At 72.8% G+C, this 45,866-nt stretch carries 48 protein-coding genes; 21 read left to right on the top strand and 27 right to left on the bottom strand.

Features of this window, described 5'->3' with window-relative positions:
• The 3 genes from C1I93_RS04795 to thrS all read right to left on the bottom strand — a co-directional run.
• Positions 1–1,039, bottom strand: a 1,039-nt coding sequence (locus C1I93_RS04795; protein WP_111241995.1) for an aldo/keto reductase, incomplete at its 3' end; no start/stop codon positions are given.
• 447 nt (positions 1,040–1,486) lie between these two features.
• Positions 1,487–2,005 (bottom strand): HIT family protein, encoded by a 519-nt coding sequence (locus C1I93_RS04790; RefSeq protein ID WP_111241984.1) that lies wholly within the window; start codon positions 2,003–2,005, stop codon positions 1,487–1,489.
• Between the two features lie 144 nt (positions 2,006–2,149).
• On the bottom strand, positions 2,150–4,153 hold the full coding sequence (thrS, locus tag C1I93_RS04785; protein WP_111241983.1) for a threonine--tRNA ligase: 2,004 nt from the start codon (positions 4,151–4,153) through the stop codon (positions 2,150–2,152).
• 208 nt (positions 4,154–4,361) lie between these two features.
• On the opposite strand from thrS, the gene C1I93_RS04780 reads away from it, so the two are divergent.
• Genes C1I93_RS04780 through C1I93_RS04770 form a run of 3 tightly spaced genes read left to right on the top strand, consistent with a single transcriptional unit; the run spans position 4,362 to position 7,392 of the window.
• Positions 4,362–5,225 (top strand): DUF1775 domain-containing protein, encoded by an 864-nt coding sequence (locus tag C1I93_RS04780; protein WP_181445009.1) that lies wholly within the window; start codon positions 4,362–4,364, stop codon positions 5,223–5,225.
• Between the two features lie 41 nt (positions 5,226–5,266).
• Positions 5,267–5,956, top strand: a complete 690-nt coding sequence (locus C1I93_RS04775; protein ID WP_111241994.1) for a response regulator transcription factor — start codon at positions 5,267–5,269, stop codon at positions 5,954–5,956.
• Positions 5,957–5,973: 17 nt separating this feature from the next.
• The gene (locus C1I93_RS04770; protein ID WP_223256362.1) at positions 5,974–7,392 is read left to right on the top strand and encodes a HAMP domain-containing sensor histidine kinase; all 1,419 of its coding nucleotides are present in this window, start codon (positions 5,974–5,976) and stop codon (positions 7,390–7,392) included.
• Positions 7,393–7,715: 323 nt separating this feature from the next.
• Here C1I93_RS04770 and C1I93_RS04765 read toward each other — a convergent pair whose 3' ends face one another.
• Both C1I93_RS04765 and C1I93_RS04760 read right to left on the bottom strand, forming a co-directional pair.
• Positions 7,716–8,738 carry an adenosine deaminase gene (locus C1I93_RS04765; RefSeq protein WP_111241980.1) on the bottom strand — a complete coding sequence of 341 codons (1,023 nt, stop codon included), beginning with the start codon at positions 8,736–8,738 and terminating at the stop codon, positions 7,716–7,718.
• Positions 8,735–9,529 carry a trans-aconitate 2-methyltransferase gene (locus C1I93_RS04760; protein ID WP_111241979.1) on the bottom strand — a complete coding sequence of 265 codons (795 nt, stop codon included), beginning with the start codon at positions 9,527–9,529 and terminating at the stop codon, positions 8,735–8,737. Before C1I93_RS04760 ends, C1I93_RS04765 begins: the two co-directional genes overlap by 4 nt.
• An 87-nt stretch (positions 9,530–9,616) precedes the next feature.
• On the opposite strand from C1I93_RS04760, the gene C1I93_RS04755 reads away from it, so the two are divergent.
• Entirely contained in the window at positions 9,617–10,600 is a 984-nt protein-coding gene (locus tag C1I93_RS04755; RefSeq protein WP_111241978.1) for an aldo/keto reductase, read from the top strand.
• The gene (locus C1I93_RS04750; protein ID WP_420811749.1) at positions 10,594–10,845 is read left to right on the top strand and encodes a hypothetical protein; all 252 of its coding nucleotides are present in this window, start codon (positions 10,594–10,596) and stop codon (positions 10,843–10,845) included. Before C1I93_RS04755 ends, C1I93_RS04750 begins: the two co-directional genes overlap by 7 nt.
• Before the next feature lie 123 nt (positions 10,846–10,968).
• Here C1I93_RS04750 and C1I93_RS04745 read toward each other — a convergent pair whose 3' ends face one another.
• The 7 genes from C1I93_RS04745 to C1I93_RS04715 form a co-directional block, all read right to left on the bottom strand.
• On the bottom strand, positions 10,969–11,172 hold the full coding sequence (locus C1I93_RS04745; protein ID WP_067306996.1) for a cold-shock protein: 204 nt from the start codon (positions 11,170–11,172) through the stop codon (positions 10,969–10,971).
• Positions 11,173–11,461: 289 nt separating this feature from the next.
• Positions 11,462–11,734, bottom strand: a complete 273-nt coding sequence (locus tag C1I93_RS04740) for a DUF4235 domain-containing protein (RefSeq protein WP_111241977.1) — start codon at positions 11,732–11,734, stop codon at positions 11,462–11,464.
• Positions 11,731–12,051, bottom strand: a complete 321-nt coding sequence (locus C1I93_RS04735) for a DUF3618 domain-containing protein (protein ID WP_111241976.1) — start codon at positions 12,049–12,051, stop codon at positions 11,731–11,733. Before C1I93_RS04735 ends, C1I93_RS04740 begins: the two co-directional genes overlap by 4 nt.
• Positions 12,048–12,482, bottom strand: coding sequence for a phage holin family protein (locus tag C1I93_RS04730; protein WP_111241975.1), 435 nt, complete (start codon positions 12,480–12,482; stop codon positions 12,048–12,050). The genes C1I93_RS04735 and C1I93_RS04730 overlap by 4 nt, the downstream gene beginning before the upstream one ends.
• Before the next feature lie 164 nt (positions 12,483–12,646).
• Positions 12,647–13,858, bottom strand: coding sequence for a mechanosensitive ion channel family protein (locus C1I93_RS04725; protein WP_111241974.1), 1,212 nt, complete (start codon positions 13,856–13,858; stop codon positions 12,647–12,649).
• Between the two features lie 95 nt (positions 13,859–13,953).
• Positions 13,954–14,775: a DUF1206 domain-containing protein gene (locus tag C1I93_RS04720; RefSeq protein WP_111241973.1), complete on the bottom strand. Its 822-nt coding sequence runs from the start codon at positions 14,773–14,775 to the stop codon at positions 13,954–13,956.
• Between the two features lie 61 nt (positions 14,776–14,836).
• Complete coding sequence (locus C1I93_RS04715) at positions 14,837–15,202, bottom strand: hypothetical protein (RefSeq protein ID WP_111241972.1); 366 nt, start codon at positions 15,200–15,202, stop codon at positions 14,837–14,839.
• Between the two features lie 76 nt (positions 15,203–15,278).
• Here C1I93_RS04715 and C1I93_RS04710 point away from each other — a divergent pair, with 76 nt between their 5' ends.
• Positions 15,279–15,560 carry a GNAT family N-acetyltransferase gene (locus C1I93_RS04710; RefSeq protein WP_223256365.1) on the top strand — a complete coding sequence of 94 codons (282 nt, stop codon included), beginning with the start codon at positions 15,279–15,281 and terminating at the stop codon, positions 15,558–15,560.
• Here C1I93_RS04710 and C1I93_RS04705 read toward each other — a convergent pair.
• Entirely contained in the window at positions 15,544–17,055 is a 1,512-nt protein-coding gene (locus tag C1I93_RS04705) for a glycoside hydrolase family 3 protein (protein ID WP_111241970.1), read from the bottom strand. The genes C1I93_RS04710 and C1I93_RS04705 overlap by 17 nt on opposite strands.
• A 135-nt stretch (positions 17,056–17,190) precedes the next feature.
• Between C1I93_RS04705 and C1I93_RS32250 the strand changes: the two genes are divergently transcribed.
• The 4 genes from C1I93_RS32250 to C1I93_RS04690 all read left to right on the top strand — a co-directional run bounded on the left by C1I93_RS32250 (position 17,191) and on the right by C1I93_RS04690 (position 20,625).
• The gene (locus C1I93_RS32250; protein WP_258378261.1) at positions 17,191–17,313 is read left to right on the top strand and encodes a hypothetical protein; all 123 of its coding nucleotides are present in this window, start codon (positions 17,191–17,193) and stop codon (positions 17,311–17,313) included.
• Positions 17,314–17,402: 89 nt separating this feature from the next.
• Complete coding sequence (locus tag C1I93_RS04700; RefSeq protein ID WP_111241969.1) at positions 17,403–18,353, top strand: TIGR03557 family F420-dependent LLM class oxidoreductase; 951 nt, start codon at positions 17,403–17,405, stop codon at positions 18,351–18,353.
• A 61-nt stretch (positions 18,354–18,414) separates the two neighbouring features.
• Positions 18,415–20,046 carry a RecQ family ATP-dependent DNA helicase gene (locus C1I93_RS04695; protein ID WP_111241968.1) on the top strand — a complete coding sequence of 544 codons (1,632 nt, stop codon included), beginning with the start codon at positions 18,415–18,417 and terminating at the stop codon, positions 20,044–20,046.
• A gap of 75 nt (positions 20,047–20,121) precedes the next feature.
• Positions 20,122–20,625: a hypothetical protein gene (locus C1I93_RS04690; RefSeq protein ID WP_111241967.1), complete on the top strand. Its 504-nt coding sequence runs from the start codon at positions 20,122–20,124 to the stop codon at positions 20,623–20,625.
• A 113-nt stretch (positions 20,626–20,738) separates the two neighbouring features.
• Here C1I93_RS04690 and C1I93_RS04685 read toward each other — a convergent pair whose 3' ends face one another.
• Together C1I93_RS04685 and C1I93_RS04680 are read right to left on the bottom strand one after the other, a co-directional pair.
• Positions 20,739–21,503: an ABC transporter permease gene (locus C1I93_RS04685; RefSeq protein ID WP_223256361.1), complete on the bottom strand. Its 765-nt coding sequence runs from the start codon at positions 21,501–21,503 to the stop codon at positions 20,739–20,741.
• Positions 21,496–22,458, bottom strand: a complete 963-nt coding sequence (locus C1I93_RS04680) for an ATP-binding cassette domain-containing protein (protein ID WP_111241966.1) — start codon at positions 22,456–22,458, stop codon at positions 21,496–21,498. Before C1I93_RS04680 ends, C1I93_RS04685 begins: the two co-directional genes overlap by 8 nt.
• A gap of 95 nt (positions 22,459–22,553) precedes the next feature.
• Between C1I93_RS04680 and C1I93_RS04675 the strand changes: the two genes are divergently transcribed.
• The gene (locus tag C1I93_RS04675) at positions 22,554–23,318 is read left to right on the top strand and encodes a TetR/AcrR family transcriptional regulator (RefSeq protein WP_212808570.1); all 765 of its coding nucleotides are present in this window, start codon (positions 22,554–22,556) and stop codon (positions 23,316–23,318) included.
• 513 nt (positions 23,319–23,831) lie between these two features.
• Here the strand turns inward: C1I93_RS04675 and C1I93_RS04670 are convergent.
• From C1I93_RS04670 to C1I93_RS04635, 8 genes are read right to left on the bottom strand one after another with little or no spacing between them, the layout of a single operon-like run.
• Positions 23,832–24,815: a DNA topoisomerase IB gene (locus C1I93_RS04670; protein ID WP_111241991.1), complete on the bottom strand. Its 984-nt coding sequence runs from the start codon at positions 24,813–24,815 to the stop codon at positions 23,832–23,834.
• Positions 24,799–25,752 (bottom strand): glycosyltransferase family 9 protein, encoded by a 954-nt coding sequence (locus C1I93_RS04665; protein WP_111241964.1) that lies wholly within the window; start codon positions 25,750–25,752, stop codon positions 24,799–24,801. Before C1I93_RS04665 ends, C1I93_RS04670 begins: the two co-directional genes overlap by 17 nt.
• Positions 25,749–26,435: an SDR family oxidoreductase gene (locus C1I93_RS04660; RefSeq protein ID WP_111241963.1), complete on the bottom strand. Its 687-nt coding sequence runs from the start codon at positions 26,433–26,435 to the stop codon at positions 25,749–25,751. Before C1I93_RS04660 ends, C1I93_RS04665 begins: the two co-directional genes overlap by 4 nt.
• Positions 26,432–27,853: a PfkB family carbohydrate kinase gene (locus C1I93_RS04655; RefSeq protein WP_111241990.1), complete on the bottom strand. Its 1,422-nt coding sequence runs from the start codon at positions 27,851–27,853 to the stop codon at positions 26,432–26,434. The genes C1I93_RS04660 and C1I93_RS04655 overlap by 4 nt, the downstream gene beginning before the upstream one ends.
• Before the next feature lie 10 nt (positions 27,854–27,863).
• On the bottom strand, positions 27,864–28,538 hold the full coding sequence (locus C1I93_RS04650; RefSeq protein ID WP_111241989.1) for a D-sedoheptulose-7-phosphate isomerase: 675 nt from the start codon (positions 28,536–28,538) through the stop codon (positions 27,864–27,866).
• Positions 28,535–29,752: a glycosyltransferase gene (locus C1I93_RS04645; RefSeq protein ID WP_111241962.1), complete on the bottom strand. Its 1,218-nt coding sequence runs from the start codon at positions 29,750–29,752 to the stop codon at positions 28,535–28,537. The genes C1I93_RS04650 and C1I93_RS04645 overlap by 4 nt, the downstream gene beginning before the upstream one ends.
• Complete coding sequence (locus C1I93_RS04640) at positions 29,743–30,714, bottom strand: glycosyltransferase (RefSeq protein ID WP_111241961.1); 972 nt, start codon at positions 30,712–30,714, stop codon at positions 29,743–29,745. The genes C1I93_RS04645 and C1I93_RS04640 overlap by 10 nt, the downstream gene beginning before the upstream one ends.
• Positions 30,711–32,393: an HAD-IIIA family hydrolase gene (locus C1I93_RS04635; RefSeq protein ID WP_223256360.1), complete on the bottom strand. Its 1,683-nt coding sequence runs from the start codon at positions 32,391–32,393 to the stop codon at positions 30,711–30,713. Before C1I93_RS04635 ends, C1I93_RS04640 begins: the two co-directional genes overlap by 4 nt.
• A gap of 413 nt (positions 32,394–32,806) precedes the next feature.
• On the opposite strand from C1I93_RS04635, the gene C1I93_RS04630 reads away from it, so the two are divergent.
• A complete protein-coding gene (locus C1I93_RS04630) occupies positions 32,807–33,574 on the top strand; it encodes a polyprenol monophosphomannose synthase (protein ID WP_111241959.1) in 768 nt (255 codons plus the stop codon).
• A 12-nt stretch (positions 33,575–33,586) separates the two neighbouring features.
• Here C1I93_RS04630 and C1I93_RS04625 read toward each other — a convergent pair whose 3' ends face one another.
• A complete protein-coding gene (locus C1I93_RS04625; RefSeq protein ID WP_111241958.1) occupies positions 33,587–35,200 on the bottom strand; it encodes a phytoene desaturase family protein in 1,614 nt (537 codons plus the stop codon).
• Positions 35,201–35,269: 69 nt separating this feature from the next.
• Between C1I93_RS04625 and C1I93_RS04620 the strand changes: the two genes are divergently transcribed.
• Complete coding sequence (locus tag C1I93_RS04620) at positions 35,270–36,703, top strand: aldehyde dehydrogenase family protein (protein WP_111241957.1); 1,434 nt, start codon at positions 35,270–35,272, stop codon at positions 36,701–36,703.
• 116 nt (positions 36,704–36,819) lie between these two features.
• On the opposite strand, the gene C1I93_RS04615 is transcribed toward C1I93_RS04620, so the two are convergent.
• Positions 36,820–37,221, bottom strand: coding sequence for a ChaB family protein (locus C1I93_RS04615; protein WP_111241956.1), 402 nt, complete (start codon positions 37,219–37,221; stop codon positions 36,820–36,822).
• A 155-nt stretch (positions 37,222–37,376) separates the two neighbouring features.
• Here C1I93_RS04615 and C1I93_RS04610 point away from each other — a divergent pair, with 155 nt between their 5' ends.
• The 6 genes from C1I93_RS04610 to C1I93_RS04585 all read left to right on the top strand — a co-directional run bounded on the left by C1I93_RS04610 (position 37,377) and on the right by C1I93_RS04585 (position 40,460).
• Complete coding sequence (locus C1I93_RS04610) at positions 37,377–38,354, top strand: YihY/virulence factor BrkB family protein (RefSeq protein WP_111241955.1); 978 nt, start codon at positions 37,377–37,379, stop codon at positions 38,352–38,354.
• A 46-nt stretch (positions 38,355–38,400) separates the two neighbouring features.
• Entirely contained in the window at positions 38,401–38,817 is a 417-nt protein-coding gene (locus tag C1I93_RS04605) for a DUF2795 domain-containing protein (protein ID WP_111241954.1), read from the top strand.
• A 37-nt stretch (positions 38,818–38,854) separates the two neighbouring features.
• Positions 38,855–39,316 carry an SRPBCC family protein gene (locus C1I93_RS04600; protein ID WP_111241988.1) on the top strand — a complete coding sequence of 154 codons (462 nt, stop codon included), beginning with the start codon at positions 38,855–38,857 and terminating at the stop codon, positions 39,314–39,316.
• Between the two features lie 41 nt (positions 39,317–39,357).
• Positions 39,358–39,615, top strand: coding sequence for a hypothetical protein (locus C1I93_RS04595; RefSeq protein WP_111241953.1), 258 nt, complete (start codon positions 39,358–39,360; stop codon positions 39,613–39,615).
• 66 nt (positions 39,616–39,681) lie between these two features.
• Entirely contained in the window at positions 39,682–39,975 is a 294-nt protein-coding gene (locus C1I93_RS04590) for a hypothetical protein (protein ID WP_223256359.1), read from the top strand.
• Positions 39,976–40,085: 110 nt separating this feature from the next.
• Positions 40,086–40,460 (top strand): DUF6401 family natural product biosynthesis protein, encoded by a 375-nt coding sequence (locus C1I93_RS04585; protein ID WP_111241986.1) that lies wholly within the window; start codon positions 40,086–40,088, stop codon positions 40,458–40,460.
• 109 nt (positions 40,461–40,569) lie between these two features.
• Here C1I93_RS04585 and C1I93_RS04580 read toward each other — a convergent pair whose 3' ends face one another.
• Positions 40,570–41,421 (bottom strand): mechanosensitive ion channel family protein, encoded by an 852-nt coding sequence (locus C1I93_RS04580; protein ID WP_111241952.1) that lies wholly within the window; start codon positions 41,419–41,421, stop codon positions 40,570–40,572.
• Between the two features lie 189 nt (positions 41,422–41,610).
• Between C1I93_RS04580 and C1I93_RS04575 the strand changes: the two genes are divergently transcribed.
• Positions 41,611–43,728, top strand: coding sequence for an ATP-binding SpoIIE family protein phosphatase (locus C1I93_RS04575; RefSeq protein ID WP_111241951.1), 2,118 nt, complete (start codon positions 41,611–41,613; stop codon positions 43,726–43,728).
• A 6-nt stretch (positions 43,729–43,734) separates the two neighbouring features.
• On the opposite strand, the gene C1I93_RS04570 is transcribed toward C1I93_RS04575, so the two are convergent.
• On the bottom strand, positions 43,735–44,673 hold the full coding sequence (locus tag C1I93_RS04570; RefSeq protein ID WP_181445010.1) for an NAD(P)/FAD-dependent oxidoreductase: 939 nt from the start codon (positions 44,671–44,673) through the stop codon (positions 43,735–43,737).
• Between the two features lie 175 nt (positions 44,674–44,848).
• Here C1I93_RS04570 and C1I93_RS04565 point away from each other — a divergent pair.
• Positions 44,849–45,866, top strand: a 1,018-nt coding sequence (locus C1I93_RS04565; protein ID WP_111241985.1) for a glycoside hydrolase family 6 protein, incomplete at its 3' end; no start/stop codon positions are given.

Here is a 45,866-nt window from a genome sequence, read left to right as displayed (position 1 = left end):
GCATGGGGCTGGGCCAGTAGGGGCGGTCGACCTCGCGGAGGGCGGCGGCGCGCAGGGCGGCGAGCTGCCGCTCCACCTCGGCGAAGTGGTCGGGGCTCAACGGCCCGAGGTCCAGCGCTGCGGCGTTCTCCTCCAGCTGGGCAACGCTGCGGCAGCCGGGAATCGGGATGGCGCGCGAGCTGCGGGCCCAGATCCAGCCCAGGGCACCCTGGGCCAGGGTGCGCCCGTCGGCGGTCAGCGCCGACCGGACCGCCTGCACCCGACGCAGCCACTCCGGAGCGGGCCGGCCCCCACGGAACCACTCCAGCCAGCCCGAGGTGATGCCCCGCACGTCGTCGTAGGGCAGCGTCGAGGCGGGGTGATACTTGCCGGTGAGCAGCCCCATGCCGAGCGGACCACAGCTGATGCTGGCCAGGTCGTACTTCTCGCAGAGGTCGAGCAGGTCGGGCGCGTCACGCAGCACCGAGAGGCTGTGCTGCACGGCGGTGGCGTGCGGGGCGTCCTGCCCGAAGGCGGCGGCCCGGTCGGGCCGGTCGGTGCTCCACCCGTACGCGCGGATCAGGCCCTCGGCCACCAACTCCTCGAGGGTGCCGACGAGCGCCTGCGCCCGGGCGATCGGCAGGTCGGCCAGGTGTAGCTGGTAGAGGTCGATCCGGTCGGTGCCGAGCCGACGCAGCGAGTCCCGCACGGCCCGGCGAAGGTACGCCGGTGAGGCGTCCGGCCCGGTGGCCTGCCGGGTCCGCTCGTCGAAGGTGAACCCCCACTTGGTGGCGATGACCGCCTCGTCGCGCCGACCCGCCAGCGCCCGCCCGAGGACACGTTCGCCGTTCCCGGCCCCGTACGTGTCGGCGGTGTCGAACAGGGTGACGCCGAGGTCGAGCGCCCGGCGGACGGTACGGATCGACTCCTCGTCGTCGACCGCGCCCCAGCCCAGCGGCGTGTTTCCCTCGGCCCAGGGGCCGGCTATCGCCCAGCAACCCATACCCAGGGCGCTGACCTGGATGCCGCTGCGGCCCAAGGCCCGCGTCGACTGTGCCATCGGCGCATCGTGCCATGCCAGCGGCAGCATCTGGGAGAGCTTCATCACGATCATCCGTACGGGCGTCCCACCCACCCGGATCACCCGGACAACCCGGAATCCGCCTCGGTTTTGCCGCCCACATCGCGCCGGAACCCGCCACCGCAGCTCACGGCCATTTTCCCCGGCCCCGTCGCCCCGCTCGACGTTGACGCAGCGTGTGCCGAGCCGTCACCCGCCTCCCCACGCACGCTTTGCTCTGCTTCACCGGACGCAACGGATTCGGGCCGAATCCGTTGCGTGGGTTGAAGCAGAGCAAAGCGTCCAAGCAGGAGGATGGTGGGTGCCGCCGAAAGCCGTCCGCCCGGTGCCGCCGAAAGCCGTCCGCCCGGTGCCGCCGAAAGCCGCTCGCCCCGGTGCCGCCGCGAGCGCGCGTTGGGTGCTGTCGGGAGCGCGGCCGGCGCGTGGTCAGGCCGGGTCGGGCCAGGCGCGGGCGAGCAGGTCGCGGGTGTCGCCGAGCAACTGTGGCAGCACCTTGGTGCGTCCGATCACGGGCATGAAGTTGGCGTCGCCGCCCCACCGCGGCACCACGTGCTGGTGCAGGTGGGCGGCGATGCCGGCGCCGGCCACGCCGCCCTGGTTCATCCCCAGGTTGAAGCCGTGCGCGCTGCTGACCGTGCGGATCACCCGCATGGCGGTCTGGGTGAAGGCCGCAAGCTCTGCGGTCTCAGGCCCGTCCAGGTCGGTGTAGTCGGCCACGTGCCGGTAGGGACAAACCAACAGGTGGCCCGGATTGTACGGATACAGGTTGAGCACCACGAACACGTGCCCGCCCCGCGCGACCACCAGGTTCTCCTCCGGGGGCCGGTGCGGAGCCAGGCAGAACGGACAGCCGGACGGCTTCTCGTAGCCGCCCTCGGGCCGGTCCGCACCGGAGATGTACGTCATCCGGTGGGGCGTCCAGAGCCGGTCCAGCCCGTCGGCCATGTCTCTGTCGGCGTGCTCCTCGGCCCCAGTCACACCGGCGATCCTACGACCCCGCGGTACGGGTGCCGAGCCGTGGCCCGGCACCCGACGCGGTGTTAACAGGGGACCCCTGCTATGCACGAGGCGTTAATAGGGGGCCCTTCCTTACACCTGGGCGGATGGGCCGACGTTGGTGCGGGTGGTGACGACGTCGAGCACGTGCGCGACCGCCTCGGCGAGTGGCACCCCGTTGCGCTGGGAGCCGTCGCGGTAGCGGAAGGAGACCGTGCCCGCGGCCACGTCGTCGTCGCCGGCGATCACCATGAACGGGATCTTCTGCTGCTGCGCGGTGCGGATCTTCTTCTGCATCCGGTCGTCACCGGCGTCGACCTGGGCGCGGATGCCCTCGGCCCGCAGCGCGGCCACGAAGCCGTGCAGATAATCGGTGTGCTCCGCGCGGATCGGGATGCCTACCACCTGCACCGGGGCCAGCCAGGCCGGGAACGCGCCCGCGTAGTGCTCGGTGAGCACCCCGAAGAACCGCTCGATCGAGCCGAACAACGCTCGGTGGATCATGACTGGCCGCTGCCGGGTGCCGTCGGCGGCCTGGTACTCCAGGCCGAACCGCTCCGGCAGGTTGAAGTCGACCTGGATGGTGGACATCTGCCAGGTACGCCCGATGGCGTCCTTGGCCTGCACGGAGATCTTCGGGCCGTAGAAGGCCGCGCCGCCCGGGTCGGGCACCAGGTCCAGGCCGGACTCCTCGGCGGCCGAGCGCAGCGCCTCGGTGGCCCGCTCCCAGTTCTCGTCGGTGCCCACCGACTTCTCCGGGTTGCGGGTGGACAGCTCCAGGTAGAAGTCGTCCAGGCCGTAGTCGCGCAGCAGTTCGAGGACGAAGGCGAGCAGCGACTTCAGCTCCCCCGCCATCTGCTCCTCGGTGCAGAAGATGTGCGCGTCGTCCTGGGTCATGCCGCGCACCCGGGTCAGGCCGTGCACCACGCCGGACTTCTCGTACCGGTAGACCGTGCCGAACTCGAACATCCGCAGCGGCAGCTCCCGGTAGGAGCGGCCCCGGGAGCGGAAGATCAGGTCGTGCATCGGGCAGTTCATCGGCTTGAGGTAGTAGTTGGCGCCCTCCACCTCCATGGGCGGGAACATGCCGTCGGCGTACCAGTCGAGGTGCCCGGAGACCTCGTACAGGTGGCCCTTGGTGATGTGCGGGGTGTTGACGAAGTCGTACCCGGCCTGCTCGTGCTTGATCCGCGAGTAGTTCTCCATCTCGCGGCGGATGATGCCGCCCTTGGGGTGGAAGACCGCCAGGCCGGAGCCGAGTTCGTCGGGGAAGCTGAACAGGTCCAGGTCCACGCCGAGCTTGCGGTGGTCGCGCCGGGCCGCCTCCTCCAGCAGCTTCAGGTACGCCTTGAGTGCGTCGCGGGTCGGCCAGGCGGTGCCGTACACCCGCTGCAGCTGCGGGTTCTTCTCCGACCCGCGCCAGTACGCGGCGGCCGAGCGCATCAGCTTGAACGCGCCGATCAGCCGGGTGTTCGGCAGGTGTGGGCCCCGGCACAGGTCCGACCAGCAGACCTTGTCGGAGTCGGCGGCGAGGTTGTCGTAGATGGTCAGCTCGCCGCCGCCCACCTCCATCACCTCGGAGGAGTCCAACCCCTCGCCCTTGACGTCGATGAGTTCCAGCTTGAACGGCTCGGCGGCCAGCTCGGCCTTGGCCTCGTCCAGGCTGTCGAAGCGGCGCCGACGGAACCGCTGCCCGGACTTGATGATCTCCTGCATCCGCTTTTCGAGCTTGGCCAGGTCGTCGGGCTGGAACGGCTTCTCCACCGAGAAGTCGTAGTAGAAGCCGTTGGTGATCGGCGGGCCGATGCCGAGCTTCGCCTCGGGGAAGACGTCCTGCACGGCCTGGGCGAGCACGTGCGCGGTCGAGTGGCGCAGCACGTTGAGCCCGTCCGGCGAGTCCAGCGCGACCGGCTCGACGGTGGTCTCCTCGGCCGGGCGCCAGTCCAGGTCACGCAGCGCGCCCTGCGGGTCGCGGACCACCACGATCGCCTTCGGGCCGGTGGTGGGCAGTCCGGCCGCGGCCACCGCGTCGGCCGCCGTCGTCCCGGCGGCGACGACGACGGGGTCGGCCACGGCGGGGGTACGGGGTGCGGACACGGGTGACTCCTCTGGGCAGATGTGACGGTGGGTGCCGATGTCGGCTCTCCTGGGATGCTATCGGTCGGCCTTCGGGCGCTGCCGCCCGATATCGGCGGCACGCGGATCACGCCCGCCGTTGAACCTTTTCGGCCCGACATCCGAACTACCAGGTGCGGCCGGAGCCCGTTCCGGCCTTGCCGAGAGGGATGGGGAACCCAGGATGGCGATGACGCGCAGCGGGAGCCGTCGACGCCGGGGCGCTCTGGTGGCCGCCCTGGCCACGGCCGGGGTGCTGCTCTGGCCCGCCACGGCGTGGGCGGACGGCGTGACCTTCACACCCACCGAGGCCCAGCAGGGCAACTCGGTGAAACTCGAATTCGTGGTGCCCGACGAGCGACCCGGTGTCCGCACCGAACGGATCGAGATCCGGATGCCGCAGGACACGCCGGTCGCCGAGGTCTGGCCGTTGTCGGTGGCGGGGTGGGCGCCGGCGATCAACACTCGCAAGCTGGACGCGCCCATCTCCGGCATGCACGGCCCCGCCACCAATGTGGTGACCGCCTCGCTCACCTGGACCCGGGCTGCCGGCCAGACCGACGAGGGCCCGGCCCGGCTGGTGTTCTCGATGGCCCCGCTGCCGCAGACCGACCGGCTCACCTTCGAGCTGACCCAGACGTACGCCGACGGTCTGCAGGTGCACTGGGGCGCCGGCCCCGGTCAGCGTCCGCTGCCGGCGCTGACCCTGACGCCTGGCGACCCGAGCTATCCCGGCGCGGGCCACGGCGGGCACGGCGCGGCGGCCGGTGGCGGCGAGCCGGGCGGCGCCCCGTCGGCCACGGCCGGCACCGACGGCGGCCCGAACGCCACAAGCCTGCTCATCGCCGGCCTCGTCGCCGGCCTGGGCGGCGGCGCGGTGGTGGGCTGGCTGATCAGCCGGCGACGCCGGAGCATCGCCGACGACGTCGACCGTTCCGTGCTCGACGAGGTGCCGACCGACGGCGATGCCGAACCGGCGACCCGGACGGACCGCGAATCCGAACCGGCGGCCCGGACGGACGACGAGGTGGTCCGGGTCGGCGCGGCCCGCTGAGCGGCGGCCGTCCCCGCCGACCGGCGATGTACCGTGCTCAGGTGGCCACCGTCCTGTTGGTCGAAGATGATCACGTCGTGCGCGGCGCGATGCTTCGATCCCTCACCGACCGGGGTCATGCCGTGCACGCGGTCGGTACGGCGCTCGACGCGTTGCGCCGGGTGGCTGCGGAAACACCCGACCTCGTCGTGCTCGATCTCGGGCTGCCCGACCTGGACGGCTCGGACGCGCTGCGGATGTTGCGCGGCATCACTGACGTGCCGATCATCATCGCCACCGCCCGGGACGACGAGCAGTCAGTGGTCCGGCTACTGCGGGCCGGTGCCGACGACTACATGATCAAGCCGTTCACCGGCGCGCACCTGGACGCCCGGATCACCACGGTGCTGCGCCGGGTGGGTCGGGCCAGTCGGGCCGTGCAGCCGGCCGTGCACAGCGTCGGCGGGCTGCGGGTCGACGTCGGCGAACGCAGCGCCCATCTCGACGGCACGGCGCTGGCGCTGACCCGCAAGGAATTCGACCTGCTGGCGTATCTCGCCGCCCGCCCGGGCCGGGTAGTGTCCCGGCGGGAGCTCTTGGAGGAGGTATGGCGGCAGCCGTCGGTCGGCGAGGACCAGACCATCGACGTTCACCTTTACTGGCTACGCCGCAAAATGGGCGAGTCCGCGGCGAAGCCGCGCTACCTGCGCACCGTGCGGGGGGTGGGCTTCCGGCTGGTGGCGCCGGACTGAGGCGCACGCTGGCCCTGTTGACGGCCGGCGTGGGCACGCTGCTGGCGGCTGCCTTCCTGATCCCGCTCGGGCTGACCCTTGATGACCGGGCCCGGGAGGAGGCGATCGCCGACGCGGCCCGCCGCAGCGCCCTGGTCACCGGTGCGCTCGCGGTCAGCACCGACCCGGAGGTGGTGGCCCGCGCGGTCGAGGCAAGCGGCGAGGACCCCGCCACCCGGCCGGTCGTGCACGGCCTGACCGACGCTGCCGTTGCCGGCCGGGCCGACGACGCCCAGTTGGCGCGGGCCCGAGCCGAGCGGCACTCGCTCGTCGTCAACGTCGACGGTGGGATGTTGCGGTTGGATCCGGTGCTGCTCGGCGAGCAGACCGCAGTGGTGGAGGTCTTCGTGCCGGACGCCGTGCTCGACGGTGACCGGGACAGCTGGCTGCTGCTGGCCGGGGTGGCGGTCGCGCTCGTGGGTGCGGCGGTGCTGGTGGTGGACCGCGTCGCGGCCCGGACCGTGGAGGCGACCCGGGGTCTGGTCACGGCGACGCTCGCGGTGGCGGACGGCGACCTGGGCGTACGCGTCCAGCCGAACGGCCCGCGTGAGCTGGCCGAGGCCGGGCACGCCTTCAACCGGATGGCGGAGCGGCTGGTCGCGGCCCGCACCGAGGAGCGGGAGCTGGTGGCGGATCTGTCGCATCGGCTGCGTACCCCGTTGACGGTGCTCCGGTTGGACGCGGAGGCGCTGGAGTCCGACGACACGAGTGTGGGTTCGTTCAGTCAGGCGGAGCTGGACTACCGACGCGGCATCCGGCGGATCCGGCAGGCGATCGTCACCCTGGAGGGTGAGATCGACACGTTGATCAAGACCACTCGCAAGGCGGTGACCACCGAGGCGGCGGCGGGTCCGGCGGCATGCGACGTCAGCGAGGTGGTCCGGGACCGGATGGTGTTCTGGGCGGCCCTGGCTGGTGACCAGAACCGACCGCACCGGGTGAGCGGCGCTCAGCTGCGGATCCCCGCACCGGTGGCGCGGGCGGAGTTGGCCGCCGCGCTGGACGCGGTGATCGGCAACGTCTTCCGCTACACCCCGCAGGGCACCGCGTTCGAGGTGGCGGTCTCCCGTCGCGACGGTTACGTGGCCATCCGGATCGACGACGCCGGTCCGGGCATCGCCAACCCGGATCGCGCGTTGCGCCGGGGCGCCAGCGACCAGGGCTCCACCGGGCTGGGCCTGGACATCGCCAAGCGGGTCGCGTTGCAGGCGAATGGTTCGGTGAGCATCGACCGGGCCCGGATGGGCGGGGCCAGCGTGGTGATGTTGCTCGCCGATCCGGAGGCGACGCCGCGCCAGGTCAGCCGGTTCGGTCTGGTGGGCCGGATGGCCCGGGAGGGCCGGGAGTCCAAGAGCAGTGGGCGCCGGTGGCCGCGGCAACGGCCGTCGGACGGCTGAGCAGGGCCGCAACGGTGACGGTGCGCTGATCGGGCCGACGCGGACTGTGCGGCGGCACAAGTCTTCCTTAGATCCGGCTTAATGCCGCCCTACGGCCCGCATCCGGCTGCCAGGATCACTCGCGAACCAGCAGTTCCACCGCCCCTTCTGCTCCCAGCGCATGCGGGTTGGTGGAGCCGTGCGCGCGGCGGGAGTCACGGTCCCCCCACACCACAGCCTCCCGCCGCGCGCCACCCTGTCCCCCACCACGTCGATCTAGGGCTTATCGTCGCTGCTGGAGATCGACTAACGACACTTGGCCCTAGATCGACGTTGTCGGGCGGTCAGCCGTGGCTGGCCAGGTAGGCGTCGATCTCGGCGGTTAGGTGGCGTTTGGCGGGCTCGTTCAGGAAGGACGCGGTGACGGCGGCTCGGGCCAGCGCCGCCACCTGCGGCGGGCCGGCGCGCAGCAGCTCGGCGGCGACGGCGTACTCGTCGTCGAGGGTGGTGCCGAACATCGGCGGGTCGTCCGAGTTGATGGTCACCAGCACACCGGCTTCGACCAGGCGGGGCAGCGGGTGCTCCTCGATGCTGGCCACCGCGCGCGTGCGTACGTTGGAGGTCGGGCAGACCTCCAGCGGAATCTGCCGCTCGGCGAGGTGGGCCAGCAGTTGCGGGTCCTCGGCGGCGGAGATGCCGTGGCCGATCCGTTCGGCGCCCAGCTCACGCAGGGCGTCCCAGACGGTCTGCGGCCCGGTGGTCTCCCCGGCGTGCGGCACCGAGTGCAGTCCGGCTGCCCGGGCCCGGTCGAAGTACGGCTTGAACTGCGGCCTCGGCACCCCGATCTCGGGGCCGCCCAGGCCGAAGCTGATCAGCCCGTCCGGGCGCTCCTCGAGGCAGATCCGCAGCGTCTCCTCGGCCGCCGGCAGGCCCGCCTCGCCGGGGATGTCGAAGCACCAGCGCAGTTCGATGCCGAAGTCGGCGGCGGCGCGCTTGCGGGCGTCCTCGATCGCCTCGCAGAACGCCGGCGCCGGGATGCCGCGCGCGACGTGCGAGTACGGGGTGACCGTCAGCTCGGCGTAGCGGACCTGTTGACGGGCCAGCTCCCGGGCCACCTCGTGGGTGAGCAGCCAGACGTCCTCCTGGTCGCGGATGAGGTCGACGACGCTGAGGTACAGCTCGATGAAGTGCGCGAAGTCGCGGAAGACGAAGTAGTCGACCAGCTGCTGCGGGTCGGCCGGGACGGGACTGCGCCCCTCGTGGCGGGCGGCCAGCTCGGCCACGATCCGGGGCGAGGCGGAGCCGACATGGTGCACGTGCAGCTCCGCCTTGGGCAGTCCGGCGATGAAGGTACGCAGGTCGGTCACGGGTTCTCCTGGGAACGGACGCCGGTGCGGGCGACAACGAAGATCCGACGGAACGGAAAGCACACCTGCCCACGCCGGGCCGGATACGCCTCGGCCAGCCGTACGCCGAGGGCGGCCCGGAAGGTGGCCCAGTCGGCGGGGTCCAGCGTGGCGCGGACCGGACGTAGCGCGGTGCCCTCCATCCACGTCAGCACCGGGTGGTCCGCGTCGGGCGGGGCCGGCAGCAGGTGCACGTAGGTAGTCTCCCAGGCGTCGACCGCACAACCCACGTCGGCCAGTGACGTGGCGTACCCGACCGGGTCGGCGACCGGGTCCGGGCGCAGCAGTCCGGCCAGGTCGGCCTGCCAGACCGGGCGTGCGGCCACCTCGCGCAGCGCCTGGTGCGAGGGGGCGTCGAAGTTGCCGGGCACCTGCACCGCCAACCAGGCGCCGGCCGGCAGCTCGCCGGCCCAGCGGGTGAGCAGCTCGCGATGGCCGGGCACCCACTGCAACACCGCGTTGCTGACGACAACGTCGGTGCTCGGGTCGGGCCGCCAGTGGCGTACGTCGGCCACCGCGAAGGTGACGGGGGCATCCACCTGGGCGGTGCGCGCGATCATCTCGGCCGAGGAGTCCAGCCCGATGATCCGGCTACCGGGCCAGCGGTCGGCGAGGGTGGCGGTGAGGGTGCCGGGGCCGCAGCCGAGGTCGACAACGGTGCGGGGTCGGTCGGCGGCCACCCGGGCGAGCAGGTCGTGGAACGGCCGGGACCGTTCGTCGTGGTAGCGCTGGTACGCCGCCGGATCCCACATCGCGCCTCCGCCAGTAAACCGTACGTACGTATTGTTACGGTAAGGCCCGACCCTGCGGACCGGCAAGCCTGTCACTAGGCTCACCGCATGGAGCAACGCACCTTCCCCCGCCTGGGTCGCCAGGTCGGCGTGATCGGCCTCGGTGCCTGGCAGCTCGGCGCCGACTGGGGCACGGTCACCGAATCCGACGCGATGGCGGTGCTGGACGCCGCGGTCGAGGCCGGCGTCACCTTCCTGGACACCGCCGACGTGTACGGCGACGGACGCAGCGAACAGCTGATCGGGCGGTTCCTCGCCGCCCGTCCCGACGCCGGCCTGACGGTGGCGACCAAGATGGGTCGTCGGGTGCCGCAGACACCCGAGGCGTACACCCTCGACAACTTCCGTGGCTGGACCGACAGGTCCCGGGCCAACCTCGGCGTGGACACGCTGGACCTGGTGCAGTTGCACTGCCCGCCGACAGTGGTCTTCGCCGACGACGCGGTCTTCGACGCGCTCGACACCCTGGTCGCCGAGAAGCGGATCGCCGGGTACGGCGTCAGCGTGGAGACCTGCGACGAGGCCCTCACCGCGATCGCCAGGCCGGGGGTGGCAAGCGTCCAGATCATCCTGAACGCGCTGCGGCACAAGCCGCTGGAGCAGGCGCTGCCGGCCGCCGCCGCGGCCGGGGTGGGCATCATCGCCCGCGTGCCACTGGCCAGTGGCCTGCTCTCCGGCCGCTACGACGAGCAGACCACCTTCGCCGCCGACGACCACCGCTCGTACAACCGGCACGGCGAGGCGTTCGACGTCGGCGAGACCTTCTCCGGCGTCGACTTCGCCACCGGGCTGGCGGCCGTACGCCGACTCGTTCCGCTGGTGGGCGACGATCGCACGATGGCCCAGTTCGCCCTGCGCTGGGTGCTCGACCAGGTGGGCGTCACAGTGGTCATTCCCGGTGCCCGCGACGCCGCCCAGGCCCGGGCCAACGCCGCAGTTGCCGGGCAGCCGCCGCTGTCCACACTGGAGCTGGCCGAGGTGCGCGCGGTCTACGACGAGCTGATCCGGGCACAGGTGCATCACCGGTGGTGAACGGGGTGCCCGCCGGCGGTGCGACCGGCGGCGGGAGCAGGGAGGTGGCGTTGAGTGGCTGGTTCCGCCTCACCCTCGGTCTGCTGGCCATGATCGTCGGGGCCCTCTGGACGGTGCAGGGCCTCGGCTACGTCGAGGGCAGCGTGCTCACCGACCAGCGGCTCGGGGCGGCGATCGGCGCGGGGCTGGTGCTGGTCGGCGTGGCGCTGATCTGGCTGGGGGTCCGCGCCCGCGGCCGCCGCTGAACGCGGCGCACCGCGCGGCCGCCGCCGCACGCGGAAAACCCCGCATCCCGGACAGGATGCGGGGTTTCGCTTGATCCAGGCAGTCGGATCACCCATCGACCGGCGTACGCCGGACAGCGTCGCTCAGAGGGGGCGGACCTGCTCGGCCTGCGGGCCCTTCTGGCCCTGGGCGATCTCGAACTCCACCCGCTGGTTCTCCTCCAGCGAGCGGTACCCGCTGGACTGGATGGCCGAGAAGTGGACGAACACGTCAGCACCCCCGCCGTCGACGGTGATGAAGCCGAAGCCCTTGTCAGCGTTGAACCACTTCACGGTTCCCTGCGCCATGTGTATCTCCTTCTAAAACTGGCGGCCGAGCACGCCGTGCGGCCGGTTGGCCGTTTTCGAGCAGCGGTGCTTGAGGCGGCCCCCGGTGAAGGAGACTTCTCTCAGCCCACGCTGTCTCGCAACAGCGTGGACCAGCAAACCACGTACGCAAAAACTTCGCACAGCCTACCCGACGAAATTCTCCGACATGTGACCTGACGGATGCGTAGGCGTCGCTGGGTGGCGGTGAAAGGCAAGGCGAAAGGCCCCTTCCGCAGGCTGGCGGAAGGGGCCTGAAGCGCTTTTTTTCCTAGTCTGGCCAGCGGCCGGTGAGTCGACGTACGCCGACCGCACCGCCCCGGTCCACGGCGGCCCGGACGACGGAGAAGATCGCCCCCTGCAACGCCGCCGCCGCGAGGATCTCGCCCCAGCGCCGGTCCTCGTCGGTCGGGCTGGGGGCGTCGCCGTCCCCCGCGGTCATCTTCCACACCTGGCGGAAGACCGCCCCCGCGATCGCGCCTGCGGCGAAGCCGGCCAGGATGCCCATCGGCCGGTAGGCGACCTTGCTGATCCCCTTGCTCACCCACGCCTCCCTCGAATGATCAGCAACACCACCGCGGCCACCACCGCGCCGGCCGCGAGCGCGACGAACGGCGCCGGGCCGGAGCGCGCCCCGGTCCCGGTCTGCTCGTGGTGCATCCCGGCCTGCGCGCGGACCCGCGCCACGGTCTGCACGGCCTGGTCCCGCATCCGCTCGCGGGCCTGGTCGGCCGAGGACTTCAACCGCTTCTTGACGTCGGCCTTGGCGGCCAGCGCCTCCATCGTCTCGCCCAGCTCCACCCGGGTACGCCGGATCTCCTCCCGCAGCGCCTCGGTGTCGCCGGTGCCGTTGCCCGTCATGCCCGCCCCCTGTCCTTCACCGCGGCGCTGACCACATCGACGTCGGCCCGCAGGCTGCGCACGGTCGCCTGCGGCACCGGCGGGACAGCCCGGCTGACCTGCCGCTTGCCGATCAGAGCGAGCACGCCGGCGATCAGGAACACGGCCGCCGCCACGATCAGGGCGGCGGCCCACGCCGGCAGCACCAGGGCCAGCGCGAGGATCGCGGCGGTGAGCAGCGCGCCGAGGCCGAAGAACGCGAGCGCGGCGCCGCCGGCGAGCAACCCGAGGCCGATGCCGGCGTGCTTGCCCTTCTCGGTCAACTCCGCGCGGGCCAGCGCGAGTTCGTCGCGTACCAGGCGGGACATCTGTTCCGCCGCCCGCTGGACCAGCTCGGCGGTGGACGGCTCGCTCCCGTTGTGGGAGGTGCGGACATTCGCCACATCAGCCATGCTGTCCCCCTCTCATCGTTCCCGCGCTGTATGCCCGAAGTCGTCGCCTGCCAATCCTGTCCGCAGACAAGGAACAGAAGCGTCGCGCAGCAGGTCCCCACCAAACGCGCCGCCAAACCTCCACCGGGGCCGTTTCCGGGAGCGACGGCGCAACTCGGTCGCGGTCAGTGGCGGGCTTCGGCGGGTGCGGCGGGTTCGTCGGGGCCGACGAAGGCTTCGCTGCGCGCGTCGCCGTCGTCGCTGCCGCCGAAGAGGCGGGCGTCGTCGGGGACGTCGGCGTCGGCCGGGCGGGGCGTGCTGGGACGACGCCGAGGCTGCACCCACTGCCAGGGCAGGTTCCCCGCGCCGTCGCCGACCTCGGCACGCAGCCGGGGCATCGCGGTGGGCCGCTGGTCGCGTACCCAGGCAACCAGATGCTCGCGGACCAGGCAGCGCAGGTCCCACAGCGCACCGGCGCTGCCGGCGCTCACCAGCGCGCGAACCTTGATCATGCCGCCGGTCGCGTCGGTCACCTGGAGTACGCAGACCCGGCCGTCCCACAGCTCGGTGCTCTCCACCAGGCGGCGCAGTTCCTCGCGCATGGCCTGCACCGGCACCGACCAGTCGACCTCGAACTCGGCGGTGCCGAGCACCTTCGCCTCGGTACGCGTCCAGTTCTGGAAGGGGGTGCTGGTGAAGTACGAGGTGGGCAGGATCAGCCGCCGGTCGTCCCAGATCTGCACCACCACGTAGCTGAGCGTCAGCTCCTCGATCCGGCCCCACTCCCCCTCGACCACCACCACGTCGTCGAGGCGGACCGCGTCGCTGAAGGCCAGTTGCAGGCCGGCGAAGACGTTGCCCAGCAGGCTCTGCGCGGCCAGGGCGGCGACGATACCGACCACACCGGCGCTGGTCAGTACGCCGGCACCGATGCCGCGTACGGCGGGGAAGGTCATCAGCATCACGCCGAGGGCAAGCACGACGATCACCACGATGGTGACCCGGCGCAGCATCACGACCTGGGTGCGGACCCGGCGGGCGTGCCGGTTGTCCGGCACGTCCACCCGGAACCGGGCCAGCGCGGTGTCCTCGACGACCACCAGCAGCGAGGCGACCAGCCAGGCGGTGGCCGCGATGACGGCGAGCACCAGCAGATGCAGCAGGGCCTGCCGCCAGCCGCTGCCGACCGCGTAGCCGGTGCTGAACCGGATGGCGAACTGCACGGCCAGCACGGTGGCGGCGACCTGGAAGGAGCGGTGCGCGTGCTCCGACAGCTCGGTCAACAGCAGCGACCGGCGACCCCATCGCTTGGTGAGGCGATGGACCACCTCGACCACGGCAAGGGCGATCGCCGCCGCGGCGAGCGCGGCGACGATCGTCACGAGGTAGCTGTGCACCTGTTCTTCTCCTTCTCCACCGGCGGCGAGATCCACATAAAGGGGCAATGTTGCCTCGGATCTTCGCCGCCGGCCACTGCGGGGTGGCGGAGAAGTCAGACCTTGCGGTAGCGGGACTGGAGGAAGCAGTAGAGGCCGAAGGCGGCGATGCCCAGACCGATGAGCGTCAGCAGGATGGCGCCGAACGGCTGGTCACGCAGCGTACGCAGGGCGGCGTCCAGGCCACGGGCCTTCTCCGGGTCGTAGTTGACGGCGGCCAGCACGACAAGCAGACCGGTGACGGCGAACGCGCTGCCCCGGGAGATGTAGCCGGCCATGCCGAGCCGACGGGCCAGCTGGGTGGTCTTGGCGTTCATCTCGCCGGTCTTGAGGCGCTTCATGAACTTCTTCTTGAAGCCGTAGATGGCCATGCCGATACCGAGCCCGATCAGGCCCAGGCCGGCGAGCCCGACCAGCCACCGACCGCCGGTGGACTCCATCAGGCGGGCGGTCAGCTCCTCCTGCTGCGAGGCGCTGTCGGAGTTGGCGTTGGAGAAGACCTTCCAGGCCGTCCAGGCCAGCCAGAGGTAGATGACCGTCCGGGCGGCGGAGATGACCCGCTCCTTGGTGCGGTCGTTGCCGCGTTCGGTCTGGTGGCCGACGGCCGCTTCCAGAGCCTGCCAGATCGCCATCGCGACCATGCCGACGGCGATGGCGATGACGACGAACTGACCCATCGGTTGCTCGGCGAGGGTACGCAGCGCGCCGGACTGGTCGCCGTCGTCGGACGAGTTGCCGAACGCGATCTGCAGTGCCAGCCAGCCGAACAACAGGTGCACGATCCCGTAGCCGATGAAACCGGCCCGGGCGAGAAGTTCCAGCCACCGGCTGTCAGCCGTACGGGAGGCGGTGGCTTCGGCGTTACGGGTGAGAGACATGGGCCCTCAATCTCCGAACGTGAAGATTTCCAAACGTGCCTGTCGCCGCCCGCGACCGAGGTCAGCCGGGGTTCCGCGAGATGTCCACCCGGACCTCGGAATCGGTGACGCTGTCCAGGGTGACCGCGAGGCCGCCGACGTCGGCGGCCTGCTGGCCGACCGTCAGGGAGAGCTGCTGCCCGGCCACCTCGATGGTGACGACGTCGTCCTTGACCTCGACCAACCGGGCGTCCACACCGAGGATGCTGGCCTGGGCGTCCACGCCCCGGTCGAAGGTGACAGTGCAGGCGTCCAGACGGCAGTCGGTGCTGGCCCCTTCGCTGCTGCAGCCGGCGGACAGGGCCGCGCCGAGCGCGAGACCGACAAGCGCCAGGGCGCTCTTGCGGGCCGGGGTACGAAGGAGCTTGCCAGCGGAGGGCTTCGTCATCACGCGGACAAGGGTACGCCGCACCGGCGAACCGCTCCGGTGTCGCGGCACGGCCGGGGACAATGGACAGGTGAGCATGCTGATCGAGGACGATCCCGCCAACCGCCGCTTCGAGATCCTGGTCGACGACGCGCTCGCCGGCTTCACCCAGTACGTGCCGCGAGACGACGTGCTGATCTTCACGCACACGGAGGTGGACCCGGGCTTCCAGAACCGGGGCGTCGGCTCGGCGCTGATGCGCGGCACGCTGGACAAGGTTCGCGCGCAGGGTCAGCGGGTGGTGCCCCGGTGCCCGTTCATGGCCGCCTTCATCGACCGCCACCCCGAGTACGCGGACCTGGTCACCAGCCTGGACTGACCGCCGCCGCGCCGAGCAGCTCGGCCACGGCCCGGCCGGTGGCCCGGGTGGCGCCATGGGTTGCCACGTGCACCGCGCCCACCACCCGGGCCGGCACCCCCAGCTCCACCACCACCGCGTCGGGCCGCTGGGCCAGCGCCCGGTCGACGGCCGCGCGCATCCAGCCGTGCCGGTGCAGATCCCGCACGACCAGGACCAGCGGGCGGCCGGCGGCCCCGGCGATCGGGTCGGTGGGCAGCGTCTCGGAGCGCCAGCGGACGCTCGTGGTGCCTGGCATGACCTCGGTCAGCGGGGCGGCCACTCCCCACGGGGTCGCCGACCCGATCGCGATGTTGTGCGGCGGCGCGAACTCCACCACGTGCGGCGCGACGGTCAACGGCAACGCCGGGGCCGCCCGGTCGGCGACGGTGACCCGCAGCGCGCGCCGCGCGGCAGCCAATCCGATCGCCGAGCCGCCGCTGGCCGGGCGGGCGGCATCGTCAGGTCGGGCCGCGCGGGCGGCCATCGTCCACGCCGCGAGCTGACCGACCCGCTTCGCCGCCTCGGCGAGCCGCTCCTCCGGCAGTTCCCCGGTGACCACCGCCGCCACGATCGTGTCCCGCAGGTGCCGCGCGGTCTCCTCGTCGGCGTGTTCACCGCCGACGCATATCGCGTCCGCGCCGGCGACCAGCGCCCGCACCGCCGCACCGGCGATGCCGTACCGGCCGGCGACCGCGCGCATCTCCACCGCGTCGGTCACCACCACACCGTTGAAGCCCATCTCCTCGCGCAGCAGGCCCCCCAGGATCCGCCCGCTGAGCGTGGCCGGCAGCTCGGGGTCGAGCGCCGGCACCAGCAGGTGTCCGGTCATCACCGCCTGCACGCCGGCCGCGACGGCGGCCCGGAACGGAGCCAGTTCGACGGCGTGCAGGCGGTCGATGTCCGCGCTGATCCGGGGCAGGTCGTGGTGCGAGTCGACCCGGGTGTCGCCGTGGCCGGGAAAGTGTTTGGCGCAGGCGGCGACGCCACCGGCCTGGAGGCCCCGGATCCAGGCGCTGGTGTGGCGGGCGACAAGCGTCGGCTCGGCGCCGAAGGCCCGTACGCCGATCACCGGGTTGTCCGGGTTGGCGTTGACGTCGGCGTCCGGCGCGTAGTTCAGGGTGATGCCGGCGACGGCGAGTTCGTCGCCGAGGTCGCGGGCGACCTGCTCGGTGAGCGCCGGATCGTCCACCGCGCCGAGAGCCAGGTTCCCCGGACGGGAACTGCCCCGGCCGGACTCGATGCGGGTGACGTCCCCGGCCTCCTCGTCGATGGCGACGATCACGTCGGGTCGTTCCGCGCGCAGCGTCGCGGTGAGCGCGGCCACCTGCCCCGGGTCGACGACGTTGCGACTGAACAGCACCACCGCGCCGAGCCCCTCGCCCAGCCAGCGGCACACCCAGGCCGGTGGGACGGTGCCGACGAAGCCTGGTTGCAGCACCGCGGCGGCCAGCCCCGCCAGATTGCTCTCGCCCATGCGAGCGTCGCCCCCCGCCTCCTGCGCCGTGGACTCCCCGCCACCCGGCGGTGCAGACATGGTCACACCGGGCTACCCAATTAGTCAATAAACCTTACAGTTGCTCTGGGAGCGCTGCCCCGGGACAGTGCGGAGATGGACCCGCTGCTGCTTGCCGACGCGACGAGCCCGGCCGACATCCCTGGCGTACGACTGCTCGGCCTGGTGGTCGGCGGCCTGCTGCTCTTCGTCGCGATCCGGGCGATGTTCCGGCGCTGAGCCCCTCCGGTGGTGTGACCGGCCCTTTCGTGGTGTGACCGGCCCCCGCCTGGGTACCGCCGCAGGCACCACCACGGTGAGGGGGAAAGATGAAGGTCGGCTACTTCCTGTCCACTGAGGAATACTCGCCCGCCGAGTTGCTGGCGCAGGCGCGGGCCGCCGAACAGGCCGGGTTCGACGCGCTCTGGATCTCTGATCACTACCATCCGTGGATCGACGCCCAGGGCCAGAGCCCCTTCGTCTGGTCGGTGATCGGTGCGCTGAGCCAGGCCGTCTCGCTGCCGGTCACCACGGCGGTGACCTGCCCGACCACACGCATCCACCCGGCCGTGGTGGCCCAGGCCGCGGCGACGAGCGCGGTACTGCTCGGCGGCCGATTCGTCCTCGGGGTCGGCTCGGGCGAGGCGCTCAACGAACACATCCTCGGCGACCCGTGGCCGCAGGCCGACGTCCGGCTGGAGATGCTGGAGGAGGCGGTCGAGGTGATGCGGAAGCTGTGGGACGGCGGGTTCGTCAACCACTACGGGCGGCACTACCGGGTGGAGCACGCCCGGATCTACACCCGGCCCGAGACGCCGCCGCAGATCTACGTCTCCGCGTTCGGCCCCAAGGCGGTGCGGCTCGCCGGCCGCATCGGCGACGGCTTCATCAACACCATGCCCGACGCCGACCTGGTCCGCCGGTTCCGGGAGGAGGGCGGTGGCGACAAGCCGTGCCAGGCGGGCTTCAAGGCCGCGTACGCGCCGACCGAGGAGGAGGGCGTACGGCTGGCGTACGAACGCTGGCCCACCGAGGCGATCCCGGGCGAACTGTTGCAGGTGCTGCCGTCGCCACGCCACTTCGCGCAGGCCGCGGAACTGGTCACCCCGGAGGCGGTGGCCGAGGGAATCGTCTGCGGCAGTGCCACCGACGCGCACCTGGCGAAGATCGACGCGTACGCCAAGGCCGGCTTCGACGAGGTCTACGTCGCCAACACCGGGCCGCACTGGCAGGGGCTGATGAAGTTGTACCAGCGCGAGGTGCTGCCCCGGGCACGGTGAGCCGGATACCCCGCGCCGGCGGGGTTTCGCCGTCGGCGCACCCGGGTACCTGCGGCCCTCGATGAAGCTGACCACGCATTCGATGTCGTTGCGGCGCGCGGCGCGCAGCCTGTTCGGCTGGAACGCCCTGCGCCCCAACCAACTGGCCGCCATGCGGGCCGTGATGAAGCGGCGCGACGCCCTGGTCGTGCTCCCCACCGGCGCCGGAAAGTCGGCGATCTACCAGATCCCGGCCAGCCTGATCCCCGGACCGACGGTGGTGATCTCACCACTGCTCGCCCTCCAGCAGGACCAGATCGCCGCGCTGAACGAGCGGCAGCGACCGGAACTGCGGGCGGTGCGGATCTCCTCGGACGAGAGCGCGAGCCAACAGGCCGAGGCGATCGCCGAGATCCGCGACGGCCGGGCCGAGTTCCTCTTCATCACCCCGGAACAGTTGGCCAACCCGGACCGGCTGGCCGAGGTGCGCGCGTTGAAACCGGCACTCGTCGCGATCGACGAGGCGCACTGCATCTCCGCCTGGGGGCACGACTTCCGCCCCGACTACCTGGCCCTGGGTCAGCTCATCGAGGGCATCGGCCGACCACCGGTGGTCGCGCTGACCGCCACCGCCTCCCCGCCGGTACGCGACGACATCGTCGCCCGGCTGCGGCTGCGCCAACCGGAGATCGTGGTCTCCGGGTTGGACCGACCCAATCTCTTCCTGGAGGTGGCACACTGCGCCACCGAGGACTACCGGTGGCGACGGCTGATCGCGCTGCTGCGCGAGGACGAGCGACCCGGCATCATCTACGTGCCCACCCGCCGGGCGGCCGAGGAACTCGCCGCCCGGCTCACCGAGGCCGGCTTCCCGGCGCAGCACTACCACGGTGGGATGGCCAGCGGTGCCCGTGCCCGGCTGCACGAGGACTTCCTCGCCGACCAGGTGCCGATCATGGTGGCCACCTCGGCGTTCGGCATGGGCATCGACAAGCCGAACATCGCCTGGGTGGTGCACATGGCGTTGCCGGACTCGCCGGACAGCTACTTCCAGGAGATCGGCCGGGCCGGACGTGACGGGCAGTCGGCCCGCGTACTGCTGCTCTGGCAGGCCGAGGACGTAGGGCTGCAACGCTACTTCAGCGGCGGCCTGCCCGACGCCACCGAACTGCGCGACCTGGCCGCGCTGCTGCGCCGCGCCCCGGCCACCCGCACGGAACTGCGCGAGGTCACCGGGCTCGGACCCCGCAAGCTCGGGCAGTACCTCGCCCTGCTGGAGCAGGTCGGCGCCGCCGAGCCCCGGGCGCGGCAGCGCGTCGGCGCGCCGCGCTACTCCCCCGCCCCGGTCGAGGCCGCCGAGGCCGCCCTGGCCGAGGCCGAGCGTCAGCAGAGCCTGACCCGGTCGCGGACCGACATGATGCGCGCCTTCGCCGAGACCAACACGTGCCGGGGTCAGACGCTGCTCGCCTACTTCGGCGAGCAGATGACCGAGATCTGCGGACACTGCGACAACTGCCACGCCGGCACCAGCGTCGCCGACAACGGCGCGGTCGGGCCGTTCCCCGTGCACAGCCAGGTCCGGCATCCGGAATGGGGCTCCGGTCTGGTGCTCAGCTACGAGGAGGGACGGATGACTGTCCTCTTCGAGGAGGTCGGGTACAAGACCTTGTCGGTGAGCGTGGTGTCCGAGCAGGGGCTGCTGACCCTGAACTAACCTGGGCCAGCCGCCGCCGTTTCGCGGAATGCGGGCGGCGATGAAGGTGGACGAACGAGCGGGAGGGACACAGCCGTGATCGAAGAACCGGCGTACACCGGTTTCGGTTTCTCGGACGAGGAATGGGGGCTGCTGGTCGGTCTGCCGCAGTCGGTGCTCACCGCGGCGAGCGCCGCCGAGTCCGACGGCGCCCGGGCCACCATGGCCGAGGGCGCCGCCGGCCTGGAGAGCATCTCGGCCGGCCGGGAGTCGGCAAGCCCGCTGGTGGCGGCCGTGGCCGGGGAGATCGTGACCCGGGTGGGCGACCCGGAAGCCGGCGAGGAACTGCCGGTCATCGCGCCCGCCGACCCCCGCGCCTACGCCGAGGACGTGCTGGGCCGGGCCAAGGAGGCCGCGGCGCTGCTGGCGGCCAAGGTGGACGAGGGTGAGGCGGGGGCGTACCGGCACTGGCTGGTGGAGATCGCCGAGCAGGTGGTCGGCGCGGCCAGCAGCGGCGGCATCCTCGGCCTAGGTGCCAGCCCCGTCACCCCGTCGGAGCGCCGCTTCCGCGACCGCCTAGCCGAAATCCTCAACGACTAACCCCGAACCCCCCGACCCCCCAGACTCCCCGTTGATCATGAGGTTAGCGGCGAAGTTGATCTCCTCAACTGCCGCTAACCTCATGATCAACGGGGAGATTTGTGGAAGGGGGGTCAGGTGGTGCGGTGGCGGAAGAATGCGGCGGAGAGCAGCATGCCTACCGCCAGTAGGGCGAGGAACCAGAGGGTGGCCCGCAGGGGTGCCGCGCCGACTGGGGTGCCCAGTAACAGGGCGCGCAGCGACTCGATGACCGGGGTGACGGGCTGGTGCTCGGCGAAGCCGCGCAGCCAGCTCGGCATCGTCTCGACCGGCACGAAAGCGCTACTGGGGTAGGGCAGGAATATCACCAGGAAGGTGTAGCCACTGGCCGCCTCGGGGGTCCGGGCGAGCAGCCCGAACGCCGCCGACAGCCAGGAGACCCCGAGCAGGAACAGCAGCAGTACGCCGCCGGCGGCCAGCCAGCGCAGCGGCTCGACGGCCGGCCGGAACCCGATGGCGACCGCCACCCCCAGCACCAGCACGGTGGAGACGGCGTTACGGGCCACGCTCGCCAGCACATGCCCACCGATGATCGACGTGGCGCCCACGTCCATCGTGCGCAGCCGCTCGATCATGCCGTTCGTCATGTCCGTGGTCACGCTCACCGCGGTGCCCGCGGCACCGAAGCCGGCGCAGAGCAGCAGCACACCGGGGACCACGTAGGTCACATACTCCGTGCCGGTCTGGATCGCCCCGCCGAAGAGGTAGACGAAGAGCAGCATCAGGAGCACCGGCAGCAGCAGCGACGTGAGCAGCGCGTCGATGTTGCGCCGGGACAGTCGTACGCAGCGGCCGATCATCGCGGTGGCGTGCACCGGCCGGAAACTCAGTTCAGACACCCGCCACCTCCGGGTCGGGTCGCGTCGCCGCACTGGTGAGAGTCAGGAAGACGTCGTCCAGGGTCGCCTCCCGCACGGTGAACCGGACCACCCCGTGCCGGTCCGGGTCGACCTCGTCGAGCAGGTGGCGTACGTGTGGCGCGCTGCCGTCGGTGGCCACCGCCAGTTCCCGCCGGGCCGGCTCCTGGTGGATCACGCGATCGCCCAACCGGGCCGCCGCCACGGCGTAGCCGGCGGTGTCGGCCCAGGTCAGCTCCAGCCGCTGGGCGCCGTACCGCCGCTTGAGGTCGGCCGCGGACCCCTCGGCGGCGAGCCGCCCGCCGTGCAGCACCGCGATCCGTTCGGCGAGGCGGTCGGCCTCCTCCAGGTACTGCGTGGTGAGCAGCACCGTCACCCCGGCCCGGGCCAACTCGCCGATCATCTCCCAGAGCCCCTGCCGGCTGCGCAGGTCCAGGCCGGTGGTGGGCTCGTCGAGGAAGATCACCGAGGGCGTGCCGACCAGGCTGGCCGCCAGGTCGAGACGACGGCGCATCCCGCCGGAGTACGTCCGCACCCGCCGCCCGGCGGCAGCGGTCAGGTCGAAACGCTCCAGCAGCGTGGCGGCTCGCTCGCGGGCCGCCGGCCGGGACAGCCCGGTGAGCCGGGCCAGCATGGTCAGGTTCTCCGCGCCGGTCTGCTCGTCGTCGAGGGCCGCGTGCTGCCCGGCGAGGCTGATGGTGCGCCGCACCCGCCGCCGCTCGCGCAGGACGTCATGGCCGGCGACCCGGACGCTGCCTGCGTCGGGCCGGGTCAGCGTGGCCAGGATCCGCACCGTGGTGGTCTTGCCGGCGCCGTTCGGGCCGAGCAGGGCGTGCACCCCGCCCATCGGCACCCGCAGGGAGAGGCCGTCGAGGACGACGACATCACCGAAGGACTTGCGCAGGTCGACAAGTTCGACAGCTGGTGGTTCAGGCACAACTCACCCTCCGTTATCTGCGTATGGCATACGCTTTAATGCGTAGACCGTACGCAGAAGCTAGGATGATCGTCAAGCCCGGCCTGGGAGGTGGAGTGGGCGAACCCGACAGCGACCTGCCGAACGACGTGCCGCTGCCCGAGAACATCGCGCTCGCCTGGGGACTGCGCGACCGTCCGTCCCGGGGCCCGAAGCGCAGCCTCAGCCTGGAACAGGTGGTGGCCACCGCCATCCGGGTGGCCCAGGCCGACGGGCTGGCCGCGGTGTCGATGAGCCGGATCGCCAGCGAGCTGGGCGTGGGCACCATGTCCCTCTACCGGTACGTGCCGACCAAGCACGACCTGCTGGACCTGATGGTCGACACCGCGTACGGGTCGCCACCTCCGCCGCGCGGCCCCGACGAGGGTTGGCGACCGGCGCTGGCCCGCTGGGGCGAGGGGAACCTCGCCGCGCTCCGCCGCCAACCGTGGATGCAGCAGGTGCCGCTCAGCGGCGCGCCGATCAACCCCAACTCGGTGCGCTGGATGGAGTACGGCTTCCTCGCGCTGCGCGGCACCGGACTGCGCGCCACCGAGCGGGTCTCCACCGTCCTGCTGGTAAGCGGGTACGCGCGCAGCTGGGCAATGCTCACCGCCGACCTCGCCGAGGCCGCGGCCCGGACCGGACAGACACCGAACGAGGCGGGCCAGCGCTACTGGCACCACCTGGCCGTGGTCACCGCCACCGGGCCGTATCCGGCGATCCACGAGCTGATGGCCGAGGTCGGCGAGGAGGAGGACGAGGACGACGACCTGGAGTGGCGGTTCGGCCTCGACCGGATCCTCGACGGCGTCGAAATGCTGATCAACTCCCGCGCCTGAAGATCCGGTGATATGAGTCAGGGGAAGCGGGTGGGATCGGGCGGGAAGCAGCCCTCCTTGGTGTGGTGTACGCGTCGGGCGAGGTGGTCGACGACGGGAACCAGGAGCATCTGGTCGAACAGCCGTGATCTCAGCGAGAAATCAAAATTTCACCGTGACATCACGCTGCTCATGCCAATCGCTGCGATACGCCAAGTCCGCTGGGTCTGACTCAGGCCCGCTCCCACGACCGTTTCAAAATCAATAGGTAGCTGTTGGCTGCCGGGGCTCTCCACTCTGCGTCGGTGACCCTCCGTGGCGATGAACGTGTCGCCGTCGCCACCTGCTGTCCGGCCCTCCTCTGCTCTGCTTCACTCCACGCACACGCCCGGGTGGACGAGCCTGCTCGCCAGCACGAGTTGCGGCATGTCGCGGCTTCCGGACCGGTTTTGGGCACCAGTTGCGGCGTCTCGTGAAGGACACGGGCAGCCAGCCGCGCTGCCCTTTCGCGCAGCCCCGATCTTGAAACGGCCGTCAGGCCCGCTCCAGCAGGGTCAGCACCGCCTCTTCGGCCTGCTCTCGGGGAGCGTCCCGGGTGACCGGGGCGACCACGCCGTCGTGGAACAGGTCCACCACCCGGGGATCGACGTAGGACGTGCGGGCCACCGTCGGGGTGTTGCCCAGCAGCTCCGCCACCTCCCGCATCACCCCGGCGACCGCCCGTCGCCGGGCCGTGACGGACCGGGCCGTGGCGAACCCGGCCAGTTCGGTGGCGGCCCGCACCGTCGCGTGCCAGGTGCGGAAGTCCTTCGCGGTCATCTCGCCGCCGCTCGCCGTACGCAGATAGTCGTTGATCTCGTCGGCGCGGACGTCCCGCCAGTCGCGTCCGTCCCAGTAGCCGAAGAGCCGGTCCGCGGCCCGCCGCCGGCGACGCAGGTTGACAAGCACCCGGCACAGTTCGGGGTCCTCCACCAGCCGGGCCTGCTCGATGCCGCCCTTGGCGGGGAACTCGAAGAGCACACAGCCGCGCCGGGACCGGGCGTGCTCGGGACGCAGGGTGGCCACCCCGAACGTCGGATCGTCGCCGGCGGCGTACTGGTCGCTGCCGATACGGAAGATGCCGGTGTCCAGCAGCCGGGTCACCGTCGCCAGCACCCGTTCCCGGCGCAGCCCGCGTCCGGCAAGGTCGTGACCGACCCGTTCCCGCAGCACCGGCAACCGGCGCGCCACCTCCAACACATGGTCGAATTTCGCCTCGTCCCGCCGTTGCCGCCAGAGCGGGTGATAGAGGTACTGCTTGCGGCCCGCGGCGTCGATGCCGGTGGCCTGGATGTGCCCGTGCGGGTACGGCGAGATCCAGACGTCACGCCACGCGGGTGGGATGACCAGCGACCGCAACCGGGACAGCTCGTCGAGGTCGCGTACCGGCTCGCCGCGCGGGTCGAGAAACGACCAGCCGGCACCGCGCCGCCGCCGGGCGTACCCCGGCCGGCCCGGATCGCTACGCCGCAACCGCACGGTCGGCACGCACCACCCGTTCCACCTCGTCCACGGCCGCCAGCACCTCGTCGACGCTGAGCGCGGCCAACGCGGGATGGCTGCCTACCCCGTCCCAGCCCGGCCATGCCCCCGGACCGGCCCAGAGCGCCAGGTGTCGCCGGCGCTCCGGCGGCGGGCCCCACCGGCTCGGCGGCACCGGGCCGAACAGCACCACCGAGGCGACGCGGTAACCGGTGGCCAGATGGGCCACCCCGGTGTCGCCGCTGATCACCAGCCGGGCGCCCGCGACCAGCCCGGCCAGTCGACCGAGGTCGGTCCCGCCGGCCAGCACCGCGCCGGGGGACAGCCCGGCCTCGGCGGCGATCGACCCGGCGATGCTCCACTCCCCCGCGTCGCCGGTGAGCACCACCCGGTGGCCCCGGGCAGTCAACTCCCGGGCCAGGGCCGCGTACCGCCCGGCCGGCCAGCGCTTGGCGGCGACCTTCGAGCCCGGGTGCAGCACGGTGACACCGGTGGGCAGCTCGCCCGGCTCGGGGCGGCGCAGGTCCAGGTCCGTCGGGTCGGCCGCGATGCCGTACGCCGCCAACAGGCGACACCAGCGTGCCACCTCGTGCTCGTCGTCGTCCCACGGCGGTCCCTCGTGGTGCCCGGCCTCGGGGTTGGCGAAGGCGAGCAGCCGGCCGGGTCGGGTCGCGGCGAGCAGCCGGTGCGAGTCCGGGCCCCGGCCGTGCAGGTTGACCGCGACCTCTACCGCACCGCCAGCATGGTCCAGCGGGCCCAGTCCGTCGCTGGGCAGCAGCCGGTCCACGCCGCCGACGAGCGCGACCAGCGGAGCCAGCCAGGCCGGCGCGGCGAGCACCAACTCCCGCTCCGGGTAGGCCGCCCGCAGCGCCCGCACCGCCGGAACCCCGGTGGCCAGGTCACCGACGCCCAACGCGCGCAGGGCCAGGATCACGGGTACGAGGTCTCCTGCTCGGCGCAGACCACAAGCTCGCGGACCGCGCAGCCGGCCGGCTGGGAGAGCGCGAACAGCACCGCCGCGGCGGTGTCCGCCGGATCGTTGAGGATCGCGTCCGGCCCCGGGCGGTACTGCGCGTCCCGCTCGTCGAAGAAGGCGGTCCGCATCCCGCCCGGCACCAGCAGTGTGACGCCCACCCGGCCGGCGAGTTCGGCGGCGAGGGCCCGGGTGAACCCGACCACCCCGAACTTGGCCGCACAGTACGCCGTCGCGTCGCTCACCGCCTTCAGGCCCAGCGTGGACGCCACCGTGACCACGCTGCCCCGGGACGCCTCCAGGAACGGCAGGGCGGCCCGGATCACCGCCGCGGTGGCCAGCAGGTCCACCGTGACGATCCGGTCCCAGGTCTCGCCGGGCACGTCGGCGAGCCGGCCGGGCACGTCGATGCCGGCGGCGGTGACCACGGCGTCCAGCCCACCCACCCGCTCGGCGAGCTGTCGGGTGGCCTGCTCCGCGCCCCGGGTGTCGGCCAGGTCGCACTCGATCCACGGCACCCCGTCGGCAGGTGCCCGCCGGTCCAGCACCAGCGGTCGCCCGCCGGCCTGGGCCACCGCCGCGACGACCGCCGCCCCCAGCCCGCTGGACCCGCCGGTGACCAGCACGGTCCGCGCCGGGCTCATGCCCGGACCTCACGGCTCGCGGCGATCAGTTGGCTGGTGGAGCGGCCGTCCAGGTATGGCACCACCACCGTGTGCCCTCCCCACCGGCGCAGGATCTCCGCCTCGGGCAAGGCATCACCGTCACCGCCACCGGTGGCGTAGTCCCCGCCCTTGACCCAGATGTCCGGACGCAGCCAGGACAGCGCCGCGGCCGGCGTCGGCTCGTCAAAGATCATGACCGCGTCGACGCAGCTCAGCGCGGCCAGCAACCGGCTGCGGTCGTCGTGGCGCATGACCGGCCGGTCCGGTCCCTTCAGGCCGCCGACACTGGCGTCGGAGTTGAGGCACACCACCAGACAGTCACCGAGCTGTCGAGCGGCCTGAAGGGTCGCCACGTGACCGGCGTGCAGCAGGTCGAAGCAACCGCCGGTGGCAACCACCGTCCCGCCGGCCGCCCGGACCCGGGCCACCACAGCGGCAGCCGCGGCCACTCCGACCCGGTCACCGTCCACCGCGGCGTGCACCGCCTGCGGCGCCCGGCGTACCGGCGGCGGCAGCGCACTCGCCACTCCGCCGTCCGCGACGTACGCCGAGGCGTCGGCCACCGCCTCCTGCACCGCCTCGGAGACCACCGCGCCCCGGGCCAGGGCGAGCGCGGCGGTGGCGGCGAAGCGGTCGCCGGCACCGCAGGTGTCCCCCTCGGCGGCGATCGGGGCGGGCACCATCAGCGGCGTCGAACCGGCATGGCTGAGCAACGCGCCGTCGGCGCCCAGCGTGACCGCTACCGCGCCGGCCCGCCAGCGCTGGCGCAGCCGCTCGGCGCCCTCGGCGGCGCTGGCCAGCCGGGTGGCCGCCGCCGGGACCTCCACCAGGTCCCGCACCTCGTTCTCGTTCGGGGTGGCCAGATGCACCCCGGGCACCGCCGCCGGCCCGCGCGGGTGCGGATCCCACACCACCGGGGCCCGGGTCGCGGCCAGGGCTGCCCGCAGCGCCGGCTGGCGCGCCACCCCCCGGCCGTAGTCGCTGACCAGCACCACCGACGCCCGCTCGATGACCCGCAGCACCGCCTCGGCGGGGTTCCCCGGCTCGCCCGCGCCGCCACCCCGGTCGTGGCGCAGCAGCACCCGGCCCCCGGCCCGCAACCGGATCTTCTCCGGCGTGGCGCCGGCCAGCGGCAACGGATACACCTGCACCCCCGCGGCGGCCAGCAGCACGCCGAGCCGGGCCCCGCCCGCGTCGTCGGCGAGCGCGGTGACCAGCACCACCTCGGCACCGCGCAGCGCGGCGAAGAGCGCGGCGAGCCCGGCGCCGCCGGGCCGGTCGACGTGCGCCATCTCGTCCAGCACCGGGGCCGGGGAATCCGGACAGAGCCGGTTGACGATGCCCTCGACGTCCCGGTCGAGCAGGGTGTCGCCGACCACCACCACAGGTCCTGTCACGCTCTCCTCCTCATGCCTCGACCGGCCGGCTGGCACCGCCGTCCAGCACCACCTCGACGCCGGCCCGCACCGGGCCGGCGGCCGGCGCAGCCGGCACCGTCGCCGCCAGACAGTCCGGCAACGCCAACTCGACGTACTCGCAGAGCAGGTGGCTGGAGACCAGATGCAGTTCCTGGACCACCTGGCTGTCCGGGGAGTCGACGGCCAGCACCTCGTGGCAGGCGTCGGCGAGCGGGTTCGGGGCCGGGCCGGTGAAGGCCCAGCAGCGCAGCCCGGCGTCGCGGCCCGCCGCCGCGGCGGCGAGCAGGTTACGGCTGCCGCCGCTGGTGGAGAGGAGCAGCAGCATGTCGTCGGGGCGGCCGTGGGCCCGCACCTGGCGGGCGAAGACCTCGTCGTAGCCGTAGTCGTTGCCGATCGCGGTCAGCGCCGAGGTCTCGGCGTGCAGGGCGATGGCGGAGAGCGGCTGGCGGTCGTCGCGGAGCTTGCCCACCAGTTCGGCGGTCAGGTGCTGTGCCTCGGCGGCGCTGCCGCCGTTGCCGGCCACCAGCAGCCGACCGCCGGCGGTGAGCCGGCGCGCCAGCGCCGCACCCCAGCGGGCCAGCAACGGCTCGCACCGCCGGTACGGCGGCAGCGCCGCGGCCAGCAGCGTCAGGTGTTCGTCGAGGGGGTTCCGCGCCGGCATCAGGCCACCACCCGGCTGGGTCGGTGCACGGCGGCCACCTCGGCGTAGACCTCGGCGAGCCGCTCGGCGGTGACGGTCCAGGAGTAGTGCTGCCGGGCCCGGGCCCGAGCCGCGCCCGCGTAGGCGAAGCGGCGGATCCGGTCGTCGAGCAGCCGGCGCAGCGTCTGCCCCAGCGCCTTCGGATCCCGGGCCGGCACCAGATCGCCTGTCACACCGTCGACCACCGTGTCCCGCAACCCGCCGACGGCGGTCGCCACCACCGGCACCCCGCACGCCATCGCCTCCAGTGGGGTCAGGCCGAAGGGCTCGTACCAGGGGGCGGCGACCAGGATGTCGGCGGACCGGTACCAGCGGCCCATCTCCTCGCGCGGCACCGCGCCGACCAGGCGGACCCGGTCGGCCACCCCGCAGGTGCCGGCCAGGGCCCGCAACCGGCGGGCGTACGGGTCGGTCTCCAGCAGGCCGGCCGGTGGGCCACCCACCACCACACACTCCGCGTCGGGTACGTGCGTCATGGCGCGGACCACGGTCTGGAATCCCTTGCGTTCCACCAGCCGGCCGACGGTGAGGATCCGGGCCCGGTCGGGTTCGCGTTCGGCGGCCGGGCCCAGCGGGGCGAAGGTGGCCAGGTTGACTCCGGACGGGACGACAGTGATCCGGGACCGGGGCACCCCCATCCGGACCAGCTCGCCGACCTCGTCGCGGCACTGGGCGATCACCCGGTCCACCGTGCGACCCAGTTGGAGTTCGTAGCCGATCCGCCGGGCCGGGCTGGTGTCCTGCACGCCCTGGTGGCGGCGCTTGACGGTGCCGAGCGCGTGGTACGTCTGCACCACGGGTGTCCCGGTCTGCCGGCTGGCCTCCAGCGCGGCCAGTCCGCTCATCCAGAAGTGCGCGTGGATCACCTCGGGGGTCCAGTCCCCGCCGCGCCACCGCTCCACCAGCCAGGCGCTGAACGGCCGCATGTGCGGCAGCAGCGCGTCCTTGGCCACCGGCTCGGCCGGACCGGCCGGTACGTGCACCACGTCGTAGCCGTCCGGGGCGCGGACGATCACCGGCAGGTCGACCGCGTCGCGGCGGGTGTAGACGCGGACGTCGTGCCCGGCGGCGGCGAGCGCGGCGGCGAGTTCCGCCACGTGCGTGTTCTGGCCGCCGGCGTCCTCGCCACCGAGGATGGCGAGCGGGCTGGCGTGCTCCGAGATCATCGCTATCCGCATACTTCCTCCTCCAGGAGCCGGTCCCAGTCGGCGAGGAAACGGTCGAGGCCGTAGCGTTCGCGGGCCGCGGCGCGGGCCTGTACGCCGGCCCGGCGCGCCTGCTCCGGTTCGGCGACGAACCGGCCGGCGGCGGCCAGCAGGTCGTCGACCCGGGTGGAGAGGGCACCGGCGTCCGGCGGCACCGCCATCACCGCCTCGGTGCTGGCCAGCGCCACCACCGGCATGCCCATGCTCATCGCCTCGATCAGGCTCAGCCCGAGCGAGGTCCACCGGCACAGGTGCAGGTACGCCCGCCGCCGCGCCAGCTCGGCGTGCATCCGGTGCTGCGGCACGTCGTCGTGGCTGGTGAGCCGGTCGGCGGGCAGGCCGAGATGCGCGGCCAGCCCGGCCACCTTCAGGCCGAAGACGTCGAGCGGGGCGATCTCGGCGAACCGGGGCAGCAGGTCGGTGCCGGTGACCCGCCACCGGCGTACCGGTTCGTTGATCACCACGGCGAGCCGGTCCAGTTCGCCGGTGTACGCCACGGCCGGTGCCACGATGCCGTGGTCGACGACCGTGGTCCGGGTCGAACCGGTGTCCCAGAAGAGTTCGTTGAACGCGGTCACGTGGGCGATGAGCAGGTCGTCCCGGTCCGCCATCGGGTGTCGGCTGTGCGGGACCTGCCCGTCCTTCGGGGTGTTGTGCTCCACGTAGATCGCCGGCAGGTCGCGTCCCGGGCGGCGGCCCAGCCACTCGGCGGCCAGGTCGACCTCCTCGGGCCGTTGCAGGATCACCACGTCGACCTCGGCGTCGCGGAGCTGCTCGGGGCTCACCTCCGCGGCGCTCTCCGGCCAGGTGTAGGTGCGCGCCCGGCCGAGTCCGTACGGGCCCCGGTCCGGGGTCGCCGGCACCAGGTAGCGGTGCTTGCCGTGCACGAACGAGGTGGTCCAGGAGCCGTGCACGTGCCAGAGCAGGATGTTCATCGCGTCCTCCCACCACCACCGGCGACCACCGGCGGCGCGACCCGCGACACCGCGCCGACCACGGTCGCCGGCCCCCGCGCCGGTACGCCCAGCAGCCGCAGGGCGTCCAGGACGCTGTCCGGCTCGACGCCGCGCAGGCAGGGGTGGCCGGGTATCGGACAGTGCGCGGCCCGGGTGTCGCGGCAGGCGGCGGTGGCGTCGCCGAGGCGTACCGTCGGCACCCGCCACGGCCCCCACTGGCCGAACGGGACGGTGGGGGCGAAGAGACTCACCACCGGCACCCCATGGGCGGCGGCCAGGTGCGCCGGGCCGGTGTTGCCGACCACCACCGCACCGGCGGCGGCGACGACCGCGGACAGCTCGGCCAGCCCGGTGCCGCCGCCCAGGTCCACGGCGTGTCCACCGGCGACCCGGGCGGTCAGGTCACGCTCGGCCGGGCCACCGGTGACCACCACCCGGTGCCCGGCGGCGGTCAGCCGCCTGGCGATCCGTTCGGCCACCTCCGGCGGGCAGCCCCGGGCCTGCGCGGCCGAGCCGGGATGCAGCACCACGTAGCCCGGGTCGCCGACCGCGGGTGGCGGTGGTGGTGCCGGACGCAACCGGAGGTACGGCCCGTCCCCGGCGGGCAGCGCGTAGCCGGCCGCGGCCGCCAGGGACAGGGCGCGTTCGGCCTCGGGCACGCCGACCGGCACCCGGTGCCGTACGTCGAGCAGGCTGCCCGGGTAGTCGTCGCTGATCGCGGCGATCCGCGCGACCCCGGCCATCCGCAGCAGCAGCGCCAGCGGCAGCGGCGACTGGTGGAAGGAGGTGAAGATGACCGCCTCGTCGGCGGCCACCGCGGCGAGCCGGGTGATCAACGCGGTGAGCCGCGCCGGCTCGACCGGGCCGGGCACCGGGTCGATCCAGGGCAACCGGTGCTCGATCACCTCGTCGACGCCGGGCAGCAGGTCGGCGGCGGCCCGGCCGCGCGGGCCGCAGAGCAGCACGACGCGCTCCGCGCCGGCGGCGACCGCCCGGATGCCGGGTCCGGTGAGCAACACGTCCCCGGCCGAGTCCGAGCGCGCCACCAGCACGGTCCGCCGGCCACCACCGGTGGCGGGAGCGGCCGGGGCCGGTCGTAGCGCGGCCTGGCGGCGCAACAGTTCCGCGACCGCGGCCGGCAGGTCGTCGGCCACCCAGCCGGCTGCGGCGATCTCCTCGGCCCGGGTCACCGGCGTCGGCACCAGCAGGCCGGCGGCGCCAGCGGCCAAGGCGGCGGTGACATCACGACCGATGTCGCCGATCAGGACGCAGCGGGCGGGCACGGTGCCCAGCGCGTCGGCGGCGGCGTGCACCAGACCCGGTGCCGGCTTGCGGCAGGCGCAGCCGTCCCCGTCGTCGTGCGGGCACACCTGCCAGGAGTCGAACGGGCCGAGCAGTTCCTCGATCCGGCGGTGCACCCGGTCCAGTTGCCGCTCGGTGAACAGGCCCCGGGCCAGCCCGGACTGGTTGGTCACCACGGCTAGCTTGAGTCCGGCGGCGCGCAACCGGTCCAGGGCGGCGCGCGCGCCCGGCATCGGGCGTACCTTGTCCGGATCGCCGTTGTACGGCACGTCCTCGACCAGGGTGCCGTCCCGGTCCAGCAGGACCGCGTCGAACAGGACCGGGGCGGGCCCGGCCCGGCCGGGCGCGGTCAGCACCCCGGCTGACCTACGCTGATCCGGCTCCCCACGGTCCCGTCGCACGGGCGGCGGGTTCCCGACGCCCCGGGGAGTAAACGTCAGTCGCGGCGCGGTGGCCGCGTGGCGCGGACGGTGGGTCGCCGGTGCCGTCCGCGGGTGGCGTTACCCGCGCCCCCGGAGAAGCTAACCCACCTGGGCGGTTACCGAGGACACGGCGAGGGTACGGCGAAGCGGTGGCGATCGTGGACAGAGTGATCGAGGCCCCCGTCAAGCAGGTCTGGGAGACGCTGCGCCGCCTCTGCGACATCGCGCGACGGCAGAAGACCCCGGACTGACGGCACCGGCGCGACGCCTCGGCGGGCAATTTCCCCCCGGAAGGGACAACTGGCTACCCTCTGAGGGACCCTGTCCGCCGACCGAGGATGTCCCCCATGATCGAACCCGTCCAGTTGCCCTCGCCGTGGCGGGACGTGCGGCTGACCGTCGTGGTGCCGACCTACAACGAGGCGGGCAACCTGCCGGTGCTGGTCGAGCGGTTGCTCGCGCTGCCGCTGCCCGGCCTGAAGGTACTGGTCGCCGACGACAACTCCCCGGACGGGACCGGCGAGGTCGCCGACAAGCTCGCCATCGAGCACCCCGAGCGGGTCGAGGTCGTGCACCGGCCCGGCAAGGAGGGACTCGGACGGGCGTACGTGGACGGGATCGGCCGGGCGCTCGACGGCGGCGCCGAGTACGTCGCCCAGATGGACGCTGATCTGTCCCACCCGCCGGAGGCGCTGCCGGGCATGCTCGGCGCCCTGCTCTCCACGCAGGCCGGTGTGGTGATCGGCTCACGGTACGTCCCCGGCGGCGAGCTGGACGCGAACTGGCCGCTGTACCGGCGGGCGCTCAGCGGCTGGGCCAACCTCTACGTGCACACGCTGCTGCGGGTGCGGATCCGGGACCTGACCGCCGGCTTCAAGATCTGGCGGGCCGACGCGCTGCGCGACATCGGGCTGGAGCGGGTGCAGTCCAACGGCTACAGCTTCCAGGTCGAGATGCACTACCTCGCCACCAAGCTGGGACACACCATCCTCGAGGTGCCGATCCGCTTCGAGGAGCGGCGCGACGGTGCCTCGAAGATGACCACCGCCACCAAGATCGAAAGTGCCCTGATGCCGTTCAAGCTCCGGTCCCGGCACCGCCACATCGACGGCTGAACCAGCGCCGCCTCACCGATAGACGGCGTCCTGGGCGGCGGCGATCGCCCGGTGGTAGACCGCGCCGGTGAGGGCCCGGTCCCGGGCCAGCGCGGCCCGGGCCGCGTTCGCGCCCGGCGCGCCGTGCACCCCGCCACCGGGATGGGCCGACGCGCTGGCCAGGAAGAGCCGGTCCACAGGCGTGTCGGCACGACCCAGGCCGGGCACCGGGCGCAGGAACAACTGCTGGTACGGCGCGGCCGTGCCGCCGCCGAGGGCACCCCCGACCAGGCTGGGATTGTCCCGCTCCAACTCGGCCGGGCCGGCCACGTGCCGGCCCACCACCAGGCTGCGGAACCCGGGCGCGGCGGCCTCCAGCACCGCCTCCATCCGCTCCACGTGCGCGGCGATCTCCTCGGCCCGCCAGTGCCGGCGGAACGGCAGGTGGGTGTACGCCCAGAGCGACTCGGTGCCCGGCGGGGAGTGGCTGGGGTCGGCCACCGACATCTGCCCGACCAGCAGGAACGGGTCACGGGGCAGCTCGCCGCGGGACAGCGTGGCGGCGTAGCTGGTGAGCCCGTCCAGGTCCGCGCCGAGATGCACGGTGCCGGCGCCGGCGAGTTGCCGGTTGGTCCACGGCACCGGCGCTGACAACGCCCAGTCGACCTTCACCGTCGAGCCGTCCCAACGGAACCGCTCCAGGTCCGCCACCAGCCGGGCCGGCAGCGCCGACGCGCCGACGAGATCCAGGTAGAGCGCGGGCGCCGGCACGTCGGCCAGGACCGCGCGGCGAGCCCGCCACAGCTCTCCCCCGACCGTACGCACACCCATCGCCCGGCCCCGGGCGACGAGCACCCGGTCCACCCGGGCGGCGTAGTGGATCCGGCCACCCCGCGCGGTCAACCGGGCCACCAGGGCGTCGGTGATGCGCTGCGCCCCGCCGACCGGCACCGGCCAGCCGACCTGCTGGCCGAGCATGACCAGCAGCCACCCGTACAGGCCGGAGCCGGCCTCCTCGGGAGACAGGTCGGTGTGCAGGGCGGAGCCCGCGAGCAGGGCCGGACCGCCCGCACCGTCGAACATCTCCGCGCCGAACCGGCGTACCGGCAGCACCATCCGCCGGGCCAGCCGCAAGGCGCCGCCGGTGCGCAGTCGGCGCAACAACCGCAGGCCGCCGCGTACCGGCGGGAAGGGTGTGGTGATCAGCTCGGTCAGCGGACCGGAGACCTGCCGCCACTGGTCGTACGCGGCCAGCCAGCGGTCGCCGTCGCCGGGCGCGAACGTCTCCAGCGAGGCCGCGGTGACCGACGGATCGAGGTTGAGCAGTGCCGCCCGGTCGTCGGGGAAGAGGTGGGCCAGCACGTCCGGGGCGTGCCGCCAGGCGAGCCCGTGCCGGTCCAGGTCCAGCCCGCGCAGCACCGGCGAGACGTAACCGAGCGGATAGAAGGAGCTGAAAAGGTCGCTGAGGTAACCGGGCGCGGTCACCTCGGCCGACCGCACCGCGCCACCCGGCACTCCGGTCGCCTCCAGCACCACCACGTCCCAGCCCGCGTCGGCGAGCAGGTTCGCGGCGACCAGGCCGTTGTGTCCCGCGCCGATGACGACGGCGTCGGCGTGTTCGGCACCGGTGGAACCCCGCGAGATCATCAGTGGACGCTACCCCGGGGGCAGCCGGACCAAACGTTTGTCCGCCCCGGGCCGGGGCATCCAGCGCCCATGTACACGGTTGCGCAGTTGATCGGTGGGGTGTGGGGAGCCGGTGGTGAGGCAGGTGAACTGGTGGTGCGCGACCCGACCGACGGCACGCCGGTGACCAGCGCACCGGTCGCGACGGCCGACGAGGTGGGCAAGGCGGTGGCGGCGGCGCGCGGAGTGGCGGCGGACTGGGCGGACACCTCCCCGGCCGAACGGGCCGCCGCGCTGCACCGGGCCGCCGACGCGGTCGCCGAGGCCGCCGACGAACTCGCCCGGGCCACCACCGCCGAGATGGGCAAGCCGCTCGCGGACGCCCGGGGCGGCGTCGAGGCCGGCGTCGCCACCCTGCGGCAGTACGCCGAACTCGCCCCGGCCCGGGGTGGACGCACCCTGCACGGCGATCCCGCGGCGCTGGACTTCATGGCACCGCAGCCGCGCGGTGTGGTCGCCGTCATCACCCCGTGGAACGATCCGGTCGCCGTCGCCTGCGGGTTGCTCGGCGCGGCCCTGGTCACCGGGAACGTGGTGCTGCACAAGCCGAGCGAACGGACTCCGGCCACCGGCTGGTTGCTCGCCCGGGCGCTGGACTCCGTGCTGCCGGCCGGGGTGCTGTCGTTGCTCACCGGCGGCCCCGAGACCGGCGCGGCGCTCGCCGCCGCCGAGGTGGACGTGGTGGCGCACGTCGGGTCCACCGCCACCGGTCGGGCCATCGCCTCGGCCGCCGCGACGACCGGCGCGAAGGCGCTGCTGGAGAACGGCGGCAGCGACCCGCTCGTCGTCGACGCCGATGTCGACCCGATCTGGGCCGCCGCGCAGGCCGCCCAGGGCGCCTTCGCCAACGCGGGGCAGATCTGCGTGGCGGTGGAGCGGATCTACGTCCATCGCGACCTCGCCGAGGACTTCGTGACCGCGCTTGTCGACCGGGCCGCCGCGCTGCGGGTCGGGCCCGGCCGGGCCCCGGACACCGAGTTGGGCCCACTTGTCGACCGTCGCCACCGAGACCAGGTGCACGGGCAGGTGACCGCGGCGGTGGCCGACGGCGCGCGGATCCGCGTCGGCGGCGCACTGCCCGACGGTCCCGGTGCCTTCTACCCCGCGACAGTGGTGGACAACTGCCGGCACGACATGTCCCTGGTCCGCGAGGAGACCTTCGGCCCGGTCGCCCCGGTGGTGGTGGTCGACTCGTTCAGCGAGGCGCTGCGGTGCGCGGCCGACTCACCGTACGGTCTGGCCGCCACGGTGCTGACCGGCTCGATGAGCCACGCCCAACGGGCCTGGCGGGAACTTCCGGTGGGCACCGTCAAGGTGAACGCGGTCTTCGGTGGCGCGCCGGCCGGTGCCGCCCATCCGCGCCGCGCCAGCGGCCAGGGCTTCGGGTACGGCCCGGAACTGCTCGACGAGTTCACCGCCGTGAAGGCGGTGCACATCGAGGCCCCCGGCGGCGGCCACTGGTAATCCCCCGGGAAGCGCCGGGGACAGGGTGGCTCCGGTCGGTTCTTCGGTCGACGGCGCCGTGCGGCCCCTGGCCCGGGCCGTACGCTCGGGTCAGGGGCCGCTCGGTCGACGGCGCGTCAGTCGCCGCGGGCCTTGGCCGTCTGCCGGTTGTTGGCCTTCTGGATGGCCTTGACCAGTTCCGGCTTGGTCATGCTCGATCGTCCCCGCACATCCAGTCTGCGGGCGATCTCCATGAGGTGCTCCTTGGGGGCGTTCGCGTCGACCCCACCGGCGGTGGGTGCCCGCCGGGCCGGACCGCCGCCCGCGGCCTGCTGGTCGCTGGGTCCCTTGCGGCCCTTGGGCTCCCAGTGGTCGCCCACCTTCTCGAACTCGTGCTTGACGGCGGCGAAGGCGGTCCGGTGCGCCCGCTCCCCCTCGCCGTACGTCTCGACTGCCGAGTCGTGCGTCTTCTCCCAGGTGCGCTGGGCCTTCTCCGGGGAGCGCCGCAGCGTGCTGGGCAGTACCTCGCGCCCGGGCATCTCGAACCTCCTCCGTGTACGAGCCATTCCCCCTGGCGTTCCCCCCGACGGCAGCGGCAAACCGGCCGCGCGGTTTACCGACGGACGGCCCCGGGTACCGGCGCGGGCACCGGTGAGCGCGCACGTGCCGGTCGTGCGACAGGGAGCGGCTCTTGATGACGACGACGAACCCCCAGGCCCCGAACGCCGAGGAGTCGGTGTCACCGTTGCCGGGCATCCGCCAGTTGCACTGGCCGACCTGGCGGGGCGTGCTGGTCCGCAGCGGGCGCAACTATCTGCGGGACAACTGCACGGACTGGGCCGCGGCGCTCACCTACTACGGCGTACTCGCGCTCTTCCCCTCCACCGTCGTGGTGGTGGCCCTGGTCGGCCTGGTCTCCGACGGGGAGCGCACCGTCGACACGGTGCTGGACCTGGCCCGGGACCTCGGCGCCGGCTCGGTGGTGGCCGACGAGCGCTTCGTCGGGGTGATCCGGGCGGTGGTGGACCAGAACAGCTCGGCCGGGGTGCTGCTCAGTTTCGGTCTGCTCGGCGCGCTCTGGTCGGCCTCGAACTTCATCGCCTCGTTCACCCGGGCGTCGAACGCGATCTACGGGGTCACCGAGGGGCGGCCGGTGTGGCGGCTGCGCCCGACGCAGATCGGGCTGGCGGCCCTGTCGCTGGTCATGCTCGCCACGGTCGCCGCCGGCCTGATCGTCAGCGGTCCGGTCGCCGACGCCGTCGGCAACCTGGTGGGTGCCGGTGACGCGATGCGGACCGCCTGGGCGGTGGTCAAGTGGCCGGCGCTGGCGTTGATCGCGATGCTGCTGCTGTCGCTGTTGTTCTGGGCCGCGCCGAACGTCCGCCAGCCACGGTTCCGGTGGCTCACCCCGGGCGGAGCGGTGGCGCTGGCCGCCTGGGCGCTCGGGTCCTTCGGCTTCGGCCTGTACGTGGCGAACTTCGGGTCTTACGACGCCACCTACGGCAGCCTCGGCGCGGTGATCGCCTTCCTGGTCTGGCTCTATCTCTCCAATTCCGCGCTGATGCTGGGGGTGCAGATCAACGCCGAACTCCAGCGCGGCAGGCTGCTCCAGTCGGGTGCCACCGACACGGAGGAGCCGGTGCTGCAACCGCGCTCACCGGCCGGTTCGTGACGGCTTGCCGGGTTTACCACTCGCCCGGTCGGGTAGCGCAGAAGGCATGGAACGTGGCAACAGCAAGCACGGACCCAGGGTCGACGAGCAGATGAGCCAGGAGGTCAGCGGCCTCGTGCAGGGGCCGGGGACCGGCGGTTCACGGGTCGACGAGTTCCGGGTGCCGGAGCCCGCGGGTGAGGACCAGCCGGAGGCCACCACGGCCCCGGCCGGCGACCTGCGTACCGGCACTCCCCAGGGAATGAGTTCCGAGGACGTCGAGGCACGCAGCCGGCTCGGGCGGTTCATCACGATGACCGCGCTGCCCGGTGACCGGGCCACGTTGCTCGCCAACGCGCGGGAGAACGAGGCACCGGACGACGTGCTGGCCGAGTTGGCGCGGCTGCCGGAGGACACCCGGTACCAGACGGTGTCCGAGGTGTGGGCGGCGCTCGGACACAAGAACGAGACGACGCGTTGGTGAGGCTCCACCGCCCCCGCCAGCGCAGGAGAGGATGCTGATGAGTGGCGTAACCGAGCATGTCGACGTGGCGGTCCCGGTGCGGACCGCGTACGACCAGTGGACGCAGTTCGAGGAGTTCCCCCACTTCATGGAGGGTGTGGAGGAGGTGCGCCAGCTCTCCGACACGATGACCCACTGGACTGTCGAGATCGCCGGTGTCAAGCGGGAGTTCGACGCCGAGATCACCGAGCAGCTGCCCGACGAGCGGGTGGCCTGGCGCTCGACCGGCGGCACCCAGCACGCCGGTGTGGTGACCTTCCACCGGTTGGACGAGAACAGCAGCCGGGTGAGCCTCCAGCTGGAGTTCGACCCGCAGGGCGTGATCGAGCAGGCCGGCGACAAGCTCGGCGTGGTCGACCGCCGGGCCAAGGGTGACCTGCAACGGTTCAAGCAGTTCATCGAGCGCCGAGGCCAGGAGACCGGTGCCTGGCGCGGCAGCGTCGACCGCCCTCAGCCCTGATCCGCGGTTTGTCCGGGGCGCACCGGGGTAGGGGGTAGGGCATGGGCGAGGACAGGGTGTGGCGTGACGAGGAACGGCTGCCGCTCGAGGAGCTGGACCGGGCGGTCGCCCGGTCGAGCCTCGACGGGCAGGCAGATGACGTGACCGCCAACGACGCCGGCGAGGAGGCCGCCTTCGGGCACGGCCCCGAGCCGGTCGACCGCGGCGGCGAGATCCCCGGCACGGGCCGCGAGCCGACCGACCCGGACCGCGCCTACCGCCCTTCCACCACCGGCCGCACCGGGCCCGACAACCTCTGACACCCCCACCCAAAAGCGGGCGCACCGGGACGGCGCAGCAGGCATTCGATCACGCAGAGTGTCCGAATGGGTGACGTTGGGGACAGGTCGGCCAGAATCGGCCGTTCGGCTGACGGCAACGGCGGCATCCCGCGCAAGACTTTCGGAATGCATCAGGGCTCCGGCTTTCTCTCCACGCGTCAGCGTCGCCTGGCATGGCTCGGCTTCCTTCTCGCCGCCGTTCAGGCACCCGTCTCCGCCAGGCTGGTCGAGGACAGCTCCTGGCTGTTCAGCCTCTGCGTGGCGCTCATGGTGGCGACTGTGATCATCGCCGACGACGCCGCGCGCCGTCGGCCGGCCGACGCCCGCTCCTCCGACTAGCCGCGCGCCGGAGGATCACCGGGGCCGCCGCCGGGCAACCGACCGCAGGACCCCTGACCAGCCGAGTGGCCGAGGTCGCGGGCGGTGCGCAGTGGCTAGATTCGTTCCTCATGCGCCTGCCACCGAACCAGGTTCCCGCCCGCACCGCCGTCGACTCGACACGGGCCACGCTGGTGGCGCTCACCAACACGGTGGGCCTCGACGGTCTCGCCGCCGCCACCCGCCTGCCCGGTCTGCGGGCGGCGGTCGACCGGCACGCCGCAGCGGTACGGGACAGCCTGCGCGGCGACCAGCGACCGCTGAGCGCCGCGGCCCTCGCCGGCTACGCCGAAGGGCTCCGCGAGGTGGCCAAGGAGCACGGTTGGCAGCCGCCCGTCGGGCCGGTGGACTGGTCGGAGGCGGACTGGGTGCTGGTGCGGCTCGTCGCGGTCTGCGCGTTGACCGCCGGTCTGGGCACGCCCGCACCGCAGCCACCGCCACTGTGACGACGGACGGGCGCCCGCCGATGGCGGACACCCGTCCCGCGTCGTGTGGACCTGTCTCCCCTACCGGGGCGAAACGCCGCCCCGCCGGGCGAGGGCTCGGCCAGGCCCGTCACTGACGGTACTGCTGGGGCCCTTCGCCCATGTTGCCGGACTGGTAGGTGCCACGCCCCCCGGCCATCGACTGGGTGGGTTGTTCGGCACCGGCACCGGTCCGGTCGGCCATCCGCCGCTGCATGTCGCCCCGCCCGGCCGCGGTGCCCTGCTGCTGTTCCCGCACCGCGCGAGACTCCTCGGCGATCCGGTGCAGCCAGCCTTCCCAGCGGTTCTGCATCGGCCGGACCAGACCACCACCGACCCCGACGATCAGGATGCCGGCCACCGTGGCGAGCACCGCTACCAGCACCGGAGTGGTCACGGTGGTGGCGATGCCCACCTGGTTCAGGGCGGCGATCACGCCGAGCGCGATGATGAAGAACGCCGTCAGGTCGGCCAGCACCTTGCCGTACGACAGGCCGCCGAGCGCCCCGCTCACGAGGTCCCGCACCGCGTTGGCGATCGCGAAGGCCACCACCACGATGACGATCGCCACGAAGGCGCGCGGCAGCCAGGCCACCACCCCGGCGATCAGGTTGCTGATCGCGTTCGGACCCCAGACGCCGAAGGCGAACTGCAGCGTGAACAGCAGCACCGCGTAGTACGCCAGCCTCGCCAGGATGTCGCTGGCGTCGTACCTGGTTCGTTCCAGCGCCCGTTTGATGCCGCCTCGTTCGACCGCGCGGTCGAACCCCACCCGTTCCAACGCCGCGTCAACGATCTTGAGCACGGCTCTGGCGATGAGCCACCCGATCACCAGGATCGCGATGAACGCGATGGCCCTCGGTACGAACAGCAGCACCGACCGCCACATGTCGGCCACGGCGGTGCCGATGTCGACCTGCCTGACCGCAAGGGTTTCCGGCATGATGTCCCTCCTGTCGCATGGTTTGCCCCGCGCGCTTACCCCAACGTCGGGACAGCACGCCGCGCCGATCGCCTACTTTTTCTCGACAGGCCGCAACAGACCGGCCCTGACCTGGACTTTTGTCCCGACTGCGGCGGCTCGGACCATGATCCGAAACGATGGTTGAACGGGTCGGGTTAGGCTGCGGTCATGCCAGGAACGGTCGGGCGAGTCCCCACGCCAGCAGGCCCCGTCCCGGGCACACCGGTCTCGGGTGCCACCATGGTCGTCGGCCGGCAGCCGTGGGCCGGCACGGTGCTCGGTCCGCCCGAGTCGTGGGACCCCGCCGTGCGGGGTGCGGTCGAGATCGTGCTCGCCTCCCCCGCGCCGATGGCGCTGCACCTCGGCGACGACCTGCTGCTGCTCTACAACGACGCGTACGCCGAGCTGATCGGCGACAAGCATCCGCAGGCCGTCGGGCGGCCGGCCGCCGAGGTGTTCGCCGAGGTGTGGCATCGTCCGGGCGTCGGCGACGTGGTCGAGCACACCTACCGTACGGGTGAGCCCTTCCTGGACCGCGCCGTCTCCCTGCCGTTGCGGCAGGACGCCGGGGAACTCGATCAGGCCGTCTACATCCGGGCCTGCTCCCCCGTCCGCACCGGCCTGGGCCGGATCGTCGGTGTGCTGTCGGTGGTGGTCGAGACCAACCCGGCGACCCGGCAGCTGCAGGGGCTCAGCGATTTCGCCGCGGCGCTCTCCGGCACGCTCACCCTGGACGACGTGGCGCGGGTCGCGCTGCGTTACGCGATCACGTCGTTCGACGCCGACCGGGTCTCCCTGGCCGTCGATGACGGGGGTGGTGGCTGGCGGATGGTCCGGCGGATCCGGGGCGAGCTGGTGGACGAGGCCGACGAGCGGCTTCCCCCGCTGTGGCGGCGCGGGCCGGCGGACTGGCAGGCCCCGGTGGTGGTCTGCGCACGCAGCGGGCAGGCCACATTCGTCGAGGACGGCCAGCCGCTGCGGGACATCGCCGCCGACCGGCACGACCAGAAGATCCGGGCCCTGGCGGCGGTGCCACTGCGCGCGTCCGTGGTCCGGGGCGGTCTGACCGTGGGCTACCGCACCGCGCACGCCTGGTCGGCGCCGGAACGGGCGCTGCTGGCGGCATCGGCCGAGCTGATCGGCCAGGCCACCGAGCGGGCCCGCCGTTTCGAGACCCAGCACGGTACGGCCCAGCTGTTGCAGCGCAGCATGCTGCCGGAGAACCTGCCGGTCCTGCCCCGGCTGCGGGTGGCGGCACGCTACGACCCGGGTGTCGACGGCAACGCCGCCGGCGGGGACTTCTACGACGCCTTCGTGCTGCCCACCGGCGAGCTGGGGGTGGTGCTCGGTGACGTGGCCGGGCACGATGTGCAGGCGGCCGCCCGGATGGGACAGGTACGGGCCGCGCTGCGGGCGTTGGCGCTCAACGACCCTCGCCCCGACCAGGTCCTCGCCGGTCTCGACCGGCTGGTCAGCAGCCTGGGTGCCGAGGCCGGTACGCACGAACTGTTCGTGACCGTGGTGTTCGGTGTCATCGACGTCGACCGGGAGCAGCTCACCCTGGCCAGCGCCGGACACCCGGCGCCGCTGCTGCGCCGCTCCCCGCCCGACGGCCCGCCGAGCGCCGAGTACCTCGACGTGGCACTCGGCGCGCCGCTGGGGGTCGGCTACCACCCCCGTACGCGTACCGTCGCCTTCACCCCCGGCGACACGTTGCTGCTGTTCAGCGACGGTGTGGTGGAGCGGCGGCGGCATGGCCTGTCGCACGGCCTGGCCCGGCTGGCGGAGTCGGTGGCGGTGGCGCAGAGCGGCGATCCGAGGGCGTTGTGCGCCACCGCCACGGCCGCGGTGTCCGGGGCCACCGAGGACGACGTGGCCGTGCTTGCCGTCGAGTACGCGCTCCGGCCGAGCCGGTCGGCCCGGATGGAGGTGCCGGCCGAGCCGACCGCGCCGAGCCGGGTCCGGCACTGGATGACCGCTCAGCTCACCCGGTGGGGGGTGGCCGAGTCGGTGATCGGCGCGGCGGTGTTGTGTACCAGCGAGCTGACCACGAACGCGCTGCTGCACGCCGGCACGGCGGCCCGGGTCGAGATCGACCTCAGTCCCGAGCGCCTGCTCGTCTCGGTGGCCGACTCCGGTTCCCGGGGCACTGTCACCCGGGCCCGCACCGACACGCTGAGCAGCCGCGGTCGCGGGCTGGGCCTGATCGAGGAGTTGAGCGACGCCTGGGGCACCGATCCCACCGTGCGCGGTTCGACTGTCTGGTTCGAGATCCTGCTTCCCTGACGGGGTTCAGGTCAGGCGGCGGACCAGGGCACGGCCGAGGTCACGGCCGGAGCGCCAGGCGGTCTGCACCCGGGGCTCGCCAAAGGCGTCGCCGGCCAACCCGATGCCGTCGTCGTCGAGGTGAAAACCCGCATCGGTGCCACCGCCGACCGGCTTGGCGTAGGTCCAGCGGTGCACGTGCACCTGTTCCGCTCGGTCGGGCAGGGCGAACAGGTCGCGTACCGCCGCCTCGATCGCCGGGGCGGCGGCGGTGGGCTGGGCGAGGTGCCCGGCGGCGAACTCCGCAGTGGTGTGCGCGACGAGCACCGGAGCGCCGTCCCCGCGCCGGTCTCCGTCGTCGCAGACGGTGCTGAGCAGCGGATGGTCGTTCACGAAGGCGCCCCGGAAGTCCGGCCACCGCCGGGCCGGGAAGCGCAGCACCGCCGCCAGCGCCGGTGACCACCGCTGCCGGCCGACCGCCTCGGTGGCGGTGGCGAGCGCCGGGTCGAGCAGCAGCGCGGCCTGCGGGCCGGGCATCGCCAGCACCACCGCCGCGCAGGCCCGGCCGTCCACCGCCGGGCCGGGCTCGACTCCCAGCACCAGCCGGTTCACCACCAGCGGCAGCTCCGCGGCCAGGTGTTCGACGAGCGAGCGCAGCCCGCGCGGGGCCGCCCAGCGCATCGCCCCGGGGACCTCACGTCGCCCGTCCACGCCGTACGCGACGAAGGTGTGCGTCCACTCCCGGGCCAGCCCGGCGGCCTGCCAGCCGCGCACCACCGCGGCGAAGTCCGGGTCGCTGACCGTCAGGTACGCCGCCCCGAGGTCGGCGGGACGGCCGTCGAAGCGCTTGCTGGCCATCCGGCCGCCGGCCACCCGGCCTCGTTCCCGGATCTCGACCGGCACGCCAGCCCGATGCAACTCCACCGCGCACGCCACCCCGGCGATACCGCCACCGACCACCACCACGCCTGTCCGGTCCGAAGCCATCCGACGATGGTAGGCGCTGGTCCGCTTGCCGACGGTGCCGGTCGATGACCGGAAACTTCCGGAAGGTCTTCACAACCTGGCAACCGGCCCGTACCTTGACGGAAACGTGGGAGCGCTTCCACGCACCTTCTTCGATGCCATCAAGGAGCTGAGCATGAGAAACCGAGGCACGTTCGCCTTGGTCGGCGCGGTGACGACGGCCGTCGCCGTGGCCGCCACGGTCGGCGTGGGCGCACTGCACGCCACTCCCGCAGCCGCCGCCGACTCCGTCTTCTACGTCGACCCGAACACCAGCGCCGCCCGTTGGGTGGCGGCCAACCCGAACGACTCGAAGGCCGCCGTGATCCGGGACCGGATCGCCAGCGTCCCGCAGGCGCGCTGGTACACCACCACCAACACCTCGACCGTACGCGGCGAGGTGGACTCCTTCGTCGGTGCCGCAGCCGCCGCCGGCAAGATCCCGATCCTGGTGGTCTACAACATCCCCAACCGTGACTGCAGCAACCACAGCGCGGGCGGCGCACCCAACCACACCGTCTACCGGCAGTGGGTGGACCAGGTCGCCGCGGGTCTCGGCGGGCGCCCGGCCACCATCATCCTGGAGCCCGACGTGCTCCCGATCATGACCAATTGCATGGACGCCAACCAGCAGGCCGAGGTGCGGACCTCGATGGCGTACGCGGGCAAGGCGCTCAAGCGCGGCTCGTCGGCGGCGAAGGTCTACTACGACATCGGCCACGGCGGCTGGCTCGCCCCCGGTGCGGCCGCCGCGAGGCTGACCGCGGCGGACATCGCCAACAGCGCCGACGGCATCTCGGTGAACGTGTCGAACTACCGGCGCACCGCCGACGAGGTCTCGTACGCCAAGCAGATCATCGCCGCGACCGGCATCTCCCGGCTGAAGGCGGTTATCGACACCAGCCGCAACGGCAACGGTCCCGCCGGGGCCGAGTGGTGCGACCCGCCCGGCCGGGCGATCGGCACGCCGAGCACCACCGCCACCGGGGACTCCGCCATCGACGCCTTCCTCTGGGTGAAGCTGCCCGGCGAGGCGGACGGCTGCATCGCCGGCGCGGGTCAGTTCGTGCCGCAGCGGGCGTACGACCTGGCCATCGCGGCCGGTCCGGTGCCGACCACCGCGCCGCCCACGACGACCCCGACCACCCTGTCTC

The sequence above is a fragment of the Micromonospora endophytica genome (genome assembly GCF_003236305.1).
GTDB classification, from domain to species: domain Bacteria; phylum Actinomycetota; class Actinomycetes; order Mycobacteriales; family Micromonosporaceae; genus Micromonospora; species Micromonospora endophytica.
Note: the sequence above shows the minus strand (reverse complement) of the source record. Positions and strands in the feature narration are given on the sequence as shown.

What these genes read in the sequence shown, in the direction of transcription:
- C1I93_RS04760 (WP_111241979.1), bottom strand. Translation starts at nt 9,529, where the DNA reads ATGTGGGATCCGGCGGCGTACCAGCGCTACCACGACGAACGGTCCCGG.
- C1I93_RS04780 (WP_181445009.1), top strand. Translation starts at nt 4,362, where the DNA reads ATGACGCGCAGCGGGAGCCGTCGACGCCGGGGCGCTCTGGTGGCCGCC.
- C1I93_RS04700 (WP_111241969.1), top strand. Translation starts at nt 17,403, where the DNA reads ATGAAGGTCGGCTACTTCCTGTCCACTGAGGAATACTCGCCCGCCGAG.
- C1I93_RS04615 (WP_111241956.1), bottom strand. Translation starts at nt 37,221, where the DNA reads ATGCCCGGGCGCGAGGTACTGCCCAGCACGCTGCGGCGCTCCCCGGAG.
- C1I93_RS04630 (WP_111241959.1), top strand. Translation starts at nt 32,807, where the DNA reads ATGATCGAACCCGTCCAGTTGCCCTCGCCGTGGCGGGACGTGCGGCTG.
- C1I93_RS04625 (WP_111241958.1), bottom strand. Translation starts at nt 35,200, where the DNA reads ATGATCTCGCGGGGTTCCACCGGTGCCGAACACGCCGACGCCGTCGTC.
- C1I93_RS04735 (WP_111241976.1), bottom strand. Translation starts at nt 12,051, where the DNA reads ATGACGGGCAACGGCACCGGCGACACCGAGGCGCTGCGGGAGGAGATC.
- C1I93_RS04595 (WP_111241953.1), top strand. Translation starts at nt 39,358, where the DNA reads ATGGGCGAGGACAGGGTGTGGCGTGACGAGGAACGGCTGCCGCTCGAG.
- C1I93_RS04705 (WP_111241970.1), bottom strand. Translation starts at nt 17,055, where the DNA reads ATGGGCGAGAGCAATCTGGCGGGGCTGGCCGCCGCGGTGCTGCAACCA.
- C1I93_RS04600 (WP_111241988.1), top strand. Translation starts at nt 38,855, where the DNA reads ATGAGTGGCGTAACCGAGCATGTCGACGTGGCGGTCCCGGTGCGGACC.
- C1I93_RS04645 (WP_111241962.1), bottom strand. Translation starts at nt 29,752, where the DNA reads ATGCGGATAGCGATGATCTCGGAGCACGCCAGCCCGCTCGCCATCCTC.
- C1I93_RS04610 (WP_111241955.1), top strand. Translation starts at nt 37,377, where the DNA reads ATGACGACGACGAACCCCCAGGCCCCGAACGCCGAGGAGTCGGTGTCA.
- C1I93_RS32250 (WP_258378261.1), top strand. Translation starts at nt 17,191, where the DNA reads ATGGACCCGCTGCTGCTTGCCGACGCGACGAGCCCGGCCGACATCCCT.
- C1I93_RS04585 (WP_111241986.1), top strand. Translation starts at nt 40,086, where the DNA reads ATGCGCCTGCCACCGAACCAGGTTCCCGCCCGCACCGCCGTCGACTCG.
- C1I93_RS04790 (WP_111241984.1), bottom strand. Translation starts at nt 2,005, where the DNA reads ATGGCCGACGGGCTGGACCGGCTCTGGACGCCCCACCGGATGACGTAC.
- C1I93_RS04640 (WP_111241961.1), bottom strand. Translation starts at nt 30,714, where the DNA reads ATGAACATCCTGCTCTGGCACGTGCACGGCTCCTGGACCACCTCGTTC.
- C1I93_RS04575 (WP_111241951.1), top strand. Translation starts at nt 41,611, where the DNA reads ATGCCAGGAACGGTCGGGCGAGTCCCCACGCCAGCAGGCCCCGTCCCG.
- C1I93_RS04755 (WP_111241978.1), top strand. Translation starts at nt 9,617, where the DNA reads ATGGAGCAACGCACCTTCCCCCGCCTGGGTCGCCAGGTCGGCGTGATC.
- C1I93_RS04715 (WP_111241972.1), bottom strand. Translation starts at nt 15,202, where the DNA reads ATGACGAAGCCCTCCGCTGGCAAGCTCCTTCGTACCCCGGCCCGCAAG.
- C1I93_RS04580 (WP_111241952.1), bottom strand. Translation starts at nt 41,421, where the DNA reads ATGCCGGAAACCCTTGCGGTCAGGCAGGTCGACATCGGCACCGCCGTG.
- C1I93_RS04695 (WP_111241968.1), top strand. Translation starts at nt 18,415, where the DNA reads ATGAAGCTGACCACGCATTCGATGTCGTTGCGGCGCGCGGCGCGCAGC.
- C1I93_RS04730 (WP_111241975.1), bottom strand. Translation starts at nt 12,482, where the DNA reads ATGGCTGATGTGGCGAATGTCCGCACCTCCCACAACGGGAGCGAGCCG.
- C1I93_RS04620 (WP_111241957.1), top strand. Translation starts at nt 35,270, where the DNA reads ATGTACACGGTTGCGCAGTTGATCGGTGGGGTGTGGGGAGCCGGTGGT.
- C1I93_RS04720 (WP_111241973.1), bottom strand. Translation starts at nt 14,775, where the DNA reads ATGTCTCTCACCCGTAACGCCGAAGCCACCGCCTCCCGTACGGCTGAC.
- C1I93_RS04660 (WP_111241963.1), bottom strand. Translation starts at nt 26,435, where the DNA reads ATGAGCCCGGCGCGGACCGTGCTGGTCACCGGCGGGTCCAGCGGGCTG.
- C1I93_RS04745 (WP_067306996.1), bottom strand. Translation starts at nt 11,172, where the DNA reads ATGGCGCAGGGAACCGTGAAGTGGTTCAACGCTGACAAGGGCTTCGGC.
- C1I93_RS04710 (WP_223256365.1), top strand. Translation starts at nt 15,279, where the DNA reads ATGCTGATCGAGGACGATCCCGCCAACCGCCGCTTCGAGATCCTGGTC.
- C1I93_RS04590 (WP_223256359.1), top strand. Translation starts at nt 39,682, where the DNA reads ATGGGTGACGTTGGGGACAGGTCGGCCAGAATCGGCCGTTCGGCTGAC.
- C1I93_RS04605 (WP_111241954.1), top strand. Translation starts at nt 38,401, where the DNA reads ATGGAACGTGGCAACAGCAAGCACGGACCCAGGGTCGACGAGCAGATG.